The sequence below is a fragment of the Mesorhizobium sp. ZC-5 genome, from assembly GCF_025753855.1.
Taxonomy (GTDB): Bacteria; Pseudomonadota; Alphaproteobacteria; order Rhizobiales; family Rhizobiaceae; genus Neomesorhizobium.
In genome coordinates, this window is the sequence record NZ_JAOWPT010000010.1 from 1 (window position 1) to 57,671 (window position 57,671).

Annotated in this window: 47 protein-coding genes (1 of these 47 running past the window's edge); 13 read left to right on the forward strand and 34 right to left on the reverse strand. The window is 63.8% G+C overall.

All coding sequences use genetic code 11. From position 1 onward, the window contains the following. Positions 1–129: 129 nt before the first annotated feature. The 6 genes from OHD58_RS21965 to OHD58_RS21990 form a co-directional block, all read right to left on the reverse strand. Positions 130–1,557, reverse strand: coding sequence for a gamma-aminobutyraldehyde dehydrogenase (locus OHD58_RS21965; RefSeq protein WP_263805621.1), 1,428 nt, complete (start codon positions 1,555–1,557; stop codon positions 130–132). Between the two features lie 18 nt (positions 1,558–1,575). Then, positions 1,576–2,391 carry an ABC transporter permease gene (locus tag OHD58_RS21970; RefSeq protein WP_263805622.1) on the reverse strand — a complete coding sequence of 272 codons (816 nt, stop codon included), beginning with the start codon at positions 2,389–2,391 and terminating at the stop codon, positions 1,576–1,578. Positions 2,392–2,576: 185 nt separating this feature from the next. Beyond that, positions 2,577–3,542, reverse strand: a complete 966-nt coding sequence (locus OHD58_RS21975; RefSeq protein ID WP_263805623.1) for an ABC transporter permease — start codon at positions 3,540–3,542, stop codon at positions 2,577–2,579. Between the two features lie 241 nt (positions 3,543–3,783). Further along, entirely contained in the window at positions 3,784–4,782 is a 999-nt protein-coding gene (locus OHD58_RS21980; RefSeq protein WP_263805624.1) for an ABC transporter ATP-binding protein, read from the reverse strand. A 221-nt stretch (positions 4,783–5,003) separates the two neighbouring features. Further along, positions 5,004–6,158, reverse strand: a complete 1,155-nt coding sequence (locus OHD58_RS21985) for an ABC transporter substrate-binding protein (protein ID WP_263805625.1) — start codon at positions 6,156–6,158, stop codon at positions 5,004–5,006. A 231-nt stretch (positions 6,159–6,389) separates the two neighbouring features. Next, entirely contained in the window at positions 6,390–7,298 is a 909-nt protein-coding gene (locus OHD58_RS21990) for a LysR family transcriptional regulator (RefSeq protein ID WP_263805866.1), read from the reverse strand. Positions 7,299–7,419: 121 nt separating this feature from the next. Here OHD58_RS21990 and OHD58_RS21995 point away from each other — a divergent pair, with 121 nt between their 5' ends. Both OHD58_RS21995 and OHD58_RS22000 read left to right on the forward strand, forming a co-directional pair. Further along, positions 7,420–7,869 carry an RrF2 family transcriptional regulator gene (locus OHD58_RS21995; protein ID WP_263805626.1) on the forward strand — a complete coding sequence of 150 codons (450 nt, stop codon included), beginning with the start codon at positions 7,420–7,422 and terminating at the stop codon, positions 7,867–7,869. Beyond that, complete coding sequence (locus OHD58_RS22000; RefSeq protein ID WP_263805627.1) at positions 7,859–8,752, forward strand: NAD(P)/FAD-dependent oxidoreductase; 894 nt, start codon at positions 7,859–7,861, stop codon at positions 8,750–8,752. Before OHD58_RS21995 ends, OHD58_RS22000 begins: the two co-directional genes overlap by 11 nt. A gap of 9 nt (positions 8,753–8,761) precedes the next feature. Here OHD58_RS22000 and OHD58_RS22005 read toward each other — a convergent pair whose 3' ends face one another. Next, positions 8,762–9,745, reverse strand: coding sequence for a GlxA family transcriptional regulator (locus OHD58_RS22005; RefSeq protein WP_263805628.1), 984 nt, complete (start codon positions 9,743–9,745; stop codon positions 8,762–8,764). 125 nt (positions 9,746–9,870) lie between these two features. Between OHD58_RS22005 and OHD58_RS22010 the strand changes: the two genes are divergently transcribed. The 4 genes from OHD58_RS22010 (at position 9,871) to OHD58_RS22025 (ending at position 15,804) form a co-directional block, all read left to right on the forward strand. Further along, positions 9,871–10,701: an alpha/beta fold hydrolase gene (locus OHD58_RS22010; RefSeq protein WP_263805629.1), complete on the forward strand. Its 831-nt coding sequence runs from the start codon at positions 9,871–9,873 to the stop codon at positions 10,699–10,701. 123 nt (positions 10,702–10,824) lie between these two features. Next, positions 10,825–11,436 (forward strand): TetR family transcriptional regulator, encoded by a 612-nt coding sequence (locus OHD58_RS22015; protein WP_263805630.1) that lies wholly within the window; start codon positions 10,825–10,827, stop codon positions 11,434–11,436. 55 nt (positions 11,437–11,491) lie between these two features. Then, entirely contained in the window at positions 11,492–12,625 is a 1,134-nt protein-coding gene (locus OHD58_RS22020) for an efflux RND transporter periplasmic adaptor subunit (RefSeq protein ID WP_263805631.1), read from the forward strand. A 35-nt stretch (positions 12,626–12,660) separates the two neighbouring features. Then, complete coding sequence (locus tag OHD58_RS22025; RefSeq protein WP_263805632.1) at positions 12,661–15,804, forward strand: efflux RND transporter permease subunit; 3,144 nt, start codon at positions 12,661–12,663, stop codon at positions 15,802–15,804. An 87-nt stretch (positions 15,805–15,891) separates the two neighbouring features. On the opposite strand, the gene OHD58_RS22030 is transcribed toward OHD58_RS22025, so the two are convergent. After that, positions 15,892–16,674 carry a DeoR/GlpR family DNA-binding transcription regulator gene (locus tag OHD58_RS22030; protein WP_263805633.1) on the reverse strand — a complete coding sequence of 261 codons (783 nt, stop codon included), beginning with the start codon at positions 16,672–16,674 and terminating at the stop codon, positions 15,892–15,894. A 200-nt stretch (positions 16,675–16,874) separates the two neighbouring features. On the opposite strand from OHD58_RS22030, the gene OHD58_RS22035 reads away from it, so the two are divergent. Further along, positions 16,875–17,762: a choline/ethanolamine kinase family protein gene (locus OHD58_RS22035; RefSeq protein ID WP_263805634.1), complete on the forward strand. Its 888-nt coding sequence runs from the start codon at positions 16,875–16,877 to the stop codon at positions 17,760–17,762. Further along, positions 17,759–20,212, forward strand: coding sequence for a GcvT family protein (locus tag OHD58_RS22040; protein ID WP_263805635.1), 2,454 nt, complete (start codon positions 17,759–17,761; stop codon positions 20,210–20,212). The genes OHD58_RS22035 and OHD58_RS22040 overlap by 4 nt, the downstream gene beginning before the upstream one ends. A gap of 3 nt (positions 20,213–20,215) precedes the next feature. Here OHD58_RS22040 and OHD58_RS22045 read toward each other — a convergent pair whose 3' ends face one another. The 7 genes from OHD58_RS22045 to OHD58_RS22075 form a co-directional block, all read right to left on the reverse strand. Further along, the gene (locus OHD58_RS22045; RefSeq protein ID WP_263805636.1) at positions 20,216–21,130 is read right to left on the reverse strand and encodes a DMT family transporter; all 915 of its coding nucleotides are present in this window, start codon (positions 21,128–21,130) and stop codon (positions 20,216–20,218) included. A 112-nt stretch (positions 21,131–21,242) separates the two neighbouring features. After that, the gene (locus tag OHD58_RS22050; protein ID WP_263805637.1) at positions 21,243–22,523 is read right to left on the reverse strand and encodes an amidohydrolase family protein; all 1,281 of its coding nucleotides are present in this window, start codon (positions 22,521–22,523) and stop codon (positions 21,243–21,245) included. Continuing rightward, positions 22,520–23,464 (reverse strand): ABC transporter permease, encoded by a 945-nt coding sequence (locus OHD58_RS22055; RefSeq protein ID WP_263805638.1) that lies wholly within the window; start codon positions 23,462–23,464, stop codon positions 22,520–22,522. The genes OHD58_RS22050 and OHD58_RS22055 overlap by 4 nt, the downstream gene beginning before the upstream one ends. Continuing rightward, positions 23,464–24,513, reverse strand: coding sequence for an ABC transporter permease (locus OHD58_RS22060; protein ID WP_263805639.1), 1,050 nt, complete (start codon positions 24,511–24,513; stop codon positions 23,464–23,466). The genes OHD58_RS22055 and OHD58_RS22060 overlap by 1 nt, the downstream gene beginning before the upstream one ends. A gap of 168 nt (positions 24,514–24,681) precedes the next feature. Then, positions 24,682–26,193, reverse strand: a complete 1,512-nt coding sequence (locus tag OHD58_RS22065) for an ABC transporter ATP-binding protein (protein ID WP_263805640.1) — start codon at positions 26,191–26,193, stop codon at positions 24,682–24,684. Between the two features lie 53 nt (positions 26,194–26,246). Continuing rightward, the gene (locus OHD58_RS22070; RefSeq protein WP_263805641.1) at positions 26,247–27,275 is read right to left on the reverse strand and encodes a BMP family protein; all 1,029 of its coding nucleotides are present in this window, start codon (positions 27,273–27,275) and stop codon (positions 26,247–26,249) included. Positions 27,276–27,437: 162 nt separating this feature from the next. After that, positions 27,438–28,007, reverse strand: a complete 570-nt coding sequence (locus OHD58_RS22075; protein ID WP_263805642.1) for a Pycsar system effector family protein — start codon at positions 28,005–28,007, stop codon at positions 27,438–27,440. Positions 28,008–28,201: 194 nt separating this feature from the next. Between OHD58_RS22075 and OHD58_RS22080 the strand changes: the two genes are divergently transcribed. Beyond that, positions 28,202–31,828 carry a FecR domain-containing protein gene (locus OHD58_RS22080; RefSeq protein ID WP_318528280.1) on the forward strand — a complete coding sequence of 1,209 codons (3,627 nt, stop codon included), beginning with the start codon at positions 28,202–28,204 and terminating at the stop codon, positions 31,826–31,828. Beyond that, positions 31,828–33,837 carry a CHASE2 domain-containing protein gene (locus tag OHD58_RS22085; RefSeq protein WP_412177274.1) on the forward strand — a complete coding sequence of 670 codons (2,010 nt, stop codon included), beginning with the start codon at positions 31,828–31,830 and terminating at the stop codon, positions 33,835–33,837. The genes OHD58_RS22080 and OHD58_RS22085 overlap by 1 nt, the downstream gene beginning before the upstream one ends. Here OHD58_RS22085 and OHD58_RS22090 read toward each other — a convergent pair. From OHD58_RS22090 to OHD58_RS22130, 9 genes are all read right to left on the reverse strand, one after another. Then, complete coding sequence (locus tag OHD58_RS22090; RefSeq protein ID WP_263805644.1) at positions 33,834–35,420, reverse strand: FGGY-family carbohydrate kinase; 1,587 nt, start codon at positions 35,418–35,420, stop codon at positions 33,834–33,836. The two genes, OHD58_RS22085 and OHD58_RS22090, sit on opposite strands and share 4 nt — an antisense overlap. Continuing rightward, positions 35,420–36,097: an HAD family hydrolase gene (locus tag OHD58_RS22095; protein ID WP_263805645.1), complete on the reverse strand. Its 678-nt coding sequence runs from the start codon at positions 36,095–36,097 to the stop codon at positions 35,420–35,422. Before OHD58_RS22095 ends, OHD58_RS22090 begins: the two co-directional genes overlap by 1 nt. 48 nt (positions 36,098–36,145) lie before the next feature. Next, complete coding sequence (locus OHD58_RS22100; protein ID WP_263805646.1) at positions 36,146–36,937, reverse strand: SDR family NAD(P)-dependent oxidoreductase; 792 nt, start codon at positions 36,935–36,937, stop codon at positions 36,146–36,148. Positions 36,938–36,973: 36 nt separating this feature from the next. Next, a complete protein-coding gene (locus OHD58_RS22105; protein ID WP_263805647.1) occupies positions 36,974–38,452 on the reverse strand; it encodes a mannitol dehydrogenase family protein in 1,479 nt (492 codons plus the stop codon). A gap of 189 nt (positions 38,453–38,641) precedes the next feature. Continuing rightward, positions 38,642–39,412: an L-iditol 2-dehydrogenase gene (locus tag OHD58_RS22110; RefSeq protein ID WP_263805648.1), complete on the reverse strand. Its 771-nt coding sequence runs from the start codon at positions 39,410–39,412 to the stop codon at positions 38,642–38,644. A gap of 3 nt (positions 39,413–39,415) precedes the next feature. After that, entirely contained in the window at positions 39,416–40,414 is a 999-nt protein-coding gene (locus OHD58_RS22115) for an ABC transporter ATP-binding protein (RefSeq protein WP_263805649.1), read from the reverse strand. Positions 40,415–40,471: 57 nt separating this feature from the next. Beyond that, the gene (locus OHD58_RS22120) at positions 40,472–41,296 is read right to left on the reverse strand and encodes a carbohydrate ABC transporter permease (protein ID WP_263805650.1); all 825 of its coding nucleotides are present in this window, start codon (positions 41,294–41,296) and stop codon (positions 40,472–40,474) included. A gap of 12 nt (positions 41,297–41,308) precedes the next feature. Next, positions 41,309–42,181, reverse strand: a complete 873-nt coding sequence (locus OHD58_RS22125) for a carbohydrate ABC transporter permease (RefSeq protein ID WP_263805651.1) — start codon at positions 42,179–42,181, stop codon at positions 41,309–41,311. A gap of 205 nt (positions 42,182–42,386) precedes the next feature. Next, positions 42,387–43,697 (reverse strand): ABC transporter substrate-binding protein, encoded by a 1,311-nt coding sequence (locus tag OHD58_RS22130; protein ID WP_263805652.1) that lies wholly within the window; start codon positions 43,695–43,697, stop codon positions 42,387–42,389. Between the two features lie 328 nt (positions 43,698–44,025). On the opposite strand from OHD58_RS22130, the gene OHD58_RS22135 reads away from it, so the two are divergent. Beyond that, on the forward strand, positions 44,026–45,420 hold the full coding sequence (locus OHD58_RS22135; RefSeq protein WP_263805653.1) for an adenylate/guanylate cyclase domain-containing protein: 1,395 nt from the start codon (positions 44,026–44,028) through the stop codon (positions 45,418–45,420). A gap of 59 nt (positions 45,421–45,479) precedes the next feature. Here OHD58_RS22135 and OHD58_RS22140 read toward each other — a convergent pair whose 3' ends face one another. The 7 genes from OHD58_RS22140 to cobA form a co-directional block, all read right to left on the reverse strand. Then, the gene (locus OHD58_RS22140) at positions 45,480–47,414 is read right to left on the reverse strand and encodes an adenylate/guanylate cyclase domain-containing protein (protein WP_263805654.1); all 1,935 of its coding nucleotides are present in this window, start codon (positions 47,412–47,414) and stop codon (positions 45,480–45,482) included. A gap of 131 nt (positions 47,415–47,545) precedes the next feature. Then, entirely contained in the window at positions 47,546–48,445 is a 900-nt protein-coding gene (gene gcvA, locus OHD58_RS22145) for a transcriptional regulator GcvA (protein WP_263805656.1), read from the reverse strand. Between the two features lie 339 nt (positions 48,446–48,784). Then, positions 48,785–49,741 carry a sugar-binding transcriptional regulator gene (locus tag OHD58_RS22150; RefSeq protein WP_263805657.1) on the reverse strand — a complete coding sequence of 319 codons (957 nt, stop codon included), beginning with the start codon at positions 49,739–49,741 and terminating at the stop codon, positions 48,785–48,787. 161 nt (positions 49,742–49,902) lie between these two features. Continuing rightward, positions 49,903–50,916, reverse strand: a complete 1,014-nt coding sequence (cobT, locus tag OHD58_RS22155) for a nicotinate-nucleotide--dimethylbenzimidazole phosphoribosyltransferase (RefSeq protein WP_263805658.1) — start codon at positions 50,914–50,916, stop codon at positions 49,903–49,905. A gap of 16 nt (positions 50,917–50,932) precedes the next feature. After that, a complete protein-coding gene (gene cobS, locus OHD58_RS22160) occupies positions 50,933–51,694 on the reverse strand; it encodes an adenosylcobinamide-GDP ribazoletransferase (RefSeq protein WP_263805659.1) in 762 nt (253 codons plus the stop codon). 1 nt (position 51,695) lies between these two features. Further along, positions 51,696–53,009 (reverse strand): cobyrinate a,c-diamide synthase, encoded by a 1,314-nt coding sequence (locus OHD58_RS22165; protein WP_263805661.1) that lies wholly within the window; start codon positions 53,007–53,009, stop codon positions 51,696–51,698. Then, positions 53,006–53,806, reverse strand: a complete 801-nt coding sequence (cobA, locus tag OHD58_RS22170) for a uroporphyrinogen-III C-methyltransferase (protein WP_263805662.1) — start codon at positions 53,804–53,806, stop codon at positions 53,006–53,008. Before cobA ends, OHD58_RS22165 begins: the two co-directional genes overlap by 4 nt. A 53-nt stretch (positions 53,807–53,859) precedes the next feature. On the opposite strand from cobA, the gene OHD58_RS22175 reads away from it, so the two are divergent. Beyond that, positions 53,860–54,975: a cobalt-precorrin-5B (C(1))-methyltransferase gene (locus OHD58_RS22175; protein WP_263805664.1), complete on the forward strand. Its 1,116-nt coding sequence runs from the start codon at positions 53,860–53,862 to the stop codon at positions 54,973–54,975. Here OHD58_RS22175 and cobM read toward each other — a convergent pair. From cobM to cbiE, 3 genes are read right to left on the reverse strand one after another with little or no spacing between them, the layout of a single operon-like run. Further along, positions 54,942–55,706, reverse strand: coding sequence for a precorrin-4 C(11)-methyltransferase (cobM, locus tag OHD58_RS22180; RefSeq protein WP_263805666.1), 765 nt, complete (start codon positions 55,704–55,706; stop codon positions 54,942–54,944). The genes OHD58_RS22175 and cobM overlap by 34 nt on opposite strands. Continuing rightward, a complete protein-coding gene (locus OHD58_RS22185; RefSeq protein ID WP_318528281.1) occupies positions 55,703–56,056 on the reverse strand; it encodes a cobalamin biosynthesis protein in 354 nt (117 codons plus the stop codon). The genes cobM and OHD58_RS22185 overlap by 4 nt, the downstream gene beginning before the upstream one ends. A 23-nt stretch (positions 56,057–56,079) precedes the next feature. Further along, the gene (cbiE, locus tag OHD58_RS22190) at positions 56,080–57,315 is read right to left on the reverse strand and encodes a precorrin-6y C5,15-methyltransferase (decarboxylating) subunit CbiE (protein ID WP_263805669.1); all 1,236 of its coding nucleotides are present in this window, start codon (positions 57,313–57,315) and stop codon (positions 56,080–56,082) included. A gap of 140 nt (positions 57,316–57,455) precedes the next feature. Here cbiE and OHD58_RS22195 point away from each other — a divergent pair, with 140 nt between their 5' ends. Then, on the forward strand, positions 57,456–57,671 hold the beginning of the coding sequence (locus tag OHD58_RS22195) for a cobalt-precorrin-6A reductase (RefSeq protein WP_263805671.1). It continues 552 nt past the right edge of the window; the window shows 216 of its 768 coding nt (coding positions 1–216); it begins with the start codon at positions 57,456–57,458; its stop codon lies off the right edge, out of view.

The window sequence follows — 57,671 nt, forward strand, 5'->3', positions numbered from 1 at the left end:
GAATGGAGGACGGCGACACAAGCTCTCCCACGGGCTCGAGCGCCCAGAGGTGTGTCGTGCTCCCGTCCGCCGCCGCACCCGCTACCTTAGCAGATGCGGACGTATTCAAGTTACAAGGTAAGGGTAGTGCTATCCATGCGCCACCATGACGTGCCTGACCGCCGTGTAGTCCTCCAGCGCGTAGACCGACATGTCCTTGCCGTAGCCGGACTGCTTCAGCCCGCCATGCGGCATCTCGTTGGTGAGCATGAAATGCGTGTTGATCCAGGTGCAGCCATATTGTAGCCGGGCGGCGGTCGCCATGGCGCGGGAAATGTCCTTCGTCCATACCGACGAGGCGAGGCCGTAATCGCTGTCGTTGGCCCAGGTCACCGCTTCGTCGACATCCGAGAAGCGGGTGACCGAAACGACCGGGCCGAACACCTCCTTGCGCACGATCTCGTCTTCCTGCAGCGCACCGGCAACCACCGTCGGCTGGTAGAAGAAGCCATTGCCCTCGCCCGGCTTGCCGCCGGTGGTGATCTCGATGTGCTTCAGTTCCGACGCACGCTCGACGAAGGAAGCGACGCGATCGCGCTGGCGCTTCGATATCAGCGGGCCGATCTCGTTTTCGGTATCGTCGGGCTGGTTGAACTTGATGGTCGAGACCGCCGTCGAAAGGTCTGCGACGAGCTTGTCGTAGATCTTCTTGCCGGCATAGATGCGGCAGGCTGCGGTGCAATCCTGGCCGGCATTGTAGTAGCCGAAGGCGCGCAATCCGTTGACCACCGCGTCGAGATCGGCGTCGTCGAAGACGACGACCGGCGCCTTGCCGCCGAGCTCCAGATGCGTGCGCTTCACCGACTTGGCAGCGGCCTCCAACACCTTCTTGCCGGTCGCAACGTCGCCGGTGATCGAGATCATGTTGATTTTCGGATGGCTGATCAGCGTGTTGCCGACGCTGCCGCCGCGGCCGAGCACGACATTGACGACGCCTTCCGGCAGCACGTCAGCGAGGATTTTCGCAAGTTTCAGCGCCGTCAGCGGCGTCTGCTCGGACGGCTTGAACACCACCGTGTTGCCGCCGCCGATCGCCGGCGCCAGCTTCCACGCCATCATCATCAACGGATAGTTCCACGGCGCGATGGAGGCGACGATGCCGATCGGATCGCGGCGGACCATCGAGGTGTGGCCCGGCAGATATTCACCGGCGACGACGCCGGGCATCGAGCGCACGGCGCCAGCGAAAAAGCGGTAGCAATCGACGATCGCCGGGATCTCGTCGTTGAGCACCGCATTGATCGGCTTGCCGCAGTTCAGCGCCTCGAGCCTGGCAAACTCCTCCGCCTCGGCCTCGATGCGATCGGCGATCTTCAGCAGGTAGCCGGAGCGCTGGGCCGGCGTGGTGCGCGACCAGGTGACAAAGGCTTTTTCAGCCGCGGCGACCGCCATTTCGATCTGCGCAGCGGAGGCTTCGGGAAGCAACAGGATCGTCTCGCCAGTCTTCGGATTGAGGATCGGCTCCTCTGCTTCGCCGCCTTTCTCGAATTTCGATCCGATCAGCATTTGGGTATCCATGGGCTTCCCTTTCTCGATTTATTTGCCGGCGCCGGCGATCTGGTCGCCATCGCGCGTGAGGTAATAGGCGGCGAGGATCGGCAGCAGCGTCACCAGGACGACGACCATGGCGACGACATTGGTGACGGGGCGCTGGCGGGGCCGCACCAGCTCCTCGAGCATCCAGATCGGCAGGGTCTGCTGCTGGCCAGCCGTGAAAGTGGTGACGATGACCTCGTCGAACGACAGCGCGAAGGCGAGCATGCCGCCGGCCAGAAGCGCGGTGCCGATGTTAGGCAGGATGACATGGCGAAAGGTCTGGAAACCGTCGGCGCCGAGGTCCATCGAGGCTTCGATGAGCGAGCCGGAGGTGCGGCGAAAACGCGCCACCGCGTTGTTGTAGACGACCACGACGCAGAAGGTCGCGTGGCCAAGCACGATCGTCCAGAACGAGAACGGGATTTCCGCGAGGTTGAAGGCCGAGCGCAGCGCGATGCCGGTGATAATGCCGGGCAGCGCGATCGGCAGGATGACCAGCAGCGAGATTGTTTCGCGGCCGAAAAACCGCGTCTGGCTGACGGCTGCCGCGCACAGCGTGCCGAGCACCAGCGCCACCGCCGTGGAGATCGCCGCGACCTGCACCGAAAGCGACAGCGCCTGCCAGACATCGGGCCGGCTCCAGGTGACCGCGAACCATTGCGTGGTGAAGCCGGGCGGCGGCCACTGGTAGCTCTTTTCCTCCGTCGTGAAGGCATAGACGAAGATCAGCAGCAATGGCAGATGCAGGAACAGCAGGCCGCAGGCTGCGGCAATCTTCAGCCCGAGCGGCGCAGATTGTGAGCGGTCAGAGCGCATGGGTGGCACCTCGCGCTATTCGATAAAGATTACCCCCACCCCCAACTCCTCCCCTCAAGGGGGAGGGGGATTTTGCAACCGCCGCGCCGTCCAAAACCGTTGGTATCTGACACCAGACCGAGACGTCAGCTTGTGCCCCTCCCCCTTGAGGGGAGGGGCTAGGGGTGGGGGTCAGAAAACGAGAACTAGAGCGCATCGAAGGCCCCCATGCGCTTCGCTCCCCACAGGTAAAAACCCATCACCACGATCGGCACCACGGTGAAGGCGGCGGCGAGCGGGATGTTGCCGGCGGTGCCCTGGTGCGCGTAGACGGCCTGGCCGATGAACAGCCGCGACGTGCCGATGATCTGCGGGATGATGTAGTCGCCGAGTGTCAGCGAGAAGGTGAAGATCGAGCCGGCGACAATGCCCGGCAGCGCCAGCGGGAACAGCACGTTGCGAAAAGTCTGGCCCGGCGAGGCGCCGAGGTCCGACGAGGCTTCGACGAGATTTGCCGGGACGCGCTCCAAAGCCGCCTGGATCGGCAGGATCATGAACGGCAGCCAGACATAGACGAAGACGATGAAGGTGCCGGTGAAGGAGACCGACAGGGAATTGCCGCCGACCACCGGCAGCGACAGCCAGGCGTCGAGCAGCCAGTTGAGATGCAGCTTGCCGAGCAGCCAGGTGAGGATGCCCTCCTTGGCGAGGATCAGCTTCCAGGCGTAGATCTTGACCAGGTAGCTCGACCACAGAGGCAGCATGATGCCGAGGTAGAACAACACCTTCCATTTGCCCCGCGCATAACGCGCCGCGTAATAGGCGATCGGGAAGGCGATCACCGCCGAGGCAAGGGTGACGATCGCCGCCATCGCCACGGTGCGGATGATGATGTCCATATTGGAGGGCAGCAGCAACTCGCCATAGGTCTTCAGCGTGAAGTCGCGATTGATGAGGCCGGAGAACTCGTCGATCGAAAAGAAGCTCTGCAGCAGAAGCGCGAAAAGCGAACCGAGATAGACGACGCCGAGCCAGAGCACGGGCGGCGCCAGCATCAGGAAGAGCAGCAGCTTCGGGTTGCGCCAGAGGATGTCGGACAGATTGCCGAAGAAGCCGCCGCGGCGCGGCAGGATGGCGGGCACGGGACGGGCGGAGAGGACGGCGTCGGTCATGAGGCGGGCGCCTCTTCGCAGTAGAGGCCGGGTTCCTTCGCGCCCCCCTCTGTCCTGCCGGACATCTCCCCCACAAGGGGGGAGATTGGCCGGCCGCTTTGTTCGCGGCCCATTCTGAAGTGCTGGAGATTGGCAAAACCGCTTATAACAGGCAATCTCCCCCCTTGTGGGGGAGATGTCCGGCAGGACAGAGGGGGGCAACGTAGAGCACCACGTCTCCGGCTGTTAAGAGCCGCGCCCATCACGCCCCCTCCTCCATCAGGTGCAGGTGCTCGCGGTTGAAGGTGAGCGTCACCGTCTCGCCCTCGGGCGGCAGTGCTGCGCCGGAGGGCACGGTGGCGTGCAGGCGCAGGCCCTCGGCGTCGAGTGCGAGCCTGGTGGTGGCGCCGAGATAGCTGGCGGAAACGAGCTTCGCCGCGACGCCATCGCCACTCACATTGCGGCCGATGCGGATCGATTCCGGCCGCAGGCTGCCCCAGCGCCGCTGACCGGAATAGCGCTGCACGAAATCGGGTGGCAGGACATTCGACGAACCGACGAAATCGGCGACGAAACGCGATTGCGGGCGCTCGTAGATTTCGGACGGCGTGCCGACCTGCATGATCCTGCCGTCGTTGAAGACGGCGACGCGGTCGGCCATCGACAGCGCCTCGCCCTGGTCATGCGTGACGAAGACGAAGGTGATGCCGAGCCGGCGCTGCAGCGCCTTCAACTCCTCCTGCATCTGCTCGCGCAGCTTGAGGTCGAGCGCGCCGAGCGGTTCGTCGAGCAAAAGCACCTTCGGCTTGTTGACCAGCGCGCGTGCCAGCGCGACGCGCTGACGCTGGCCGCCCGAAAGCTGGCCCGGCTTGCGCGCGCCATAGCCCGGCAGCTTGACAAGCGTCAGCGTTTCCTCCGCCGCCCGCCTGCGCTCGGCCTTGCCGATGCCCTTCACCATCAGCCCGTAGGCCACGTTGTCGAGCACGTTGAGATGCGGGAACAGCGCATAGTCCTGGAAGACGGTGTTGACGTTGCGCCGATAGGGCGGGACGCCGTCGGCCTTTTCGTCGAAGATCCGGATCTCGCCGGCGGTCGGCTGCTCGAACCCGGCAATCAGCCTGAGACAGGTCGTCTTGCCTGAACCGGAAGGACCGAGCATGGCGAAGAATTCGCCCGGCACGATGTCGAGATCGACGGCGTCGACGGCACGCACCGAGCCGAAGTGGCGGGAGACTTTCCTGAAGGATACGGCAGAGGTCATGAGTTCCGTGCCTAGGTCGACGAGTACAACGCGACAGTACCCCTCATCCGTCGCCTAACGGCGACACCTTCTCCCACAAGGGGAGAAGGGGGAGCGCTGCCGGTTGCTCACGCCTTGCCTTCTCCCCTTGTGGGAGAAGGTGGCCGAGCAAAGCGAGGTCGGATGAGGGGTGTTTGGATGGAATATATTCCGCCCAGAATGCCTCATCTAGCCGGCTAACTTCACCGACCGCCGATGACGCCGATGTAATCGGAGACCCAGCGGTAGTACGGCACGCACTGGTCGTTCTGGGTGGCGCATTTCGCCGTCGGCGTGCGCCAGAACTTGATCTGCTCGAAATTCTCGTAGCCGTTGGCCTTGCAGCCTTCGTCGGTCAACAGCGCATTGCCCTTGCAGGCTGCCGGCACCGAGGGGACAGTGCCGAACCAGGCCGAGACGTCGCCCTGCACCTTTGGCGACAGGGAGTGTTCCATCCACATATAGGCGCAGTTGGGATTGGCCGCGTCGACATGCAGCATGGTCGTATCGGCCCAGCCAGTAATGCCCTCTTCCGGGAAGGTCGAACCGACCTTGGCCTTCTCGGCCTTCAACACGTTGACCATGAACGGCCATGAACCCGAGGCGGCGATGCCCTCATTCTTGAAATCGTCCATCTGGATGAATGCATCGTGCCAATAGCGGCCGATCAGCTTGCGCTGGCCGCGCAGCAGTTCGAGCGCCGCCTTGTACTGATCTTCATTGAGCTCGTAAGGGTCCTTGATGCCGAGTTCCGGCTTGTGCTTCATCAGATAGAGCGCGGCATCCGCAATGTAGATGGCACCGTCATAAGCCTGCACGCGGCCCGCATTGGGCTTGCCGTCCGGCAGATCCATCGGCTCGAACACGACGTTCCAGCTCTTCGGCGCTTCCTTGAAGACGTCGGTGTTGTACATCAGGACGTTGGCGCCCCATACATAGGGCGTGCCGTAGTGGACGCCGTCCACCGTGTGCCAGGCTGCATTCTGGATGCGCTCGTCGATGGTCGACCAGCTCTTGATGAGATCGGTGTTGATCGGCTGCACGCGCTTGCCGGCGATGAGGCGCAGCGAGGCGTCGCCAGACGCGGTGACCAGGTCGAAACCGCCCTCGTTCATCAGCGCGACCATTTCGTCGGACGTCGCCGCCGTCTTCACATTGACCTTGCAGGAGGTCGCCTTCTCGAATTCCGTGACCCAGTCGTAATTCTTGTCGGTCTCGCCGCGCTCGATATAGCCGGCCCAGGCGATGATGTTGACCTGGCCTTCACCGGCGCCGATCTCTTTCAGCTGCGCCGCCGCCTGCCCGGAAAAGCTCAATGCAAGCGCCATGGCCGTAAAGGATTTCAGAAACGACTTCATGTTGACTCTCCCATTTGAGGGGCCGCATCGAACCGGCGGCTTGGTTCCCTGATCGCAAGGTGTGCCGAAATCGGAGCATTCGCAAATTCATTTATCAGAAGGGCGATATCGGTTTTTCCGATACTGTTCATACGGACGCATACGCGGGAGCGACGTGGGTAGAACTAGTCGATCGTGTGGCGAAAACCGCTAGCCCGTTCGGCCGCCCGGAAGCGCGTCTGCCTTCTTCCGTCAGCGTTGCCGCACCGTGCGCTGCGACTGCGCGATGCCGATGAAATCGCGCGCCGCCTGGGGCAGGCCGGAACCGCGGCGCCAGACCATGCCGACCTGCACCACCGGCAGCGAACCGGAGACATCGCGCGACTCGATGCGGTCGCCTTCCAGCGACCATGGGCGGTAGACGAGGTCGGGCAACAGCGCCACGCCGGCGCCGGTGGCGACAAGGCTGCGCACCGCTTCCACGGAACGGGTGCGGAAGGCGACATGCGGCTTGGCGCCGATGGCTGACAAAAGCTTGCCGGTGTTCTCCTCGATCTCATCGACGGTGAGCATGATGAGTTGCTCCCCCGCGATGTCGCCGATGCCGATGATCTCCGCCGCCGCCAGCGGGTGGCCGAGCGGCAGCCACAGGCGATAGGCAGAAACCTCGAGGATTTCGGATTGCAGCGCCATGCGGTCGCGCAGGTTGGAGGTGACCATCACGGCGACATCCAGCTTGCCGCCGACCAGCAGATGCTCGAGGTAATCGCCATTGTCCTCGATCGCCGAGACCTCGACCGCCGGATGGGCGCGGCGGTAGCGGGCGAGGAGATCGGACAGCACATAACCGGCAACCAGCGAGGTGACGCCGAGTTGCAGACGGCCGGTGGTCGCCGCCCGGTCGCCGAAAAAGCTGCGCCTGGCGTCCGAAACGTCGGCGAGGATCTTGGTCGCGTGGCGCAGGAACTGGTGGCCCTTGTGGGTGATAGTCAGGCCGCGCGGATGGCGCTCGAACAGCTCGACGCCAAGATCGGTCTCCAGCTCCCGCACCGCCTCGGTTACCGACGATTGCGATATCGACAGGTTCTGGGCGGCACGCGAGACCGTGCCCTGCTCGGCCACGGCGACGAAATATTGCAGCTGCCTGATGGTGAACGCCATGCCGGGACTAAACACGCCGGAGCCTCGATTGGGAAGCAGGCTTAAACGGTGCGCGGGATTTGGTGGTCAAATCTGAGAACCCCGATCTTGACGGCATACAATTCGTAACTAAATAAGTTACATGAAACGCAACAGCCGCCTTTCCTCCGCGCTGCATGTGCTGACGCACATGGCCGAGACCGACGACCGGTCGCTGACCTCGCAGCATCTGGCCTCCTTCATCCACACCAATGCGGTAGTCGTGCGGCGCACGATCGCCGGCCTGCGCGACGCCGGCATCGTCACGTCGACGCGCGGCCACGGCGGCGGCTGGCAACTGGCGAGGCCGCCCGAAGAGATCACGCTGGCCGAGGTGAGTGCGGCACTCGGCGAATCGCTGCTGCCCTTCAGCACCGAGCCGGAAAGCCCCGGCTGCCTGGTCGAGCAGGCGGTCATCGCCGCGCTGGATGAGTTCCGGCAGCAGGCGGAGAAGCTGCTCGCCGAAAAGCTCTCTTCCATCACACTGGCGGATATCGCCGCCGACTACCGCAAACGTTTCGAGAAAATTGGAGTGAGTAGCCATGCAGTATGACGTCATCGTTGTCGGCGGTAGTTTTGCCGGGCTTTCCGCCGCGCTGCAGGCAGTGCGGGCACGGCGGAAGGTGCTGGTCATCGACGGCGGCCAGCCGCGCAACCGCTTTGCCGAACATTCGCACGGATTCCTCGGCCATGACGGCAGGGCGCCCCAGGCGATCCTCGACGATGCGCGGCGGCAGTTCGCCGCCTATCCGACCGCCGGATTGGCAACCTGCCTGGCGACGGATGCCCGAGCTACCGACGACGGCTTCGAAATCGCGCTGGACGGCGGCAGCAGCGTCAGCGGCAGCCGCCTGGTGCTCGCAACCGGCGTGCACGACACGCTGCCGCAGATCCCCGGACTTCAGGAGCAATGGGGCAAGACGGTCGCGCACTGTCCGTATTGCCATGGCTACGAATTCGGCGGCGGCGCCATCGGCGTGCTGGCGCAGGATGCGATGTCCACCCACAAGGCACTGCTGGTCGCCGACTGGGGCACCGTCATGCTGTTCGGCAACGGCGCCTTCATGCCCGACGATGAGCAGATGTCGTTGCTGCAAAAGCGCGGCGTGGGCTTCGAGCCTACGGCGCTGAGCAAGGTGCAAGGCAGCGATGGCGAGCTGACGGTGACGCTGGCCGACGGAACGACAAGAGCGCTGAAGGGAATGTTCGTCGCTTCACAGACCGCAATGACGAACCCTATCGCCGAGCAGCTCGGCTGCGCTTTCGAGGACGGCATGTTCGGCCCGGTCGTCAAGGTCGACGACCGGCAGCAGACCAGCGTGAAGGGCGTATACGCCGCCGGCGACATGGCGCGCTCCATGCACAGCGTGGCGCTCGCGGTGGCCGGCGGCGCGATGGCCGGCGTCGGGGCACATCAGTCGCTCATCTTCGGCTAGGTTCGGAACTTATCCGACCTGCACGGCAGTCCCGAAACGACGCCTGTAATCGGCCGGTGCAAGGCCGGTGATGCGCTGGAACAGCTTGCGGAAGGCGGACGGGTCGCCGTAGCCGACTTCCCAGGCGATCTGCTCGATCGGCCGCCGGCTGAGTTCGAGTGCCTCGCGTGCCTTCGCGATGCGGATCTGCTGGGCGTATTCGGTGGGCCTTAGTCCCGTCGCGTTCCGGAACCGCCGCAGGAACGTGCGTTCCTCGAGCTTTGCCACGGCGGCCAACTGCGCGATGGATTGGTTCTTCGCGCCATTCGCCTGCAACCAGTGCTGGGCGCGCAGGATGGCGGCGTCGCCATGGTCGAGGCGCGGTACGAAATGATTGTAGGGGCGCTGAGCCCGCCCAGGCGGATCGATCAGCAGGAAGCGGGCCGTTTCCAGCATGACACTCGGCCCGAGCAGCCTCTCGACCAGCGTCAGGCCGAGGTCGGTCCATGCCAGGATGCCGCCTGCCGTGATGATATCGCCATCATCGATCACCATGCGATCGACATCCAACTTGATGGTGGGAAACTTCTCCGCAAGAGCATCGGCGAAAGCCCAATGCGTTGTGGCCTCGCGTCCTTCGAGCAACCCCGTTTCGCCGAGCAGGAATGCGCCGGCGCAAACGGAACACAGCGTCGTCCCTGCGGAATGGCGCTCGGCCAGCCATGTCGCGAAGCCGCGCATGGATTGCATCCTGCCCGGCATCACCAGGCTGGGTGGTGCGATGAGGTGGCTCGGACGATGGGGCGTGCCCGGATGGCTGTCGTAAACGCAACCGACTCCTGAGTTTTGCACCTGCTGCCAATGGGTAACGCGGATTGCCGGCGCGCTGTCGTGGTGGCGTGCCGCACTCATGTCGCCGGCAATGCGAAACAGATCGGTGAGGCCATGCACGGCCGCAAGCTGTGCATCCGGATAAATCACCAGCCCGATTTCCGCGACGATTTTCCGCTGCATGGCCACTATGTCAGTTTTGCCCCGCTTGATGTCGGTTCCGCCAAGCGTCACAATGCCCGCGAGAGCCTACCTTGTCCACATCGAGCGCTGATCCGGCGCCCCGAAAAACACAACGGAGAAGAGATATGAGCACGATCACCACAAAGGACGGCACCGAGATCTTCTACAAGGACTGGGGCTCCAAGAGCGCGCAGCCCATCGTCTTTCACCATGGCTGGCCGCTGAGCGGCGACGATTGGGATAACCAGATGATGTTTTTCCTCGAGCAGGGATACCGCGTCATCGCCCATGATCGCCGCGGCCATGGACGCTCGAGCCAGACCGCAACCGGCAACGAGATGGACACCTACGCGGCGGACGTCGCGGAACTGGCCGAGGCGCTCGACCTGAAGAACGCGGTCCATGTCGGCCACTCCACGGGCGGCGGCGAAGTTGCTCACTATGTCGCCCGCGCCAAGCCTGGCCGCGTCGCCAAGGCTGTGCTGATCGGCGCCGTGCCGCCGGTCATGGTGAAGTCGGACAAGAATCCGGGCGGCCTGCCGATCGAGGTATTCGACGGATTTCGCGCCGCCCTGGTCGCCAACCGCGCGCAGTTCTACTACGACGTGCCCACCGGTCCCTTCTACGGTTTCAACCGTCCCGGCGCCAAGGTTTCGCAAGGCATTATCGACAATTGGTGGCGGCAGGGCATGATGGGCGGCGCCAAGGCCCACTACGATTGCATCAAGGCGTTCTCTGAAACGGACTTCACCGACGACCTGAAGAAGATCGACGTGCCGGTGCTGGTCATGCATGGCGACGACGACCAGATCGTGCCCTATGCCGACTCGGCGCCGCTGTCGGCCAAGCTGCTGAAGAACGGCACGCTGAAGACCTACAAGGGCCTGCCGCACGGCATGTGCACGACGCATCCCGAGATCGTCAATCCGGACCTGCTGGCGTTCGTGAAGGGCTGATATCAGGCAGCGACACACGGCCGCATGCGGACGCAACCCGTCCGCCGCGCTTGACGAAAAGCCCATAACGGTTTACGACTGACGAAAATGAAAATTCGTCAGTCGTAGGCAGTTCGACTCAAAATGGACAGCGCAGCAGCAGAAAGCGTTCTTGATTCTCCCAAGCAGGAGATGGTCGAACGCATCCTCGAATCCGCCGAGCGGCTGTTTCGGCACTATGGCTACGGCAAGACCACGGTTGCCGACATCGCCCGCGACCTCGGCATGTCGCCGGCCAACATCTATCGGTTTTTCGATTCCAAGGTCGAAATCCACCAGGCCGTCTGCGGCCGCATGCTCGCAATCTGCTACAAGAACGCGCATGACGTGCGGCATATGCAGGCAAGCGCCAGCGATCGGCTGCGCGCCTTGGTCCACGCACAGTACCAATGGACGCTCGACACCATGCTCGATCACGAGAAGGTGCACGAGATGGTCGTTGTTGCCCTCGAGCGTGACTGGCACGTCATCGACGGGCACATCAACCGCATCCACGACCTCATCGCCGAAATCATCCGCGACGGCATCGAAGCGGGAGAGTTCGTCGAGCAGGATCCTGTCATTGCATCCCGTTGCTTTGGCGCCGCAACGGTCACCCTCTGCCACCCGCAAATGGTGGCGCAATGTCTTGCCAAGACGAACCGCGCCACGGTCGAAGAACTGGTCGACTATGCGATCAGGGCGCTGAAAATTTAGCCAGGGCGGCAGGGCCGCAACAGCAATCATCCGGAAACCTCCAGGAGTGCGAACGATGCTTTCGTTCAAGACCTTCAATGCCAGTTTGCGTCCATTTGCCAGGCTGGTGCTGCTTGCCGGCCTTGGCGTCGGCGTTGCCGCCTGCACCGAAGCCAAGACCGAGACGGTCGCCGAGGTCGTCCGCCCCGTAAAGGTGGTGGAGATTGCCAATGCCGACGCCACCCGCAAGCTCGACTATTCCGGCACCGTGAAAGCGCGCACCGAGATGAACCTCGGCTTCCGCGTCGCCGGCAAGGTCATCGAGCGGCATGTCGATATCGGCGACCGGGTGAAACCGGGAGACCTCCTGGCCCGCATCGATCCAACCGACTACGAACTCGCGGTCACGACCGCCGACGCCAACCTGGCCGCGGCCGAAAGACAGGTCGAAACCGCCGGCTTCGCGATGAAGCGCGCCGAACAGTTGTTCGCCAAAAAGTTCTCGCCGCAGGCCGACCTCGATACCGCGACGCTGTCATACCAGCAGGCGGTCGCAACGCGCGACGCCGCGCGCTCCTCGCGGCGGCAGGCGGCCAACCAGGTTGGCTACGCCGAACTCAGAACCGACCAGGGCGGCATGGTGACCTCGATCGGCGCCGACCGGGGGCAAGTGGTCGCCATCGGCACGCCCGTCGTCACCGTCGCGGTCGATGGCGAGAAGGAAATCCAGATCGCCGTGCCAGAGAGCGACATTTCGCATTTCAAGCCGGGCCAGCCCGTCGCCGTCGGCTTCTGGACGGACGACCGGCTGCGGCTTGACGGCAAGGTACGGGAACTCTCCGGCAGCGCCGACCCGCTGTCGCGCACCTTCTCGGTGCGTGTCAGCCTGCCGGATGATCCCCGCGTCCTGCTCGGCATGACCGCAACCGTCGCCGCCACGATCACGATCGATCGCCCGCTGATCTCGGTTCCAATCGAAGCGCTGGCCGAGAAGGCGGGCAAAAAGATCGTCTGGGTCGTCGATCGCGACCAGGCGACCGTCCATGCCCGTGAAGTGGAGGTGACCGATTTCGGCCCCAACGGCGTGCGCGTCGCCAGCGGCCTGCAGCCGCGGGATCTCGTGGTCGCGGCGGGCACGCAGTTCATGGCGGAAAATCTCAAGGTGAAGCTGCCGGAAGGCGATCTTTCGGCGGCTGCCGAGCTTCGCTGAACCCATAAATCGCACCGATCGACCGGAGACGGCCAATGGCGACGTCCGCAGGGCAGAAAACAAGGTTCAACCTGTCGCGCTGGGCGATCGGTCATCCGAGCATCGCGCGGTTCCTCTTTGCGCTGCTCATCATCGCCGGCGCAATGGGCCTGATGCGCATGGGCCAGAGCGAGGATCCGGAATTCACCTTCCGCGTCATGGTCGTGCAGGCCATATGGCCGGGTGCCTCGCTGCAGGACATGCAGGACCAGGTCGTCAACAAGATCGAGCGCAAGCTCCAGGAGACGCCGCATCTCGATTTCGTGCGCTCCTATTCGCGCGCCGGCAGCGCCATCATCACGGTGCAGATCAAGGGCGACACGAACAGTGCCGAAGTGGCCGACGCTTTCTACCAGGTGCGCAAGAAGGTCGGCGACATCGCCGGCGAATTGCCCGAGGGGCTGCTCGGGCCCTATTTCAATGACGAGTTCGGCGACACGTTCATAACGCTGCATTCGCTGAGCGGCGACGGTTTCTCCTATCCCGAGCTGAAAGACTTCGCCATTCAGGCGCGCGACATGCTCCTGACCACGCCCGGCGTCGAGAAGGCCGTCATCATCGGCGATCAGCCGGAAGTGATCTACATCGACGTGTCGTCCAAGGTTCTCGCCGAACGCGGACTGACGCTCGTCGACCTACAGAACGCCGTCAAGGGACAGAACAGCGTCGATCCATCCGGCACCGTCGAGACAGGCACGCGATCGGTGCGCATCTCGGTCGAGGGCGACGTTCGCCAGGCCGACGACATCCGCGAACTCAGGCTGCGCGCCGGCGACAAGGTAACCCGCCTCGGCGATATCGCGACGGTTACATCCGGCTTACAGGATCCCTACCAGCGCAAGTTCCGTTTCAACGGCCACGACAGCGTCCAGATCGGCGTCGTGATGGGCAAGGGCTTCAAGGTGACCGATGTCGGCGCCGCCGTCGAGGAGACGTACAAGCGGTTCGAAGCCGCCCTGCCCTACGGCGTCTCGGTCGATCAGGTATCCAACCAGCCGCATGTGGTGACCGAAGCGATCGGCGAATTCATGAAGGCGCTCGGCGAGGCGCTGGCGATCGTGCTCGTCGTCTCCTTCCTGTCGATCGGCTGGCGCTCGGGTCTCGTCATTGCCATCGCCATCCCTCTGGTGCTGGCTGCCACCTTCGCCATCATGTACGAGCTGGGCATCGACCTGCAGCGCATTTCGCTCGGCGCCCTGATCATCGCGCTCGGCCTGCTTGTCGACGACGCCATGATCGTGGTCGAGATGATGGAGCGCAAGCTCGAGGAAGGCCTGGTCAAGCTCGACGCGGCAAGCTTCGCCTATACCTCGACCGCCTTCCCGATGCTGACCGGCACGCTGATCACGGTCGCCGGCTTCATTCCGGTCGGTTTCGCCGAATCGACGGCCGGCGAATATGTGCGTTCGCTGTTCTACGTGGTCGGCATCGCCCTGGTCGTCTCCTGGATCGTCGCGGTCTATTTTACGCCCTGGCTCGGCCACATGATCCTGAAGCAGCGCAGTCATGCCGGCGGGCATCACGATGTCTTCGACACGCGCTTCTACCGCCGCCTCCGGGCCACGGTCGGCTGGGCGGTGCGCCACCGCCTCATCGTGCTGGGTGCGACGCTCGCGATCTTCGCCGGCAGCCTGTGGAGCTTCCAGTTCATCCCGCAGAACTTCTTCCCGCAGTCCGAGCGGCCGGAGATCCTGGTCGACATGTGGCTGCCGGAAGGCACCAGCATCAAAGAGGTGGAGACCCAGGCGAAGGCGCTGGAAGCCCGCATGATGGACGATCCGGACAAGCGCTTCATCGCCACCTATATCGGCGAGGGCGCGCCGCGCTTCTTCCTGCCGCTCGACCAGCAGCTGCGCAATCCCAACTTCGCCCAGCTTCTCGTCATGGCCAATGACGAGCCGGCCCGCGAGCGGCTGATCGGCAAGCTGAGGTCCATCCTGGCGGAAGACTTCCCGTCCGTCCGCGCCAAGGTCGACCGCCTGTTCCTCGGACCGCCGACCGGCTGGCCCGTGCAACTGCGCGTCATGGGACCGGACCGCCAGGAGGTGCGCCGCATCGCCGACGAGGTCAAGCAACGCTTCCACCAGGATCCGCTGCTCGGCGCCGTGCATGACGACTGGCTGGAGCCGGTGACGGCAATGAAGCTGGTCATCGACCAGGACCGCGCCCGCGCACTCGGCGTCACCTCCCAGCGTGTCCGGCAAATGCTGCAGACCGCAATGTCCGGAGCTCCGCTGGACGACTTCCGCGACGGCGAGGAGACCGTTTCGATCGTCGCACGCGAACCCGACGGCGCCCGCTCGCTCCTTTCGGCGGTCAACTCGGTCTATGTCCCGACCGATTTCGGCGGCTTCGTTCCGGTCTCGCAGCTCGCCAAGGTCGTGCCTGTCCTCGAACAGGGCATCGAGTGGCGGCGCGACCGCGTGCCCACTATCGCGGTGCGCGCGACATTGCCGGACGGCGTACAGTCGAACGACGTGGTGATGCGGCTCCACAACGAGATGAAGGATCTGCGCGCCAGCCTCCCCGCGGGGTATCGGATCGAGGTGCAAGGCGGCGCGGAGGATTCGGCCGAGAGCCAGGCATCGATCGCCGCCAAGGCGCCGATCATGCTGGTGGTGATCGTCGTATTGCTGATGGCGCAGCTGCAGCATTTCGGCAAGGCAATGCTGGTGCTCGCCACCGGCCCGCTCGGCATCATCGGCGCGGCGGCAGCACTGCTGATCAGCGGCGCGCCGTTCGGCTTCGTGGCGATCCTGGGCGTCATCGCACTGCTCGGCATCATCATCCGCAACTCGATCATCCTGGTCGACCAGATCGACCAGGACATCGCCGCCGGCATGGAACGGTCGGAGGCGATCATCGGGGCAGCCGTCAGGCGCTTCCGGCCGATCGTGCTGACGGCGCTGACCGCCGTGCTGGCGCTGATCCCGATCTCGCGCGGCGTCTTCTGGGGTCCGCTCGCCTATGCGATGATGGGCGGCATTCTCGTCGCGACGGTTCTCACCATCTTCGTCCTGCCCGCGGGCTATGCGCTGTTCTTCGGCAAGGAGAGGAAGAAGGACATCGTTCCTGACGGGGAAGATGCCATTCCCGATTTCGCCGAGACTGTCGACGAACCTCGCCTGGCGGCCGAATAGCCAGGCACGGACACGGCCCAGCGACGTGGTTCCACGTATGGAAGACAGGCTTGGGCGGCTGATGTCGACCCAGCATCCGGCGAGGGCTTAGACGATGCCCTCGGCGACATCGCCGACAACCGTGAGCCTTGCGCCCGCCTCTGAAATCGCGGTGGCGATGTCGGGCGGCGGCGCCTGGTCCGTCACAAGTTCTCCAAATCCGGAGAAGCTGCAGACGTGCACCAGGCCCTGCCGGCCGAATTTGCTGTGATCGGTGACGACCAGCGTACGAGCGCCGCGCGCCAAGACCATGCGGGCGAATTCCGCCTCTTCAAGATTGTAATCCATGATGCCGCCGACCGCATCGACGGCGCCGGCCGAAATCACCGCGTGGGCGACGCTGAAACGGCTGACGAACTCGATCGCGGAAACGCCGAAGGCCGCTCCCGAATCGTTGCGCAGTTCGCCGCCAGCCATGTAGACCCGGTTGCCGTTCACCGTCGCCAGCGTGCGGGCGATATCCGACGAATTGGTGATGACGGTGAGCCGGCGGTGGCCGAGCAGTTCGCGGGCCAGAAAGCTCGTCGTCGCACCCGTGTCCATCATGACCGAATCGCCGTCCTGGATGGTGGCGGCGACATGCTTTGCGATCGCCCGCTTGGCCTCACTGTTCTCGCGCATGCGCTTTTCGAAAGGCGCTTCACCTGAAAACGTGGGGAGCCCGATGGCGCCATGCATCTTCAGCACCGAACCATCGCTGGTGAGCGGTTTCACATCGCGGCGGATCGTCTCCAGGGATACACCGAGCCTGTCGGCGAGGCTGGCGATGGTGATGGTGCCTTCTTCCTGCACCAGCCGAAGGATGTCGCTATGGCGTTTCGAGTGATTCATGCCCGCATCCTGTCAGCCTCTTGGCCGGGACTCAACTTCCACCCCACCGTTTGCACATTAGAATATCGAACGAGATCGCAAAAAGCCTCACCAATCGGTCAGAAAAACACAATAAACCACAGCCGTCGCATTGACACCAGGGCAACCCGAGGGTTCTTCTCGGCGGAATGTACAAGCCAACCGCCGTTGCTGGACGGAGCATGACCGAAACCGAAGACCGCATTCGCGCCTTGCCGTGCTGGAACGGCGGTATCGAGATCGAGCCGCTCAAGGGCGGGCTTTCGAACGAAAGCTGGGTGGTGAGCGACGACGCCGGCAAGCATGTGGCACGTTTCGGCAGCGACTTCCCGTTCCATCATGTCTTTCGTGACCGCGAGATCATGGTGGCGAAGGCGGCTCATGCGGCAGGGTTCGCACCTGAGGTGCGTTATGCACAACCCGGCGTGATGGTGACGCAGTATCTCGGCGCCAAGACCTTTGGCGCGGACGACGTGCGCCGGAACCGGCTGCGCATCGCCGAACTCGTGCGCAATTTCCATCAGGTCATGCCCCGGCATGTTTCGGGCGCCGGCTTCATGTTCTGGGTTTTCCACGTCATCCGCGACTACGCACGCACGCTGGAGGGCGGAAACAGCCGCTTGAAAGACAGGCTGCCGAGTTATCTCGAACTGGCCGACGAACTCGAACGCGCGCAGATGCCGCTGCCGGTGATCTTCGGCCACAACGATCTTTTGCCGGCGAATTTCCTCGACGATGGCGACAAGCTCTGGCTGATCGACTTCGAATATGCCGGTTTCAACACCGCGATGTTCGACCTCGCCGGCATCGCTTCCAATGCCGGCATGACGCAGGACGAATCCGACGAATTGCTGGCCGCCTATTTCGGCCGGCAACCGGACGCCGAGACACACCGCTCCCACATGGCCATGCAATGCGCCTCGCTGCTGCGCGAGGCGATGTGGAGCATGGTCTCGGAACTGCATCTCACCGCGCCCGGCGCCGACTATGTTGCCTACACCGCGGAGAATTTGGCACGGCTCGAGACCGCGCTGGAAAACTACAGAACGAAATACGGGACATCCTCATGACATTGCCAAGCCATGCCGGGATCGTCGTCATCGGCGGCGGCATCATCGGCTGCTCGACGGCCTATCACCTGGCGCGCGACCACAAGGCCGACGTGATCCTGCTCGAGCAGGGCAAGCTGACTTCCGGCTCGACCTGGCATGCGGCGGGCCTTGTCGGGCAATTGCGGTCGTCGGCGTCGATCACCCGTGTGCTCAAATACTCCGTCGACCTCTACAAGGGGCTGGAGGCGGAGACCGGCCTTGCCACGGGCTGGAAGATGACTGGCTGCCTGCGGCTGGCGACCAACCAGGACCGCTGGACCGAGTTCAAGCGGCTGGCGACGACCGCGAAAAGTTTCGGCATGGACATGCAGCTGATCTCGCCGGACGAGGTCAAGAAGATGTGGCCGCTGATGGAGGTTTCCGACCTCGTCGGCGCTTCATGGCTGCCGACCGACGGCCAGGCCAGCCCCTCCGACATCACCCAATCGCTGGCCAAGGGCGCGCGCATGCATGGCGCCAGGCTTTACGAGGAGGTGCGTGTCACCGGCTTCGAGATGAAGGACGGCCGCATCATTGCGGTGAAGACCAGCCAGGGCGACATCGCCTGCGAGAAGGTCGTCAACTGCGCCGGCCAGTGGGCTCGGCAGGTCGGCGCCATGGCGGGCATCAACGTGCCGCTGCAGCCGGTGAAACACCAGTACATCATCACCGAGAAACTGGATGGGCTGACCGCGGACGCGCCGACGATCCGCGACCCCGACCGCCGCACCTATTTCAAGGAAGAGGTCGGCGGGCTGGTGATGGGCGGCTACGAGCCGAACCCGCAGGCCTGGCAGACCGACCTTACCGGTGGCGATGTGCCCGACGACTGGGAATTCCGGCTGTTCGACGACGATTTCGACCATTTCGAGCAACATATGGCGCAGGCCATCGCCCGCGTTCCCGCGCTGGAAACGGCCGGCGTCAAGCAGATGATCAACGGGCCGGAAAGCTTCACGCCGGACGGCAACTTCATCCTCGGCACCGCGCCCGAATGCGCCAACATGTTCGTCGGCGCAGGATTCAACGCCTTCGGCATCGCTTCGGGCGGCGGCGCAGGCTGGGTATTGGCGCAATGGGTCGTCGACGGCGAAGCACCGCTCGACCTGTGGGTGGTCGACATCCGTCGTTTCGCGAACCTGCATCGCGACCGCGAATGGGTGTCGGACCGTACGCTCGAAGCCTATGGCAAGCACTACACGATCGGCTTCCCGCATGAGGAATATCTTTCCGGCCGCCCGGCGATCGTGTCGCCGCTCTATGAGCGGCTGAAAAAGCACAACGCGGTGTTCGGCTCCAAGCTCGGCTGGGAACGCCCGAACTGGTTTGCTCCGAAAGGCACGACGCCGGAAGACATCTACTCGATGGGCCGGCAGAACTGGTTCGAGCCGGTCGGCGACGAGCACCGCCACGTCCGCGAGAAGGTCGGCATCTTCGACCAGTCGTCCTTCGCCAAGTACGAACTGACCGGGCCTGATGCACAAAAGGCGCTCGACTGGATCTGCGCCAACGACATCGACAAGCCCGCGGGACGGCTCACCTACACGCAGCTTCTCAACACGCGCGGCGGCATCGAGGCCGACCTGACGGTCGCACGGTTGGCGCAGGAAAAGTTCTACATCGTCACCGGCACCGGTTTCCGCACCCATGACCTGGCCTGGATCAAGGATCATATCGGAACCGAAATGGACGTTAATCTTTCCGATGTAACGGAAAAGTTCGGCACGCTTTCGCTGATGGGGCCGAAGTCGCGGGAGGTCCTCGCCTCAGCGACGGATGCCGACGTTTCGAATACCGGTTTCCCGTTCGGCCATGTGCGCGAGATCGCCGTGGCCGGCCATACGGTACGGGCGTTGCGCGTCACTTATGTCGGCGAACTTGGCTGGGAAGTGCATGTGCCGATCGAGGCCGTCGGCGAGGTGTTCGACGCGCTGATGGCGGCGGGTGCGCGACACGGCATTCGCCCCGTCGGCTACCGCGCGCTGGAATCGCTGCGGCTCGAAAAAGGCTATCGCGCCTGGGGCTCCGACATCACGCCAAACGACACGCCGTTCGAAGCCGGGCTTGGTTGGGCGGTGAAGCTCAGGAAGGATACCGACTTCCTCGGCCGCAAGGCGCTTGGGAAGCTCCACAACGCGCCGCTCAAAAAACGCCTCGTCGCCCTCACGACGGTAGACCCCGATGTCGTACTGCTCGGCCGCGAGACGATTTTGCGCAATGGCGAGCCGGTCGGCTATCTCAGCAGCGGCGGTTATGGCTACACGATCGGCAAACCGGTCGGCTACGGCTATGTGCGCAATGCCGATGGCGTCGACGACGATTTCCTGACCTCCGGTGACTACGAACTGGTGGTTGCGATGGAGAAGACGCCCGCGAAAATCCACCTCGGGCCGTTGTACGACCCCAAGGGCGAGAAGGTGAAGGGATAAACCTTAGTTCACGCCCTTGGGAACATTCTCCGGCGGCACTTCGTCGACCACCTTCTGGCGGTGGAAGATGAACAGGCCTGCAAGCACGATGATGGCCGAGCCGACGAGAATGCGGGAACTCGGCACATCGTTGAAGAAGACAAGGCCGAACACCACGGCCCACAAAAGCAGCGTATAATGCAGCGGCGCCAGCGTAGAAGCCGGCGCCAGCTTCAGCGCCCTGGTGATCATCAGGTGCGCGCCGCAGGAGACGATGCCGAGAAGCAGCATCGCGCCGAAATCCAGCGCACTCGGCGTTTGCCAACTGCCAAGCGTGAGCGCGCCGCCAACAACCAGGCTGCCCAGCGTCTGCCAGGTCACCAGCGTGGTGTCGCTGGTGCCGCGCAACTGGCGGCTAAGGATGATGGCAAGGGCGAAGGAAAGGCTGCCGACAAGCGCGAAGATCGATGACAGAGACAGCGCCGCTGATGATGGCCGCAGCATGATGATGACACCGCAGAAGCCGATCAGGATGGCGGCCCAGCGGCGCCATCCGACCTTCTCGCCGAGCAGGAAATGCGAGAGCGCGGCGACATAGATCGGGCCTGCCATGTAAAAGCTCATCACATCGGCCAGCGGTAGGTAAACGACCGCTGCATAAAAGAGCGCGGTGTCGAGCGTGGTGACGACGACGCGCAGGATCTGGAGATCCAGCCGCTCCATGCGGAAGAGTTTCGCGGTGCCCTGGCGGGCGATCATCGGGCCGAGGATGATGAAGGCGCCGATTGAGCGGATGAGCACGACCTGGCCGACCGAAAAACTGGCGACCAGCCATTTTCCCATCGCATCGTTGAGAGCGAAGAGGAAATCGCCGGCAAGCATGAGCAACACGCCCGCGACAACCAGATTTTTCGGCGCCCGTAGTTCCGACAGTGTCATTTTTTCGCCAAGCCCTGAATGGGATGTCCATATCAAGGGGCCGGGGAAATGACTATTCCCATTTGGTGTGGCATAGGCGACGGTGCGCAAACTGTCGCGCGGCGTGGCATAGCTACGTCGCTTCATGCCTCCGGTTCACCGCAGCCGGACGACCTTCGATCGACAGTCTCGTCTCTTGCCGCGGTCTTTCCGCCACCACCTTGCCGCGAGCGATGACGCAGAGACGCTCCGGCCTGAGGCGCACCGCTTCGATCGGATTGCCGGCATCGAGAACCACCAGGCTGGCGCGCTTGCCGACCTCCAGCCCGAGATGGTCGAGGCCCATGATCGTCGCATTGACGTTGGTGACCATGTCGAAACATTTCGCCATGTCGGCCGGGCTCGACATCTGGGCGACATGCAGGCCCATGAAGGCGACATCGAGCATGTCGGCCGTGCCCAGCGAATACCAGGGGTCGAGCACGCAATCCTGACCGAAGCCGACGCGGATTCCGTGGGCCTGCATTTCCTTGACCCGGGTCATGCCGCGGCGCTTCGGGAAGGTGTCGTGGCGGCCCTGCAGCATGATGTTGATCAGCGGGTTGGGGATCGCCGATACCTGCGCCTCTGCGATCAGCGGCAGCAACTTGGAAACGTAATAATTGTCCATCGAATGCATCGACGTGAGATGCGAGCCGGCCACCCTGCCCTGCAGGCCCAACCGCTGTGTCTCATAGGCCAGTTGTTCGATATGGCGCGACAGCGGGTCGTCGGTTTCGTCGCAATGCATGTCGACCATCAGGCCGCGCTTTTCCGCGATCTCGCAGAGTTCCGTCACCGAGCGGGTGCCGTCGGCCATGGTGCGCTCGAAATGCGGGATACCGCCGACCACGTCGACGCCGAGGTCGAGCGCCCGGATGGTGTTTTGCCGTGCCGTCGGCGACCGATAAAGGCCATCTTGTGGGAAGGCGACGAGTTGCAGGTCGATATAGGGCGCGACCTCCTTCTTGACCTCGAGCAGGGCTTCGACGGCGAGCAACCGGTCGTCGCAGACATCGACATGGGTGCGGATGGCGAGCAGGCCCATCGAGACTGCCCAGTCGCAATATCTCAGCGCCCGCTCCTTCACTGCCTCATGGGTGAGCAAGGGTTTCAACTCGCCCCACAGTGCGATGCCCTCCAGCAGCGTGCCGGACGCATTGATGCGCGGAATGCCATAGGAGAGCGTCGCGTCCATATGGAAATGCGGATCGACGAAGGGCGGCGAAACGAGGTTTCCCGTGGCGTCGACGATCTTCGCGGGTCCAGCCGGAAGCGATGGCTCGATCGCAGTGATGTTTTCGCCGATAATGCCGATGTCGGCAACGCGGCCGTCCGGCAGCGTGCCGCCCTTGACGATCAGGTCAAAACTCATCTTTCGCCTTTCTGATAAGGGATCATCAGCGCCTTCGGATAGGTGGCTCGGCGCGCAACCAGCACAAGCGCCAGGATGGACAGCACATACGGCATCATCAGGAAGACCTGGTAGGGCACGACGCCGCCGGAAAGCTGCTGCAGGCGCACCTGATAGGCGTCGAAGGCAGCAAACAGGATCGCGCCGACCAGCGCCTTGCCGGGACGCCACGAGCCGAAGACAACCAGCGCGATGCAGATCCAGCCGCGGCCGTTGATCATCTCGAAGAAGAAGGAGTTGAACGCCGACATGGTGAGGAACGCTCCGCCAACTGCCATCAGCGCGCTGCCGGCCATCACCGCGCCCATGCGGATGCCGATGACGCTGATGCCTTGCGCTTCGACGGCCGACGGGTTCTCGCCGGCGGCGCGCATGGCGAGCCCAAGCGGCGTGCGGTAGAGTACCCAGGCGACCACCGCGACGGTGATGAAGGCGAGATAGGTGAGTGGCGTCTGCGCGAACAGCGCTTCGCCGATGACCGGTATTTTCGACAGACCCGGGATCGGCCACGGCTGGAACGGCTCGATCTTGGGCGGCGAGGTGACCTCCGGCAGGGCGAGACGATAGATGAAGTAGGTCAGGCTGGTGGCGAGCAGCGTGACGCCGATGCCGACGACATGCTGCGACAGGCCGAGCGGCACCGTAAGCGTTGCATGGAGCAGGCCGAACAAGGCGCCGGCGAAAGCCGCGACCAGCACGCCGGTCCACAGGTCGCCGCCCGAGTAGACCGTGAACCAGCCGGCGAAGGCGCCGACCGTCATGATGCCCTCGATGCCGAGATTGAGCACGCCTGCCCGTTCGCAGATCAGTTCACCCATGGTGGCGAAGATCAGCGGCGAGGCGATGCGGATCGCGGCGACCCAAAAGGAGGCGGTGAAGAGGATTTCGATGGCTTGTTCCATCACCTCCACCTCACCCGATACCTGGAAAACAAGATCGCCGTGACCATCGACAAAAGCGCAGTCGCAACCATCACGTCGGCGATGTAGCTAGGCACGCCGGCGGCGCGGCTCATCGCATCGGCGCCGACGAAGATGCCGGCGACGAAGATCGCCGACGCCACCACGCCGAGCGGATTGAGCATGGCGAGCATAGCAACCACGATGCCGGAATAGCCAAAGCCGGGCGACAGATCGAGGGTGAGGTTACCCTTAAGTCCGGACACTTCCGAGAAGCCCGCGAGCGCCGCCAGGCCGCCGGACAACAGCGCCGTCTTCATCAGCACGCGGTTGACCGGAATGCCGGCAAAACGTGCGGCTTCCGGATTGTGGCCGACCGCGCGCATCTCGTAGCCCAGAACGGTTTTCTTCATAATCACCCAGGCGACGACGGCAGCGGCAACGGCGATGACGAAGCCGAAATGCAGGCGTTTCCCCTGGATGATGCGCGGCAGCTGCGCATCGGCGACGACTTTCGAGGACTGCGGCCAGCCCAAGCCCATCGGATCCTTGAGCGGCCCTTCGAGCAGCATGGAAACGAACAAAAGCACGATGAAGTTGAGCAGCAGCGTGGTGACGACCTCATCGACGCCGAACCTTGTTTTCAGCAGCGCCGGCCCGGCGAGCAGCAACGCACCAGCGGCCATCGCTGCAAGCATGATGATTGGAATGAGCAGGCCCGCAGGGAGCGGCAAAGCGCCGGTGCCGAGCACCACGGTCACCACGGCGCCTATATAGAGTTGCGCTTCGGCGCCGATGTTCCAGAGTTTTGCGCGGAAGGCGACGGCCACGGCCAGCCCGGTGAAGATCAGCGGCGTGGCGCGGGTGAGCGTTTCGAGCAGCGCGAATTGCGAGCCGGCCGCGCCCTTAGCGACTAGATAGAACACCGAAAACGGTGAAGCGCCCGCGGCCAACACCAGCAGCGAGGCGATGAGGACGGTCGCTGCGATGGCGGCCAGGGGATAGGCGAGTGTCGCGGCAAACGACGGCGCTGGTTTCGGTTCAAGCCGCATTATGCCGTCCCCCTCGAGGGGGGGTGGCCGCGCAGCGGCCGGGTGGGGTACATGCAGCAGTGCTCGACGTTCTTTTGTGCCTAGCGCTGCCTTTGCCGACCACCTCTGGCTGCTGCGCTGCCATCTCCTCCCTTGACGGAGGAGAAAACGTGGCGCGTGTTTCGGTCATCACGCCGCAACCTCGCTGTGTCCCGCCATCAGTTCGCCGATCTCTCCTATCGTGCGCTCTCCCCTGCCCGACGGAGCCGACAACCTGCCCTTGGAGATGACGACGATGCGGTCGGACAGTGCCACTATCTCCTCCAGGTCTTCGGAAATCAGCAGTACCGCGGCACCACGCGCCCGCGCATCCAGCAGCTTGCCATGCACATAAGCGACGGCGCCGACATCGAGCCCGCGTGCCGGCTGGTTGGCAAGCACGATCGCCGGCTCGGGATCGAGCGCGCGGCCGAGAATGAGCTTCTGCATGTTGCCGCCCGACAAAAGCCGGATGCGCGCTTCCGGCGACGGGCATTTGACGTCGTAGTCGCGGATAAGGCCTTCGGCGAAATGTTTCGCTGCCTTCCAGTCGAGGAAGCCGCGACGGCAAAAGGGAGAGGAACGGTAACGTTCGGCGATGACGTTTTCCGTGACGCTCATATCGCCGATGGTGCCGACGGCGTGGCGGTCTTCCGGGATGCGTGCGATGCCGTGATCGAGGGCGGCGCGCGGTGACCAGCCGCCGACCAGTTTGCCGCGCACCAGCATTTTGCCGGATGCGGGATTCTCGGTGCCGGCGATAAGTCCAGCCAAAGCTGCCTGACCGTTTCCCGAAACGCCGGCAAGACCGACGATCTCGCCGGCAAAAAGCGTCAGCGACACATCGTGGAGAAAAGCACCAGAGCCGAGCGGCGCTGTCGATACCCGCTCCAGCGCGAAAAGTGCTTCGCCACGCGCCACCCCTGCGACCTTCGGCGGCGTCACCTCCTGGCCGACCATCAGCGTGGCGAGCTCACGACGGGTCGTCCGAGCGGTCGTCCGTTCGCCCGCAAGCCTGCCGGAGCGCAGCACCAGAACCCGATCGCTGACGGCCATCACCTCATGCAGTTTGTGTGAGATGAAGATGATCGAAAGGCCGTTGGCGACCAGCATTTTCAGGGTGCGGAACAGCGCATCGGTCTCGGCCGGCGTCAACACAGCGGTCGGCTCGTCGAGGATGAGAATGCGCGCATCGCGGTAAAGCGCCTTCAGGATCTCGACGCGCTGGCGTTCGCCGACCGAAAGCGAGGCCACCGATGCGTCGGGCTCGACGGCGAGGCCGAAATCGCTCGACAGTTGGCTGATACGGCGGCGCGCCAATGAGCGATCGAGGCGCGGACGCCACAGGCTCTCCGTCCCGAGCGCGATGTTTTCCAGCACGCTCATGTTGTCGGCAAGGGTGAAATGCTGGTGCACCATGCCGATGCCGGCAGCAAGCGCCGCCTTCGGGTCGCCCGGTGCGAGAAGCTGGCCGAATGCCTCGATGTTTCCTTCGTCGGCAACATAATGGCCGAACAGAATGTTCATCAGCGTCGTCTTGCCGGCGCCGTTCTCGCCAAGCAGCGCGATCACCTCGCCCTTTTTCAGGTCGAAGGAGATGTCATCGTTGGCAACCAGCGGGCCGAAGCGCTTGGTGATGCCGGAAAGGCGGAGGACGGTCATCGGTTGAGTTCCTTCCTTCTCCCCTTGTGGGAGAAGGGAAGACGCCCATCATCTCAGCTCGATTTCGGCTCGGCGTCGTTGATCTCGACGGTAAACGAGCCGTCCTTGATCGCCTTTTCCTTCTCGGCAACCTTGGCCATCACCTCGGCCGGCACCTTGCCTTCAAATGTGCCGAGCGGCGCCAGCGAGCAGCCTCCCGCCTTCATGAAAGAATAGACGCCGTAGTCGGCTGCCTTGAAGGTGCCTGCCTTCACCTCGGCGATCGCCTTGTCGAGCGTCGGCTCGAAATGCCAGAGCGCCGAGGCCACCACCGTCTCCGGATAATCGGCCTGGGTGTCGATGACATTTCCCACCGCGAGGATTTTTCGTTCCTTGGCCGCATCCGAGACGCCGAAGCGTTCGGCGTAGAGCAGGTCCGCCCCGGCGTCGATCTGCGCGAAGGCGGTTTCCTTGGCCTTGGGCGGGTCGAACCACGAGCCGATGAAGGCGACCTGGAACTTGGCCGCCGGATTCATCTCTTTCGCGCCCGCCATGAAGGCGTGCATCAGCCGGTTGACCTCGGGGATCGGGAAGCCGCCCACCATGCCGATATTGGCCTTGCCGGTCATCGCTCCGGCAATGATGCCCGAGAGATAAGACGCGTCCTGGATATAGTTGTCGAAAGGCGCGAAGTTCGGCACCGCGTCGTCCGGCTTGAACGACGAGCCCATGAGGAATGCCGTTTCGGGATAATCCTTGGCGACGGCGCGCGCAGCGTCCTCGACGCCGAACACCTCGCCAAGAATCAGCTTGTTGCCGGCCTCGGCATATTCGCGCATTACGCGCTCATAATCGGTGTTCGAGACATTCTCGGTGGCGACGTACTCGATATCGCCGCGATCCTTCGCGGCATTGGCGGCCTTGTGGATGCGAGAGACCCATTGCTGCTCGAAAGGCACGGTATAGACCGCCGCAACCTTGATAGGATCGGCTGCGAGCAGGCGGGATGGAAATCCCGCGATGGAAACGAGTGCTGTTGCGGCGCCGCCAGCTTTGAGGAGTGAACGGCGCGACATCGTAGAACTGGCTGAGATTCTGGACATTGTTGACGACCCTCTGGCTGGTTGATTATCCGACGTGTCCCGTCTTTTTATCGTTTGGTCAACGCTAGTCCAAAATCCGGACTCCGGCAATTGACAGCCGTGCCAGCAGGGGTCTGCATCCACAACCGGTGCAGCAAGGCGATCGGCGATGTTTTGCGCCGGTCAGCGGCCGAGCACGGTAGCGGTCGTGCCGGTCTGCCAGGCAAGCAACAGAACATATCCGACGACCATTGCCATCAAGCCGCGGAAGGCCATCCCGACATAGCGGTATTTGGAACGGTTGATCGCCGCGAGCGTGTCGACATTGGTCAGATATTCGTCGAACAGGTAGTCCGCGCTGCCGCTTTCCCTGGCCTTCATGAAGGCGGTGCGATTGGCCGCCCAGCCGCCCCAATAGAGCGATGTCGATGAGGTGACGTGGCGCGGCAGCACCACCAGGATCGCCGAGACCAGCGCAACGATAACAGCGATGCCAACCAGCGCCGAGAGCACGATGGCCACCGGTTCGCCGGATTGATAGCGGTCCAACCTGAACACCTGGCGCCCTTCGGCCGAACTGATCAGGAAGGCGATCATGAAGGTGAAGATGTAAGCCGCCTTCTGGTCGGCGATGCGAATCTGATCGTAGAAGACGTCGTTGATCTTCTTTAAGTGGTCCAGATATTGGCGATCATCGGGCGAGGCCTTTGCGGTGGTTGCTACCACTTTTTCTGCGCTATGCTTTTCTTTCATGATATTTCGAATCACGCGTGAACTGTTTCCGACGAAATTAAAGTGACGATTGCCGCAACTCAGGATAGAGGGCAAACGAAAACTTGACTCCCCAATCCGTTTGTTTGCATATCGCGTCCCGGCGGAGCTTATACAGACATAACATGCGCAGTATCGTGAGGGGACTGGCGGCGCTGGCCGTTTTGGGATGCGTTTTGCCTGCGCATGCGGATGTCATCGCGCGCAAGGCGACGCCTGCCGGCTCGGTGATCGCCCGCAAGACCGGCGAGGAAGTGCGCTTCATCGACATTTCCGACTGGCGCAGCGTCGACATCAAGCAGGATCTCCTCGCCGGCGATCTGCTGCGCACCAACGCGCTCGGCCATCTCGCGGTGCTGTTTGCCGATCACACGCAGGTGCGCCTCGGCCGCAACACCACCCTGGAGGTCAAGCAGATCGGTGCGGCTTCCGACACCACGCTCGGGCTACAGGCCGGTACGATCTGGGCGCGGGCGCAACGCGGCGGCGAGGGCCTGACGGTCGAGACGCCGGCGGCCGCGGCGGCGATTCGCGGCACCGACTGGACGATGACCGTCGACGGCGACAAGACCTCGCTGATCGTGCTGGAAGGACTGGTGCAGCTTTCCAACGAGTTCGGCTCGGTCAACGTCGCGCAGGGCGAGGCAGCGGTGGCCTCGATCGGCCAGGCGCCGACAAAGGTTGTCATCGTCGATCCCGACGACCGCGAGCAGATGCTGTTCTATCTGTCGCTGCGCAATTCGTTCGGCTGGATGCCGGTGTCGCCATTGTCCAGCCCGGACATGCGGCGCCAGCGCGCCCGCATCGGCGCGAAACCGGAGACTGCCCGCAGCGCCGAGGACTGGCTGACTCTGGCGGAGGTGTCGCTCAACTATGACGGCAAGCGGGTGTCGCTCGCGGCCGCCGACCAAGCGCGCGCGTTCCGCCTGTCCGCGTCCCAGAAGGCGCGGCTCGATCTCATCGACGCGCTCGCAGCAGGCTCCGACCACAATTTTGCCGAGGCAGCCCGGCTCTTCCAGAAGGCGGCGCCCGGGCTTGATTCCAGGCGACGTGCCATTGCGCTTTATGGAGGCTACTTCGCCCGCTCGCTTGCCAATCCGGAGCGCGTGGAAAGCCCGCCGATCGTGCATGACGGCGGGCCTTATGCAGCGCTCGCCGAGGCGTGGACAGCGGGTTTCCTCAAGGATATTCCTGCTGCGATCGAGGTCATCAAGCGCGCCGAAACCCGCTATCCCGACGATCCGTCGCTGCCCGCCTACCGCGCGCAGCTTGCGATACTGATCGACGACCGCGAGCAAGTGCAGGCGGCTATCGCCCGCTCGCTGGCGCTCGATCCCGACGATCCGACGGCGCTGGAGGCCAGAGCCAACTACAAGGTCGGAGTCCAGGCCGACATGGACGGTGCGCTGGCCGACATCAGCCGTGCCGCCGAGATCGCGCCGGGTTCGACGACGATCTGGAATGCGCTCGGGCTGGTCGAAAGCACACGCGGCGCCGATCGCGAAGCGGAAGCGGCCCTGAAGCGGGCCATCGAGCTCGACCCAAACGATCCGGTCTCCTACGCCAACCTGGCCATTCTGTATCTCGACCAGGATCGGGTGAAGGAGGCCAAGGTGCTGATCGACAAGGCATTCGCCGTCGATCCGTCCTTCGACATCGGTCTTGTCGCGCGCGGTCGTTACTATCTGCAGACCGGCGAGATGGACAAGGCGATGCAGGATCTGCTCGCCGCTTCCACCGCCAACCCGGCCTATGCGCAGGCGCTCCTGTTGCTCGCGGCTGGTTACTATGAGAACGGCGAGCGCGAACCTGCCGAACAAGCGCTGGAAAATGCCGACCGGCTCGACCCCAACGACCCGGTGGTGTCGAATTTCGAGACGGCGATTGCGATCGACGATTATGATTCCGACCGTGCGATCAGAAGCGCGCAGGAGGCACTGAAGCGCTCGCGTGCACGCGGCGGCGACTTCGCGGCCCTCAGTGCCAACACGGAAGCCGGCTCCACGCTGAACGAGGCATTCCGCCTGCAGGGCCTGGATGCCTGGGGCCGCTTCTACTCCGATGCAGCGTTCGACCCCTTCTCAGGCGCCGCGCATGTCGACCAAGCCGTCTCCGGAAGTGCCGACCCCTTCGCCAACGATATCAATTTCGGTAACGGCCCGGTCGACCCCTTGGTCAACGATGCCGGTTTCTCAGGGTTTTTCCAGGGTTTGATGTTCTCGCCGGAAATGATCTCGGGTCGCGCCCGCAGTGCGAACCTGCTGCGTCGACCATTTCTCGAAGCGGCACTGGGTGGAGGCTTCATTCACTCGGGAACGGATTGGGGCTGGATCAGTGAAGCCGAGGTGCAGGGGTATTTCGCGGGGCCTGTTCCCTGGAGCGTTTACGGCAACATCAAGGGTCGCCAGACGGACGACCACCGCGAATACCTTGCGCCGGGCACGGAAATCCCGTTCACCAGCGCAGATCTGGGCTTCGATGCGATTTCAGGCTCCGGCTACGTCACGATGCGCCCCACTCCAAACGACCGCATCGTCACCTACCTGGATGTCCAGGACGTCGAGGAAAAAGCCGAAAACGCCATAGCATTGTTCAACATACCTTTACTGCCGTTCAACGCGTCGGCTTACGACCGTACCGTCAAAGCGCAGTCGGTGACTGCCGGCCTCGGCTGGAGCCATACATTCGGCTACGAGAACGTCGTCAATGCCGCATTCTTCGTCTCGGATCTCTCACAGACCAGCGATGAATCGGCGTTGGTCTTTGCCGTGCCGGTGCCGATCGGCCTGCAGGACGAACGGGCGCGCACCGACCAGCAAACCTATTTGGGTGCGATCAATCATACAGTCGGCATGGGCGATGTAACCTGGCGCTACGGCGTCGAAGCGGGCCAGCTCGAACAGCGGCAGAGCCTGCGGGCACAGACTGTTATCCCTATCCTCGGCATCAACGACGTCGTCGTCGATACGCGCGACATCGACCTGCCGTTCGGTCGTCTCTATGCCGATGCGGTTTACGAGATCAATCCGGACATCAAGGCAGAAGGCGCGCTCTTTGCCACATTGCTCGGTGGTTCCTTGGATGTGCAGCGCCTCGAACCGCGACTAGGCCTCGCCTGGACGCCTTGGGAGGGCCATTGGCTACGCGGCGGTTATCTGCGCGAAACCTCGGCAGCCAGTTCGACGACACTCTCTCCCATCGGCGTGGTCGGCCTGCAATCGAACCAGGTGCCACTGGACATCGGCGGCTACTCCGACACCGTCGCCGCGCGTTGGGATGCCCAATGGACCGACCGGTTCTTCACCTCCGTCGACTATCAGCACCAGGACCTGAACGATCTGGCCATCCGGATTCCCGGCTCCATTCTTACCGTATCGCTGGGAGAGGGCCGTATCGACCGCGTCAGCGGCACTGCCAATGTCTGGCTCGGCAATGGTTTCGGCGCCTTCGCCACCGCCGCCTTCGCGGATTCAGAGAACAAGGATCCGGCAAGTTCCGGTTTCGGCAAGGAATTGCCCTATGTGCCGGAGATCAGCGGCCGCCTGGGCCTCACCTACGTCAATCCCGTCAACGTCAAGGTGACACTTGCCGGCACTTATGTCGGCCCGCGCGCCGGCGACGAAAGCGGCACCGAACTAGACGGTTACTGGACAGCCGACGCCTTCCTGACCTGGGAGCCGTTCGACAAGCGCTTCGAACTCGAAGTGGCCGCCTACAATCTCTTCGATGAAAAATTCGAAGTCGCAACCGCACTCCCCGGTTGGGGTCGCAGCATCGTCGGGTCTTTCAAGGTCCGCTTCTGATGTTCGTATCGAAGCCTTGGTGGAAAGGGCTTCTCGGCGATCAGGCGCGGGATGCGGGGACAAGCCGGCGCCAGCGTCGCAACAGCATCGGCTTGATTGCCCTTGTCGCGGCAGTCGTTATGACAGCGCTGTCGTTCACCCCGCCGTGGCAACTCGTGGAAGCGCGCGCCTACGACTTCCTTTCCACCACCTTGCCGCCTGCCCGCCCGAGCGATGGGCCGATCATCGTGGCAATCGACGAACCGTCTTTCGCTGAACTTGGCCTGCAATGGCCGTGGCCGCGCGACCTTCATGCGCGGCTGGTGACCGCGCTGCGGCAGGCCGGTGCCAAGACAATTGGCCTCGACATCATCTTCGCCGAACCCTCCAACCCCGCAGCGGATGGCGCGCTGGCGGCGGCGATGGGACCGGATGTGGTGCTTGCTGCGGACGAGTCGCTGATCGAGACGCCGCAGGCAACACAGATCGTCCGCGCCGAGCCGCTGCCTCCACTGACGGCGACAGGTGCGCGCGCCGGCATCGCGTCGATCTCGCTCGAACGCGACGGTGCGCTGCGCCGTATACCGCTCTATCCCGACGGGTTTGCCGCCACGCTGATGCAGATGAATATGGGGGTGACGACCAACTTGCTACAGGGTGCGCTGATCCAGACCTTCGGCCCGGCGCGGTCCTACCCGACCGTCTCCTACTATCAGGCGCTCGACCCGGAAAACTTCCTGCCGCCGGATGTCTTCCGCGGCAAGACGGTGATCGTCGGACTGTCGATGCAATCGGCGCCGACCACCGACGCCGGCGGCGCCGACGCCTATGCGACATCGTGGACCGCGCGGACCGGCCGGCTGGTTTCCGGCGCCGAAGTGCAGGCGACGATCTACGACAATCTGGCGGCGAAGCTGTTCGTGGTGCCCGTTCCCGCTGCGTTGGCCGTTGCCGCGACCGTACTTTCGGCATTGCTCGCCGGCTTCGTCGTCTGGCGCCAGACCGGCTGGCGGACCATCATGGCTGCCGTCTTTGCGGTCGCCGCCTTCGCGATCGGCAGTTTCCTGCTGCTGCGCTTCGGACGCATCTACATGGCGCCCCTATCGCCCTCGCTGGCCTTCGTCGCCGTCGCGGCGGCGCAGGGCGCCCGCGACTACGCCGCCGAGCGGCGGCTGCGCCAGGGCATAACGCGCGCCTTTTCACAATATCTGTCACCGGTGCTGGTGGAGCGGCTTGCCAACGACCCATCGAAACTGAAGCTCGGCGGTGAAAAACGCACGCTGACGGTGCTTTTTTGCGACGTGCGCGGTTTTACGACGATCTCGGAACAAATGAAGGACGATCCGCAGCGGCTGACCGCGCTGGTCAACAGGCTGCTCAACCCGCTGTCGGATGTGGTCATGAAGGCCGGCGGCACGATCGACAAATATATCGGCGACTGTGTGATGGCGTTCTGGAACGCGCCGCTCGACGAGCCGGATCATGCGACCCACGCCGTGGCCGCCGCCCTCGAGATGGTCCGCGCGCTCGATCCACTGAACGCCGAACTCGCCGCCGAGGCGGCCGAAAAGGGCGAGACGCCGCTCGAACTCAGGATCGGCATCGGCATCAACACCGGCGATTGTGTCGTTGGCAACATGGGCTCCGACCGCCGCTTCGACTATTCCGTGCTGGGAGACGCGGTAAATCTGGCGTCGCGGCTGGAAGGCCAGACCAAAGCGTACGGCGTCTCCTTGCTGCTCGGCAGCGAAACCGCACGACTCGTCGATGACGCGTTCACGGTCGTCGAACTCGACCGCACCCTGGTCAAGGGAAAGTCCGAAATCGCCACCGTTTCGACTGTCGTGCCGCCCGTCGGTGATGCCGTGCTTGCGCAGCATCGCGCCATGCTCGATCACGTCTACAGCGGCAAGACAGTCGAGGCGCTGAGCCTGCTCGAGCATCTCCGGAAGCAGCTTCCGATGCTCGCCAGCTATTACGCTGGCTTACGACAACGGCTGACTGCGCCGAAGCCGGATCTTGCCGGTTAGGCTCGGCTCATCGCCACGATCACCTGGCGCTGGCGATGCATTTCGAGGAAAACACGGTAATCCCGATCGAACCGTCCGTGAGATGCGGCATCGGATTTCCGCACCCTGCCCGGCTGCTGCATCGCCACGCAGGCCGCCGGAAGATCGGGATAAAGGCCGGCAGCGGTGGCGGCAACCATCGCCGTTCCCAACAACACGGCTTCGTCGACGACCGGTTCGACCACGGTGCAGCCGGTGACATCCACATAGAGTTCCATCAACAGCGGATTCTTGGTGTGACCGCCGGTGACATGCAAGGTGTCGATGGCGTAGCCGCTCGCGCTCAACGTCTCGAGGATATGGCGCACGCCGAGCGCTATGCCGACGGAGGTGCGCCAGTAAAGCCGGCAAAGACTGTCGAATGAAGCATCGAGCGTGAGCCCGCTGACGACGCCCGCGGCATGTGGATCGGCAAGCGGCGAACGGTTGCCGTGGAAATCCGGCAACACATGCAACCCGCCGCCAAGGTCGCTCCCCCCGGTTTCGCGCAGTTGCAGCACGCGCTCCGCGATGCGTCCATGCATGGCCGCGTCGGGTTCTCCGCCGGCGCCATGCCAGCGGATGATGTGATCGAGCAGGGCGCCGGTCGCGGACTGTCCGCCCTCGATCAGCCAGTGACCCGGAAGTGCTGCGCCATGATACGGTCCCCAGCCGCCCGGGAAGGGTCGTGGCGTCTTGGAAATAGCCATGACACAGCTCGACGTGCCTGCAATCAGCGCCAGCTGCCGGTCGAGGCTGTCGCCATCACCGGCAAAGGCGCCAAGCACGCCCAGTGCGCCCGCATAGGCATCGATGACACCCGCACCAACGCGGCAGGCGGTCGTCAGGCCGAGCGCCTCGGCCGCGTCGCTGGTGAGCGGCCCGAGGCAGGAGCCGACTGCACTGGCCTTCTGCGGCAGCGCTCCACGAGCCAGCATGTCGCCAATGCCGACCGCTTCGAAGAAGTCCCGCTGCCAGCCGTTCTCGTGAGCGAGATATGTCCATTTCGCCGTCAGCGTGCATTGCGACCGCGCCGGCGACCCGCTTGCCCGCCAGCTCAGGAAATCGGCGAGGTCGAAAAAGTAGCCGGCTTTTTCCCAGCTCTCCGGCAAATGGCGTTTCAGCCACATCAGCTTCGGCGTCTCCATCTCCGGCGACATCACCCCGCCGAGATGGTCCAGCACGTGATGGCCGGTGGCCGTGCACTCGTCGGCCTCGGCAAGGGCGCGGTGATCGAGCCATACCATGGTATCCCAGCGCTGTTCGCCGCCGGTCGATACGCTGACCTGGCCGCCTTCGTGGTCGCGCACGACCAGCGAGCAGGTCGCGTCAAAGCTGATCCCGGCAACCGCTTCGGGCGCCACGCCCGCCTTGTAGCGCGCGGCGCGGACGGCGGCGCAGACGGCGGACCAGATCTGCTCGGAATCCTGCTCGGCATGTCCGGGCTTAGGCCGGTGAATGACAATCGGGCGCTCGGCGCGACCGAGCAGCGTGCCGTGGCAGTCGAGAATGCCCGCGCGCGCGCTGCCGGTTCCGACATCGACGGCGCAGACCAGTTCCTGCATCAAGAGGCTTTCGCGCCCGCTTGCGACAGCAGCGCGGGCAGTTGCCGCATGTCGCCGAATATGACGTCAGGTTCGAGGCCTTCGATGGCCGCCTGAAGCGCACCTTCTCCCGCATGCGAGCCGCCGGTGAAGGCGAAGACGCGCATGCCGGCCTCCCTGGCGGCGAGAATGCCGGCCGGGCTGTCCTCGATGACCAGGCAACGATCGGGATGAGCGCCCATGCCACGCGCGGCATGCAGGAAAAGGTCAGGAAACGGCTTGCCTCGCTTCACCATGGTCGCACTATAGATATGCGGCTCGAACTGTTCCAGCAGGCCGGTCACCTGGAGCGACAGGCGGATACGCTCGGGCTGGCTCGAAGAGGCAACACAATAGGGCATGGCCAGGCGCTTCAGCACATCGGAAACGCCGGCGATCGGCTTCAGGTTCTGGCGGAAGCGCGCATAGAGTTCGGCGCGAATGTCCTCAAGATGCACCGGGGTGACGACGAGGTCGAAATCCGTGCGCAGAATTTCGGTGATCGTCGCCATGCTCTTGCCGAGGAAGCGTTCATAGGCGGTTTCCTCGCTGATCGTCACGCCGGCTGCGGTGACGATATCGACCAGTACCGCAATCGAGATCGGTTCGCTGTCGACCAGCACGCCGTCGCAGTCGAAGATGATCAGTTCAGGCGTCACGCAATTCTCCGGTTCGCTACCGGCGCGGATTTCCGGTTGTTGTATTGTCTAAACTGTCCGCAGCCAGCCGCCGTCGACGTAATATGTCGAACCGACGGAATAACTCGCCCGGTCGGAGCAGAGGAAGACAAAAAAGTTGGCAAGTTCCTCGACGCTGGCGAAACGCTTGATCGGTGTATTCTCCTCGGCGATTCCGCTGAGATAACCTTCCCAGTCGCCGCCGCTGTCGGCTGTCAGTTGCTTGGCCGTCTTGATCCAATCCCCGGTAAGGACAAGGCCGGGATTGATCGTGTTGACGCGGATGTTGTCCTTGATGACCTCATTGGCGAGGTTCTTGGAAAACATCATCAGCGCCGCCTTGGTGACATTGTAGACCGGTTCATACCAGAGCGGCTGCACGGCGCAGATCGACGCGTTGTGCAGGATGGCACCGCCGCCGCGTTCGCGCATCATCGGCACGAAGCCCCGCGCCAGCCTGACCGCCGCCATCACGTGCAGATTCCAGAAGTCATCCCACTTCTCGTCCGGCGCTTCCATGATGGTTTCGTTTGAGCCGGTGCCGGCGTTGTTGATCAGGATATCGGCGCCGCCAAAGGCGTTGCGCGTCGCCTCCACGAGTGCCGCGCAGCCTTCCGCCGTCGTCACGTCGCAGGCGGCCGGAACGGCCTTTACCCCATATTCACGCGACAGTCGGGTCGTCTCGGTCGCCAGCAAGTCTTCGCGGCGGCCGGCGAGCACGAGATGCGCACCCTCTTTCGCAAAGCCCTCGGCGACGCCGAGGCCGATGCCCGAACCTCCGCCGGTGATCACCGCGACCTTGCCGCTCAGTCCAAGATCCATTGCACAACCTCGTTGCCGGCCGACAACCCGACCTGCTCAGGCCGTCGCGCCGATATAGCGCGCCAGCGTCTTTCGCGTACCGGCCGTCCACAGGGCGGCCAGTGCTTTCAGGAAGGCCTCGGCAAAAACGTCCGATTTGCCGACCTCGCCGTAGATGTCTTCCATCGCCAGCCAGGCGGCGGCGTCGCCTTTCGCGGCCTTCGCCGTGGCCTGCAGCCGGTCCCAGTTTGGATCGTTCGGCTCGATGACCGCACCGGAATCCGTCGTGCCAAAGCAGTAGCGGCACCACAGCGCCGACTCAAGAGCGAGGCCACTGATGCTCTTGCCGGCCTTTAGCCGATCATGAATCGTGGGGATGATGAATTTCGGCTGCCGGTTGGAGCCGTCGAGGCAGAGCCGGCGGATGGTGTCACCGATCTTCGGGTTGGAAAACCGCTTGTCGATGAGACTGTAGTAGTCGCCGAGATCGGTGTCCGGCACCGGCGGCACCGTCGGAATGATCTCCTCGCGCTCGAGCTTTTCCAGGAAGCCGCGGATCAGCGGTTCCTGCATGGCCTCATGAACGAAATGGATGTCCATCAGGCCGGCCGGATAAGCGATGGTCGCGTGGCCGCCATTGAGGATGCGGATCTTCATCAGTTCGAACGGCGCGACGTCCCTGACGAACTGGACGCCGACCTTTTCCAGCGGCGGCCGCCCGTCGGTGAAGCGATCCTCCAGCACCCACTGCTTGAACGGTTCGCAGAACACCGGCCAATTGTCCTCTACGCCGAAGTCCTCGGCCAGCATCGCGCGTTCGCGGTCGGTGGTGGCGGGGGTGATGCGGTCGACCATGCCGTTGGGAAAGGCGACATGGTCTTCCACCCAGCCGGCGAGTTCCTCGTCGATGAGGCGCGCCAGGCCCACGACCCCGTCCGATGTGACATGGCCGTTGTGGGGGATGTTGTCGCACGACATGACGGTGAACGGCACGACGCCGTCATCGCGACGGCGCAGCAGGCCGGCGAGGATCAGCCCGAACACGGTCTTCGGATCGCCGATGTTTGCCGCGTCGGCGACGATCGCGGGATGCGTCGGGTTGAATTTTCCGGAGGCGGGATCGATGAAATAGCCACCTTCGGTGATGGTCAGCGAAACGATGCGGATTGTCGGATCGGCCAATTGTTCGATGACGGCCCGGTTCTCCCCCGGCACCAGGAAATCGATCATGGCGCCGGTCACCCGGGCGCTCACATGGCCCGAATCCTGCTCGACCACGGTGGTCAGCCAATCCTGCTCTTCGAGCATCTGACGGCCGGCTTTCTCGCCTTCGAAGACCCCGGCGCCGACGATCGCCCAGTCACGACCGAGACCGGCGTTGAACAGGTCGTCGAGATACACCGCCTGGTGGGAACGATGGAAATTGCCGACGCCGAAATGCACGATGCCGGGCTTGAGCGACGAACGGTCGTAGCTGGGGCAGGCAACATTCGGCGGAAGCGTACCGAGATTTGCCTGGGAGAGTTTTACGGTCATAGGCAGATGCTTTCTCGTTCAGGCGTCGGTGTTCCCTCCCCCTTGAGGGGAGGGTGGCCAGCCGAAGGCTGGCCGGGTGGGGTGGTCTCTGAGGCGCGGGACGCAAGAAAGAACGTCGAGCACTGCCTTGGTTACCCCACCCGCCTCGCTTCGCTCGGCCCCCTCCCTTCAAGGGGGAGGGATCGCCGCTCAACTCATCCACTGGCCGCCGTCGACATTGTAGGTCTGGGCGACGATGTATTTGCTTTCGGCGCTGGCGAGGAAAACCGCCATGCCGGTGAGATCCTCCGCCGTGCCCATCCGCCCGAATGGAACCGCTTCGCCGACCAGCCGCTTCTTCTCGCCTCTCGGCCGGTTCTCATATTTTGCAAACAGCGCATCGACATGGTCCCAATGTTCGCCGTCGACGACGCCCGGCGCGATCGCGTTGACGTTGATGCCGTGCTTGATCAGGTCGAGCCCGGCGGACTGGGTGAGCGAGATGACGGCGGCCTTGGTCGCGCAGTAGACCGCGACCAAGGCCTCGCCACGCCGCCCGGCCTGGCTCGCCATGTTGATGATTCTGCCCCCCTTACCCCTGGCGATCATCGACTTGGCAGCGGCCTGCAGCATGAACAGCGTGCCGGCGACATTGACGGAAAACAGCTTGTCGTAGCTCGATTTCGGGATCTCGACGATCGGCGCCATATCGAACAGCGCCGCATTGTTGATCAGGATGTCCAATCCACCGGTCTTTTCCTCCACTGCCTTCACCGCGGCGTCTATCGAGGACAAGTGAGTGACATCGAGTTCGACCGCGTATGCGGCCGGGCCGATCTCGGCGGCGGTTTTGCGCGCCGCATCGAGATTGATGTCGGCGATGGCCACGCTGGCGCCTTCACGCACATAGGTTTCGGCGAAAGTGCGCCCAATGCCGCGGGCGGAGCCGGTGATCAGCGCCGATTTGCCTTGCAGCCGCATGGATCAAATCGCCTGCCCGTCAGCGCCGAAGCGATGCAGCTTGGCGGCATCCGGCGTCAGGTAGATGTCGTCGCCATGCGAGACGCCGACATCGCCTTCGGCCCGCACGGTGACCATGCCGATGCCGTCGGCATGGACGTGGAGGAAGGTGTCGGAACCGAGATGTTCGGCGACACCGACCTTGCCCTTCCATTCGCCGGCGCTTCTCGAGATGCCGAGATGCTCGGGGCGGATACCGATCGTCTTGGCGCCGTGCTTGTCGGCCGGCGCGCCTTCGATCAGGTTCATCCTGGGCGAGCCGATGAAGCCGGCGACGAATAGGTTCTTCGGCGTCTTGTAGAGTTCCATCGGCGAGCCGACCTGCTCGATGTTGCCGGCGTTCAGCACCACGATCTTGTCGGCCATGGTCATCGCCTCGACCTGGTCATGGGTGACGTAGATCATCGTCGTCTTGAGTTGGTGGTGCAGTTCGCTGATCTCCAGCCGCATCGTGCCGCGGAGTGCTGCATCGAGGTTCGACAAAGGCTCGTCGAACAGGAAGGCGGAAGGCTGGCGCACGATGGCGCGGCCGATGGCGACGCGCTGGCGCTGGCCGCCGGAGAGCTGGCCGGGCCGGCGCTCGAGATAATTGGTGAGGTTGAGCACCCGCGCCGCGTCCGCCACTTTCTTTTCGATGGCCTCCTTGCTCTCGCCGGCCATCTTCAGCGGGAAGGCGATGTTCTTGGCCACCGTCATGTGCGGATAGAGCGCGTAGGACTGAAACACCATCGCCAGCTTGCGCTTACCGGGCGCCTCGCTCGTGACATCGCGGCCGTCGATGTTGATGGTGCCGCTGCTGGTGTCCTCGAGACCGGCGATCAAACGCAGCAGCGTGGACTTGCCGCAGCCCGATGGTCCGACGAAGACGACAAACTCGCCGTCTTCGATAACAAGGTCGATGTTCGGAATGATGATGGTCGCTCCGAAAGACTTCGACACATTCTTGAGCGTGATATTTCCCATGGTTCCCTCCCCTGTCAGCCGCTTGGTGGGGTTTGTCTACTTCGACGGCGCCGGCAGTTATTTCACGGCTCCGAAGGTGAGGCCGCGTACGAGTTGCTTCTGGCTGAACCACCCCATGATAAGGATTGGCGCGATGGCCAAAGTGGACGCGGCCGACAGTTTTGCCCAGAACAGGCCCTGCGGACTGGAGAAAGAGCTGATGAAGGCAGTCAGTGGTGCGGCTTCCGTCGTCGTCAGCCGGATTGTCCAGAACGCTTCATTCCAGGCCAGGATGATGTTCAAGAGCATGGTCGAGGCGATGCCGGGCACGGCGATCGGTGTCAGCACGTACCAGATCTCACCCCACAGCGAGGCCCCGTCCATGCGCGCCGCCTCCAGGATTTCACCGGGGATCTCGCGGAAATAGGTGTAGAGCATCCAGACCACGATCGGCAGGTTGATGAGCATCAGCATGATCATCAACCCAAAGCGGCTATCCAGGAGACCGGTGTCGCGGAAGATGAGGTAGATCGGGAACAGCACCGCGACCGCCGGCATCATCTTGGTGGAGAGCATCCACATCAGGATGTCCTTGGTCCGCTTGGTCGGCGAGAACGCCATCGACCAGGCGGCCGGGATGGCGACGATGAGCGCCAGGATGGTCGAGCCGACCGAAAGGATCACCGAGTTAAGGAAGAAGTGGAAATATCCGCTCTGCGCCTGGACTTCCCGGAAGCTCTCGATGGTACCCGAGGGGATCAGGCTGAACCCTTGGATCGCCTCCTGCTCCGATTTAAACGCGGTGATGATCGTATAAAGGATTGGAAAGAAGATCAGCAGGGCGACGATCCAGGCCGCGGCCGTCGCGATCGTTTTGTGCTGCGTGGTGACTGCACGTGCCATGATCGCTTCCTCCTACTTGTCCAGGTTCTTGCCGACGGCGCGCATGGCGAAGAAGGCAACGATGTTGGCGAGGATGACGGCGATGATGCCGCCGGCGGAGGCCTGGCCGATTTTGAACTCCAGCAGCGCCTTCTGGTAGACGAGGAAAGGCAGGTTGGTGGAGGCGTAGCCGGGGCCGCCATTGGTGGTCACCAGGATTTCCGCATAGACCGCCAGCAGGAAGATCGTCTGGATCAGGACGACGACGGTGATCGCCCGTGACAGGTGCGGCAGCGTCAGATAGATGAAGCGGCTGAAGAAACCGGCGCCGTCCATTTCGGCGGCTTCCTTCTGCTCGCCATCGAGCGACTGCAGCGAGGTGAGCAGGATCAGCGTCGCAAAGGGCAGCCATTGCCAGGCGACGATCAGGATGATCGAAAAGAGCGGATACTGCGCGAACCAGTCCACCGGCTGGGCGCCGAAGAAGCGAGCGATGTCGGCGAACACGCCATAGCCCGGATGCATGATCATGTTCTTCCAGACCAGAGCCGCCACCGGCGGCATGACGAAGAAGGGAGAGATGACCAGAATGCGCACCATGCCCTGGCCCCACATCGGCTGGTCAAGCAGAAGCGCGAGCAGGATGCCGCCGATGATGGTGATCAAGAGCACGCTGACGACGATCAGCAGCGTATTGATGATCGACGCGGCAAAGGCTGGGTTGTTGAAGAACAGCAGATAATTGGAAAAGCCGATGAAGCCGTCGCGGATCGGGTTCAATGGGTTGTACTGCTGGAACGAGAACCACAGCGTGAAGGCCAGCGGCACGATCATCCAGATGAAAAGAAGGATGACCGAGGGTGCCAGCATGAAGCGCGCGAGGTTGCTGGTCTGTCTGGTCGCCATGGTCTCCTCCTATGCTTCTCGTTGCCACCTTCCCTTGAGCGGGATAGGCGCGCCCTGCCTGTCACTGTCTGGTGGCTTCCGGTCTCGTTATTTGCAACACGCCTCTGGCCGCAGTCTCCCCCTTGGGGAGTGGCCCTCTCGGCTGCGTCGGGAAAAGTGGCCGTCCGGACTGGGAACCGGACGGCCAGGCACCGGGAGGATGCCGTTACTGGATGTAACCGCCTTCGGTCATCGTGGCGGTGGCTGCGTCCTGCGCCTGCTTCAGCGCATCGTCGACACTCATCTGGCCGGCGAGTGCCGCCGAGAAGAGCTGGCCAACAGTCGTGCCGAGACCCTGAAACTCGGGAATGGCGACGAACTGCACACCGGTGTAAGGCACCGGCTTGATGGTCGGCTTGGTCGGGTCGGCGGCGTTGATGGAGTCGAGCGTCATCTTGGCGAACGGAGCCGCCTTCTGGTACTCGGGATTGGCATAGAGCGAAGTCCGCGTGCCCGGAGGAACGTTGGCCCAGCCTTCCTTCGAGGCGACGAGGTCGAGATAGGCCTTGCTGGTCGCCCAAGAAACGAACTTCTGCGCGGCTTCGGCCTTCTGCGTGCCGGCCGGAATGGCCAGCGACCACGCCCACAGCCAGTTGCCGCGCTTGCCGAGGCCGTTGTCGGGCGCCAGCGCGTAGCCGACCTTGTCGGCGACGGTCGAATCCTTGGGGTTGGAAACGAACGAAGCTGCCACCGTGGCATCGATCCACATGCCGCATTTGCCCTGCTGGAACAGCGCCAGGTTCTCGTTGAAGCCATTCGACGAAGCGCCCGACGGGCCGGCATCCTTCATCAGCGTCACATAGGTATCGAGCGTCTGCTTCCATTCCGGCTGGTCGAACTGCGGCTTCCAGTTCTCGTCGAACCAGCGGGCGCCAAACGAGTTTGACATCGCGGTGAGGAAGGCCATGTTCTCGCCCCAGCCGGCCTTGCCGCGCAGGCAGACGCCGTTGATGTCGGCGGCGCGGTCGGTCATCTTGCGGGCGGCATCGCCGATGAACTCCCAGGTCGGCGCATCGGGCATGGTCAGCCCTGCCTTCTCCATCAGGTCCTTGCGGTACATGACGAACGAGCTCTCGCCGTAGAACGGCGCGGCATAAAGCTTTCCGTCAGCCGTCAGGCCGCCGGCGATCGCAGGGATGATATCGGCGGCGTCATAGTCGGCGCCGAGATTGTCGAGCGGCAGCAACCATTGCTGCTTGGCCCAGATCGGAACCTCGTAGGTGCCGATCGTCATGACGTCGTACTGGCCGCCCTTGGTGGCGATGTCGGTCGTCACCCGCTCGCGCAACACGTTCTCCTCAAGCGTCACCCACTCGAGCTGGATATCGGGGTTCTTGGCGGTGAAGTCGTCGGTCAGCTTCTGCATGCGAACCATGTCGCCATTGTTGACGGTGGCGATGGTGATGGTTTCGGCATGTGCGGCGAACGCCAACGCGCTGGCTGAACACAGGCCCAAGACGAGCGTGCGCAATTTCATGAATTCCTCCCTGGCCAAAGTGAGCATTTGTCTCTAGCTTGGGCAATTACTCACCTCGTTGAAAAAGAGTCAAGCCGGATTCGATGCTGCAATGCACAAGTACAGCCCGCATTGGAGGGGGATTCCGCCCGCGCGGCGCAAGCGTTAAAGCGATTGTGCTCAAAGCTGTTTCGACCGCGTCCGGCGCGCTCTGGAAAAATCCGCTCGCATGGTGAAAGACCAACCGGCGGAATCTTTTTCGATTCGGCCTTGAGATCGGTAGAGAGAAAATACCATCTGCAACCGACCCGATTCGTGGGAACATGTGCCGGCGCAGAGAGGTTAGGCGATGGCGTTCACGCTTTCAGACCAAGGCAGAGACGCGGCAAGCAGCCTGATCCCGTCAGGCCTCGAACTGCGGCGAAGAAAGCGGCTCGGCGCGATGCTGGCAAGGGCGGAGCGCGAGGGCGCCAGGCTGCAGTTCTGGGCGCGTTCGGCTGCCCTTGTGGCGGTCGCGCTCTTCTTCCTGTTCTTCGCCAAATGGAACGGCGCGTTCGCGTTCACGTTCTCGAGCCTGGTCTTCTTCTTTCTTGTCGGCCTGTTCCAATATCGGCTGGTCAAACGCCGGCGCGACCCGGCGTGGCTGAGTTTCGCCGTCGGCACGCTCGACATCGTCCTGCTCACCTGTCTGCTCGTCGGTGAAAATCCCTTCGCCCGCGACGCCATGCCGGCGGCGATCAATCTGCGCGATGGCAGCTTCGCGTTCCTGCTGATCTTCGTCTGCCTCGGCGCGCTGACGCTGTCGACCCGCCTCGCCTTGTGGCTCGGCGCCATGGCGGCGATTTCATGGACAGCGGCGATCGCATGGGTGGCCAGCCGTCCGGAGGCGATCGTGCTCAACGCGCGGATGGCCGATCTGTCGACCTCCGACAGGATGCAACTCTACCTCGATCCGAACTTCGTCGACATCATCCAGCAGAGCGCGCATGTCGTGTTGATCCTGATCGTCACGGGGATCCTGGCGATCGTGGTATCGCGTTCACGGCAGTTGGCCGACGATTACGTTGTCGCCGAGCGCGCACGCATCAATCTCGCGCGCCATTTTTCGCCCAACGTCGTCGACGAACTGGCTTCGGCCGACGAGCCCTTCGGCCCGGTGCGGCGGCAGGAGGTCGCCATCCTGTTTGCCGATATCGTCGGCTTCACCACCTATTCGGAGGACCATCCGGCCGAGGAAGTCTTTGAATTGCTGCGGGAATTCCACCGGCGCATGGAGCAGGTGGTGTTCGACCACGGCGGTACCGTCGACAACTACATCGGCGACTCCATCATGGCGACCTTCGGCGTGCCGCAGGCGGCGGGCGACGATGCGGGCCGGGCATTGCGCTGCGCGCAAGCCATGGCGGCGGCGGTCCGACAATGGAACGTCCGCCGGGTCGCGGCCGGCTACGTCGCCATCGATGTGCGCATCGGTGTCCAGTATGGCCCTGTTGTCGTCGGTGCGGTCGGCAGCGAGCGCAGCCTGTCGATCGCTGTTGTCGGCGACGCATGCAACGTCGCCAGCCGGCTGCAGGTGCTGTGCCGCGAACTCGACGCCGACATCTGTTTCGGCGCCGCGCTCATCGACGCGGTGCGGCGAGAAGGCAGCGCCGATTTCCTCTCCGGCATCATCGACCACGGTCCGGCGGCGCTGCGCGGCCGCGACGAACCGGTGCATGTGTTTACCATGCCGAAACAGGGATGAGCCTGGATACGCGGCACTGACGCGGGCGCGGCTTGAACCTTCCGGCAATTCTCCAGCCCTCAGCCCGCCTGGGCGTGAACCTCCGATTGGGATGACGCCGCCATCGCGACGTCGCCTACCCTGAAGACCTCTGTCATCTCGCCACGTCCGCGCAGCCTGTGCTTGCCCGCCGGGATCGTTTCGAACTGCTCGTCGAGCCGCGATGCGGTTTCGCCTGAAATAGCGATGGCGGCCGTTGCGCCGGGTTCGAGTAGCTTGCCGATATCCTGCAATCGCTGGCTCACATTCACGGTATCGCCGATGATCGTATAGTTGACCCGGTCGGATGCGCCGATGTTGCCGACAATGACGGAGCCCGTATGGATACCGATGCGGACGCGAAGCGGCAGTCGTCCTTCGCTGGCTGCCTCTCGGTTATCGTTCTCCAGCTCCTCGCGGATAGCCGCTGCTGCGCGGACGGCCGCGGCGGCGTGGCCCTTGAGACGATCGGGTGCGCCGAAGAATGCGAGCATGCCGTCGCCCAGAAACTTGTCGACCGTGCCGCCATGTGCGTCGACCACGCGGCACAGGATTGCGAAATGATGATTAAGTAGCCTGGCGGCAGCGGCGGCGTCCATCTGCTCCGACAAGGTGGTGAAGCCGGCGATGTCCGTAAACATGACGGTGACGATCGCTTCGCGCGGCTCGGCGATGCCGATTTCTCCGGTCCGCACCAGCTTGGCCACCAGCGAACGCGGAATATAGGTCGAAAATGCGCGCAGTCCGATCAGCATCGCGTTGAAGGCCGAAGCCTGCTCATCCAGTTCCAGCACCCTGCTGCGCGGCAGCGGCGTTACGCCATCGAGTTCGAAATCGGCGACGCGGGTGGCCTGGCCGGCGATCGCCTGTATCGGGCGCGAGAGCCGCTTGCCAAGCAGGATCGCGACGATGACCGCCGCAGCCATCGCGCCAAGTCCAAGCAGAGCCGACCCCATTACCCGCTCGATCTCGTCGCCGACCTGGCTGCTCTCGAAATATGCACCGATCGTCCACGGCCGGTCGCCATAGCCCGTGATCTTGCGGGTGATGGCGACATAGGTGTTCTCGCCCATCCATGATCTCCAATCGTCTTCGTTGGACAACTGGATCTCGGCAACCTCGATATCGCGCGCGCGTTTGGGACTGAACTCGGTCTCGGGCCTGCGCGTGGCATATCCAGCCAGGACAGGATCACCGAATGCGGCAAGCGGCGTCAGTGGCCGGCTACCATTCTTGAGCGCATCCGGGGCGGCGAGCTTCGGATCCGCCAGGATGGATCCGTCTCCATCCAGAATGAAGGCATGCGTGCCGAAACGCGCCGAAAGTTCCTGAGTAATCGCGGACAGTTTCTGCAATTCCACCGCCGCGATCACCCACGCATCGGTCACGCCGTCACGCAGGAGCGGCGCCGAGACATTGGCGAACAGGCCATATTCGTTGGCAACGAAGGCACCCCAGCGGCGCCCGCCTACCTTCTGCCGATCTTCCAGGACAGCCCGGACCTGCGGCGATTTCTCCGCTTCGGCCGGAAGTTGCTGGATCGTTCCGGCAGGATATTTGTCATCGTTGTTCCCGGCGAGCGCCGCACCCCTGCAGATCAGATCGGGGGTGCAGACCAGCATTGCGTTCACGCCCTTCGCGGTCGAAAGGGCGCCGGCAAGCGTGGCTGACATCGCTTCGTCATCGATCTGGAAACCACCCTGCGCATAGAGCTTTGCGACGCCATCCACCGCGCTCTCGGCACGACCCATTTCGGCGCGAAGCGAATCCTCCATCGCATCGACCAGCAGCGTCGACTGAGAGCCCAGCAAGTCGAAGGTGTTGCGAACGTTCGCGCCGACCGACAATGCCAACACGCCGCCGACGGAAAGGAAAACCAGGGTGCCGAAACTCAGCGCCATGATGAGCGCGACGGGGATGCGACGCCGTTTTCTTTCAGCCCGGACCAGACGCACTGGTTGTGCAGGGGTGCTCATACAGCCAATGTCGTAATGTGCCCGGAAATTGCAAGCCCGCTCATGGGTTTAAGGAAGCGACACCCATTGCCGGAGGGAGAGCGCGGCGAGGAATTGGAGAAGTTCCCCACGATCGAGGCAGCAACACCGCCTCAGCGCTCGCCAACAGACTGTGCCACTTCGTCAAGGATCCATTCGCGGAACGCCTTGATCTTGGGCACGTTGCGGCGACTTTCAGGATAGACCAGAAAGTAGGCGTGGCCGTCGTCGCCGGAGATGTCGAACGGCTGGATGAGGCGGCCGTCGCCAAGCTCCGCCGCGAAAAGCGCGCGCGTCAGGATGGCCACGCCGTGCCCTGCCATGGCAGCACTGCCCAACGAAGCCTGCGAGCCCATGCTGCTGCCGGTGCGCCTCGCCAGGTCATCCGGAGGCAGACCCGCCGCGACGAACCATCCCTTCCACCAGACATCCTCGGGATCGAGGATCGGCAGGCGCAGCAGATCGGCGGGGGTTTTCACGCCACCGATGCTGTCGGCCAGTTTCGGGCTGAGCATGGGCGTGAAATCGGCACGGAAAAGCAGGTGTGTCGCGAGCCCCGGCCAATTGCCGCCGCCTGAACGGATTCCGACATCGACGGCTTCTCGGGCGAAATCGACCATGTGGCTCGACGTATCGAGCCTCACCGCCAGCGAGGGATAAGCGATCTGGAACGAGCCGAGATGGCGGGCCAACCAGTTCGACGCAAAAGTCTGCACGGTGCTGATGCACAGCAGCCCATCCGCGCCGCCGCGTGCCGCCGCATAGGCATCGCCGATCAGCGCGAAGGCTTCGGTGATGGCCGGCGCGAGGCGCTGCCCGGTTTCGGTGAGCGCCACCTGGCGCGGTTTGCGCAGGAAGAGCGGCGTGCCGATGCGCTCCTCGAGCACCTTGATCTGGTAGCTGACGGCGGCCTGCGTCATGCCGAGCTCGTTGGCTGCCTTGGTGAAGCTCGCATGGCGAGCGGCGGCCTCAAATGCCCGGATCGCCTGGAGGGGAGGAAGTTGCGAAGCCATCATGCATTAAACCAGCTTATGCGTGATAATCGATATTCGATTGGAAAACAGCCCATGCAAGCTCCAGATTCAAGGTCAGCCGATTAACTGGACGCATGTTAGGGAAAGTTGACGATCATGGCTATGGCACAAGAAAGGCTCTCGCCCAGCAATCATTGGACCTGGAATCCCTTGCACACGCTGCGGTCATTCTGGGGCCACAGTGGCCCGACGCACCGGCACCTCGATGTCGCCGCCCTGTCGGAGCATCTGCAGCGCGACATGGGATTTCTGGATGGCAACGATTCTGTCTGCAAGCGGCCCTGACGAACGGATGGACCACCGTCCGATTATAGCAAATCAGGCGGCGAGAAGCGCCGCCGCCGTGTTTTCGTCGGTGATCAGCCCATTGACCAGCCGGCGCGTCACCGCAGCCAGCACACCGGGAAGCTTGCGTTCACCCATGGCGATCGCCACCACCAGCGAACGCTCGCGCGACGGCAGCGGCGCGGAGGCGACGCGGTCGTTGGTGATGCCGTCGATCAGCCTGCCGTCGCGGTCGAAGGCCCAGCCGACGATCTCGCCCACCGCGCCGGCCTTCTGCAGCGCTTTCAATTCCACATCCGTGATGAACCCATCCTCGTAGAGCGGCGCCTTCGGGCCGAGGTCGCCGATGCCGACAAAGGTCACGTCGGCCTTGGCGGCGAGTGTGAGCGCCGGCTGGATCATGGGCTGGCTGAGCAGCATTTCGCGTTCCGCCGGCGATGAGGCGATGACCGGCAGCGGCATCGGAAAACTGCGCGCCTTGATGGTGTCGGCCATGGTGAAGATGACGTTGTAATAGGCGGCGGAGCCGTCCGGGGCGATGTTTCCGGTCAGCGACACCAGCTTGTGCTGCGGGCATTCCATCGGCGTCAACTGTTCGATCGCCGCCTTGAGCGTGCGGCCGGTACCGATGGCCAGCACGATCGGGTCTGGTGATTTCAGCCGCCTTTCGATCTCGGTTGCGGCAGCCTCGGCGAGGCCAAGCGTGGTCGAACCGGATTCCGGGTCGCTCGGCACCACCTCGCAAAGGTCGAGTGCGAAACGCGCGGTGAGCTTGGCCGCAAGGTCGAGGCAGTTTGCGATCGGATGGTCGAGCCTGACCTTGACCAGCCCCTCGGAGACCGCCAGCGAGACGAGGCGTTGGGCGCTCTGGCGCGAAACGCCGAGCTTCGCCGCGATCTGGTCCTGGGTGTTGCCGGCGACGTAATAGAGCCAGCCAGCGCGCGCTGCGTCGTCGTGCCTGGCGTTGCCGCTTTCCTGCCGCACACTCATCGCGCCCACCCCGGAGATTGTTCTAGCGGACTGCGGTAATGCACCAATCACTCCTCGGCAACGCGATTCCTCCAGCCGCGCCCGAATTCTGGACGCTGCCCCATCTTGGCAAGAAATCAGCTGGTGAGCAATTGTCTTCGCCTCGGGCTTTCGCCCGAAACCTATTTCTCGGAAACGCCCGCTTCGGCAAAGCTTGCCATATGGACGTAGCATTCCAGCGCCGAGCGCACGATGTTGACGGCCAGGCAGGCGCCGGAACCCTCGCCCAGGCGCATGTCGAGGTCGAGCAAGGGCGAAAGCCCGAGAAGATCGAGCAGCCGCCGATGCGGTGTCTCCGCCGAGACATGCGCGGCAAGCACATGGGCAAGGCCAGACGGATTGAGTTTCGTCAGCGGGGCAACGGCTGCTGTAACGACAAATCCGTCCAGTAGCACCGGGATGCCGTGATGGCGCGCGGCGAGCGTCGCGCCCAAAATGGCGGCAAGTTCGCGCCCGCCAAGTGCTGCCGCGGCTTTCAGCGGATCGGCGAGATCGGCACCATGGCGCACAAGCCCGGCATCGACCGCGGCAGCCTTGCGGGCGAGACCGGCATCGTCGACACCGGTGCCGCGGCCGACCCATTTTGCGCCCGGTTCGCCGTAGAGCGCGGCGGCGATCGCGCCCGCCGTCGTCGTGTTGCCGATGCCCATTTCGCCGAAGCAGATCAGATCGGTGCCCTTTTTCACTGCGTCGTAGCCGGTGGAGACGGCGGCTAGAAACTCGGCATCGGTCATCGCGGCAGTTTGTGTGAAATCGGCGGTCGGGCGCTCGACCTCGAGCGCGATGACGTCCAGGCTGGCACCCGCCGCGCGGGCGAGCTGATTGATGGCTGCGCCACCGGCTTGGAAGTTCGCCACCATCTGCACGGTCACCTCTGCCGGAAAAGCCGAAACGCTCTGCGCAGTGACGCCGTGTGAACCGGCGAACACGATGACCGCGACATTGTCCAGCTTCGGCCGTGCGCGACCTTGCCAGCGGGCGAGCCAGGCGACGATCTCTTCGAGCCGGCCGAGGCTGCCTTGCGGCTTGGTCAGGCTGTCCTGGCGGCGTTGCGCCTCCGCAATAGCGGCCTCGTCGCCCCTTGGCAGCGTCAGGCAGGCAGCGCGCAAATCTTCGATGCTGGCGAAGCGGGTCATTCGAACTCCGGTCTGTTCAAGTGAAGATCGCGCAGGCGATCAGCAGGACGGCAATTTCCGACAATTGTTCCACCGCGCCGAGCACGTCGCCGGTCTGGCCGCCGATCTGGCGTTCGCAAAGGCGGCGCATGACGAAGAACAGCAGACCTAGCGCCACGGCGGAGAGCACCGTCGCGGTGAAGCCGAGGGTCAAGAGCAGGAGCACTGCGGCAATGGCGCCGGCGAGATAAACAGCAACATCCGGGATCGCGCCGGCGTTGGCCGCGAGCCCGTCGGTTCGTGCCGGTGCTACGGCACGCAAAAAAACCGGCATCATGGCGCGGCTGGCGGCATGCGCGGCGATCAGCGCGCAGAATACGAGCCATGGCGTAGCGAGCGCGGCCAGCGCGCTCCAGCGCAACAGGATCGAAAAGATCAGCGCCGCGGCCCCAAAAGTGCCGATGCGGCTGTCACGCATGATTTCAAGCTTGCGCTCGCGCGTCTCGCCGCCACCAAAGCCGTCAGCGGTATCGGACAGCCCGTCTTCGTGCAGGGCGCCGGTGACGGTAAGGGTGGAGGCGATGGCCAGCGCTGCGGCAATGGTTGCCGGCAATCCGAAAAGGTCGGCGACAAAAAATACCAGCCCGCCAATCAACCCGACCGCCACACCTGTCACGGGTGCTGCCCATTGTGCGTCGGCGAAATTTCGCTCGCCGGAGACTGAAACCGGCAGCCGCGTGTAGAAAGCCAGGCAAAGGGCGATGTCGGCGACAATGTCCTGCGGGCGCGACGGCAGCATCTTATCCTCGGGCGATCGCGTGGAAGAAGGTGCCGGTGACGTAGCCACGCCGGCCACCGAACGCACCGAGCTCGCGCCCCTCGCCGTCCGCGAGGTCGGCGAATTTTTCGTCGGCGCCCGCGTCTGTCATGCGCGCATAATGGAATTCGTGGCCACGGATTTCGCTGCCCAGGCGGCCGAGCGCGCAATCGGCGAGCAGGCTGGCGCGGCGATAGCCGAGATTCATCTTGCGCTCGGCGAAGCTGGTGGAATGGCCGAGCAGGCCGAGCATGCGGTGGTTTTCACCACCGGCATCCTGCAGCACCTCGCCCAGAACCATGAAGCCACCGCATTCGCCGTGGACGGCGCGCTTGGCTGCGAACCCGTGCATGCCGGCGCGGAATTTTTCCGCTGCTGCCAGCCGACCAGCGTGCAGTTCCGGATAGCCGCCAGGCAGCCAGCAGACGTCGCAATCGTCGCGCGGCGCTTCGTCGGCAAGCGGCGAGAACGGCACGATCTCGGCGCCGGCGGTACGCCAATGCTGGGCGACATGCGGATAGAGGAAAGTGAAGGCCGCATCGCTCGCGAGTGCGATGCGTTGACCGGGCGGCGGCAAGGCCGCGGACATGTCCGTCACGGGCGGCGCGAACGGCACCGCCAGCGAAAGGATCCGGTCGAGGTCGAGCGAGCGCTCGGCCATGTCAGCCAGCCGGTCGAGATGCGCCATCAGGTCTGCATGTTCGGCCGCCTGCACGAGGCCTAGATGGCGCTCAGGCAAAGTCAGCGACGGGTCGCGCAGGATGGCGCCAACGACCGGAATGCCAAGCGCTTCGATCGCGTCGCCGGCCAGCCGCTTGTGGCGCTCGCTGCCGAGCCGGTTGAGGATAACGCCGGCAATGCGCACACCGGGGTCGTAGGTGGCAAAACCCTTGGCCAGAGCCGCGGCCGTCTGCGACTGGCCGGAAACGTCGAGCACCAGGATGACAGGCAAGCCATAGAGCCTTGCCAGATCGGCAGCCGAGCCGGAGCGGCCCTTTTCGCCGGGAATGCCGTCGAACAGGCCCATGGCGCTTTCGACGACGACACAATCCGCACCGTCCGCGGCTTTGGCGGCCAACCCGTTGAGCAGTGCCGGCGGCATCGCCCAACTGTCGAGGTTCACTCCCGGCACGCCTGTCGCCGCGGCATGGAAACCCGGATCGATGTAATCCGGTCCGGATTTGGCGCCGCGCATGGCCAGGCCCCGGCGCGACAGGGCGCGCAGAATGCCGATGGTGACACTGGTTTTGCCGGAGCCGGAACGCGGCGCCCCGATGATCAGGCCGCGTGCCGTCATTTTTGTGCCTGGCCGGCAAGCGCGAGAAGTTCAGCCCGCATGGAAACGATCCTGCCGACCGCGGTCAGCACCGGCGACGCGAAGCCAAGCCTTTCGGCATCGTCGGCGATGGTGCCGAGCGTTGCGACGTGCACGCGCTCCCGCGGCGTGGTGGCCGACATGACGATGGCAGCCGGCGTGTCGGGGGACAGACCGCCGGCAATCAGCTCCGCGGTTATGCGCCCGAGGATTTTCAGGCCCATGTAGATGAGGATCGGCTGGCCGGTGCGTGCCAGCGCGCGCCAGTCCAGTTCATCGCCAGGGTCGGCGGTCTGGCCCGTCGCGAGGATGATCGCCTTGTTGAGGCCTCGCATGGTCGGCGGAATGCCGATGCTGCCAAGCGCCGCCAGGCCGGAGGTGATGCCCGGAAGGAAGCGGAACGGAATGCCCTCGCGCGCCAGCGCCAGCGCCTCTTCGCCGCCGCGGCCAAAAACATACGGATCGCCGCCCTTGAGCCGCAGCACCTTGCGGCCCGCCTTGGCCAAAGCGATCAGCCTGGCGGTGATCTCGGCCTGGGTGATGGAGAGTTGCCCGCCACGCTTGCCGACATAGAAGAGTTCGGCGCCCTCGGCGATGGCCACCACGGCCGGGTCGACCAGCGCATCATGGACAACCACATCGGCCTGGGTCAGCGCCGAGACAACATCGAGCGTCAGGCAGCCGAGATCGCCCGGCCCGGCTCCGGCCAGCCAGACATGGCCCGCTTCCAGACGCGCCGTGCGTTCCTGCAAAAGGGACAGTGTCTTTTCAACGCTCATGCGATCAGCTTTCCGCAGTGACGCAAGACCCTGCCCCGCCTATAGAGAAATGCATGAGTTCCGAAGACCGCCAATTGCGCCGTGGCTGGACCACCGGCACCTGTGCCGCGGCCGCAGCCAAGGCTGCGTGCGCGGCGCTTCTGACCGGCGAATTTCCGGACCCCGTGGAGGTGACCTTGCCGGGCGGCGCCCGACCGGCTTTCGCGCTGGCGACGCATAAGCTGGCCAATGGCGAAGCAACGGCAGGCATCGTCAAAGACGCGGGCGACGACCCCGACGTCACACATGGCGCACTGGTGATGGCGACGGTGCGGCGCAGCAATTCCGGTTCCGGCGTGACGTTCAAGGCTGGTACCGGCGTTGGCACCGTGACGCGGCCAGGCTTGGCATTGGCGGTCGGCGAACCGGCGATCAACCCGGTGCCGCGCAGGATGATCGCCCAGGCAATTGGCGAAGTGGCCGGCAGCCACGCCGATTATCAGGTCGAGATTTCCGTCGCCGATGGCGACCGACTGGCGCTGAAGACGCTCAACGGCCGCCTCGGCATCCTTGGCGGCTTGTCGATTCTCGGCACCACGGGGATTGTGATCCCCTACTCCTGCTCCGCCTGGATTCACGGGATCAACCAGGGAGTAGACGTCGCCCGCGCTGCCGGGCTCGACCACGTCGCCGGCGCGACCGGCACAACATCGGAAGCTGCGGTCCAGAAGTTCCACAACCTGCCCGAAATCGCCTTGATCGACATGGGGGACTTCATCGGCGGTATGCTGAAATACATCCGCAAGCACCCTGTGCCAAAGGTCACCATCGCTGGCGGCGTGGCCAAGATGACCAAGCTCGCGCAAGGCATGCTGGACGTTCACTCCAAGCGCGGACTGGCCGACATGGAGGCGCTGGCGGCGATCGCCGACGAAACCGGCGCGAGCAATATGCTGGTCGACAGGATCAGAGGCGCCAACACCGTTTCCGAAGCCTTCCAGCATGCGACGGCCGAAGGCCTGCCGCTCGGCGACACGATCGCTCGCAGGGCGTGGCCCACCGCCGCGGCCGTGCTCGACGATCCGCAAATCGCGCTCGAAATCCTGATATTCGACCGCGAGGGCAGGCTGATGGGACAGGCGCCGTTTCAACCTTCTCATGACGCGTCGCGGCCTCTGAAACGGCGCTGATAATAAGCGTCGTAAAGCGAGCTTTCGCGAAAATCCTCCGCGCCCAGCGAGCGGCCGACCAGGATCAAGGCGGTGCGTTCGGCTGGGTCGGCGGCGAGTTTCGGCACGATGTCCGCCAACGTGCCGCGGATGATGTTTTCGTCCGGCCAGGAGGCACGCACCACCACGGCGACCGGGCAGTCGGCACCATAGAGCGGCTTCAGTTCGGCAACGACCTGATCGAGTGCATGGATGGCGAGATGGATCGCCAGAGTCGCGCCGGTGGCGCCAAACGCGGCAAGCGTTTCCCCCTCAGGCATCTTGGAAGCGCGGCCGGATACGCGCGTCAGCACCAGGCTCTGCGCAACCTCGGGAATGGTCAGTTCGCGGCCAAGCGCTGCCGCGGCGGCGGCAAAGGACGGAACGCCGGGTGTCAACGTATAGGGAATGCCCAGTTTCTCCAGCCGGCGGATCTGCTCGGCGACGGCGCTCCACACGGAAAGATCACCCGAATGCAATCGCGCCACATCCTGGCCGGCACGATGGGCGGTGGCATATTCGAGCTCGATCTCGTCTAGCGACAGCGGCGCGGTATCGATCAGTCTCGCGTCCGGCGGGCAGTATCGCAGCAACTCCGTCGGCACGATGGAGCCGGCGTAAAGGCAGACCGGGCAGCTTGCGAGCAATTTGCTGCCGCGGACGGTGATCAGATCGGGCGCGCCAGGGCCGGCGCCGATGAAATGCACCGTCACTTGCCGTCTCCGCTGACCGCGATGGCGCAGGTGACAGGCCCAACGGCGAGACGCGGACCGAGCAGCATGGAATCGGCGCCGGCCGCCGCCAGTGCTGCCGCTTCCGAGACCGATCCCACCCCAGTCAGCTCAAGAGACTTTTCCGAGCAACTGACGGCGCGGTCGTCGGCCACTTTCAATTCGGCGATGCCGATGATCTGCAATGGCAATCCCAATCTCGCACCCGCCTCGGCGATGCCGCCTTCATCCAGCTTGATCTCACCGGTCGCCAGCGCATCGAGATGCGGACGGGGAACGGCGAAATGGTCGAGTGCTTCGGCCACCGCCGCCAGCACCTCTTCCGCGCTCACGCCTTTCCGGCAGCCTATTCCCGCTATGACCATTTTTTCACCCACGACCACTGCGTGACCGGCATGGCGGGCCGCCAGCCACTCATCGAACCGACAGGATTGGCGCGCGATACCGCGATGCGGATCAGGTCGCCGCCAAGCTCCCGATATTTTGCCAGCAAGAGCGCTTCCATCTCCAGCGTCACCGCGTTGGCGACGAGCCGTCCACCGGGTTTCAATGCGTCGATGGCTGCTGACAGAACCCCGTCATCACTGCCGCCGCCGCCGATGAAGATGGCGTCGGGCGGTGCCAACCCAGCGAGTGCGGCCGGTGCTGCGCCTCTGACAATCTCGAGGTCCGGCACGCCGCATGCCTTTGCGTTGCGACCGATGCGAGCGGAACGCTCCGGATCGGTCTCGATGGCGACGGCGCGCAGTGATGGATCGGCCAGCATCCATTCGATCGCTACCGAACCCGAGCCGGCGCCGATGTCCCACAACAACTCGCCGCGGCGCGGCGCCAGCGCCGACAGGGTCGCGGCGCGGATTTCGCGCTTGGTGATCTGGCCGTCATGCTCGAACAGATCGTCAGCAAGCCCGGGCGTCAGCTGCAGGATGCGCGCGCCTATGTCGGCGGCCACTTCGATGCCGACAAGATTGAGAGGATTGATGCCGGCAAGCGAAAAGGCGGAGGCCTGCTGCGTCGTGATCTTTTCGCCACTCCCGCCCAGCGCTTCCATGACAGTAAGCCGTGACTTACCGAAGCCCAAGTCGGAAAGCAGCAGCGCCAATGCGGCCGGACCATCGGCATCCGACGTCAGCGCCAGAATTCGTTGGCCGTGATGCAACTGCGGCCGGATCAAGTCGAGCACCTTGCCATGCAGCGAAATCGTCGTGGTCGAATGCAACGGCCAACCAAGGCGCGCAGCGGCGAGACTGAACGCCGAGGGGGACGGCAGTACCTCCATCTCCGCCGGATCGATGTGACGGGCAAGCGTGGCGCCGACGCCATGCAGGAACGGGTCACCGGAGGCAAGCACGCAGACATTCTTTTGCCCGCGCAAGCCGACAACCGCCTCGATGCCGTGCTCGAACGGGCTTGGCCAGGCGCGAGCTTTGCCAGTGATCAGTTCAGCGGCAAGAGCCAGATGGCGTTTGCCGCCGAAGACGATTTCCGCCGCGCGGACCTTCTGCTTTGCCGCATCGCCGAAGCCGGAAACGCCGTCCTCCCCGAGGCCGACGATGGACAGCCATTTCAGTGACGGTTGATTCTGAGACATCGCGCTGCCCTTCATCCGCCTGCCGGCACCTTCTCCCCGTCAAAGACGGAGAGTACGGAAAAGCGGCAACGCCGACGCCCCCCTCTCCCCGTTCCTGTGGGGAGAGGGTAAGGGTGAAGGACAATTTTTCGCGAACACGCATGAAAAAAGTTCTGATCCTCGGCGGCACCACCGAAGCCCGCCTTCTCGCCGGCAGGCTGGCGGCGCGCGGCGACCTGGACATCGTCCTGTCGCTGGCCGGCCGCACGGCCGAACCCGCCGAGCAACCGGTGCCGGTGCGTAGGGGCGGGTTCGGCGGCGCGGAAGGCCTGGCCAGTCACCTTCGCGACCAGCATATCGACCTTTTGATCGATGCC

Bases quoted from the DNA above. Each gene is read 5' to 3' on its own strand.
- OHD58_RS21975 (WP_263805623.1), bottom strand. From the start codon at position 3,542: ATGACCGACGCCGTCCTCTCCGCCCGTCCCGTGCCCGCCATCCTGCCG.
- OHD58_RS22000 (WP_263805627.1), top strand. From the start codon at position 7,859: ATGCAGTATGACGTCATCGTTGTCGGCGGTAGTTTTGCCGGGCTTTCC.
- OHD58_RS22110 (WP_263805648.1), bottom strand. From the start codon at position 39,412: ATGCGGCTGCAAGGCAAATCGGCGCTGATCACCGGCTCCGCCCGCGGC.
- OHD58_RS21990 (WP_263805866.1), bottom strand. From the start codon at position 7,298: ATGGCGTTCACCATCAGGCAGCTGCAATATTTCGTCGCCGTGGCCGAG.
- OHD58_RS22040 (WP_263805635.1), top strand. From the start codon at position 17,759: ATGACATTGCCAAGCCATGCCGGGATCGTCGTCATCGGCGGCGGCATC.
- OHD58_RS22090 (WP_263805644.1), bottom strand. From the start codon at position 35,420: ATGCAGGAACTGGTCTGCGCCGTCGATGTCGGAACCGGCAGCGCGCGC.
- OHD58_RS22025 (WP_263805632.1), top strand. From the start codon at position 12,661: ATGGCGACGTCCGCAGGGCAGAAAACAAGGTTCAACCTGTCGCGCTGG.
- OHD58_RS22010 (WP_263805629.1), top strand. From the start codon at position 9,871: ATGAGCACGATCACCACAAAGGACGGCACCGAGATCTTCTACAAGGAC.
- OHD58_RS22120 (WP_263805650.1), bottom strand. From the start codon at position 41,296: ATGGCACGTGCAGTCACCACGCAGCACAAAACGATCGCGACGGCCGCG.
- OHD58_RS22150 (WP_263805657.1), bottom strand. From the start codon at position 49,741: ATGAGTGTGCGGCAGGAAAGCGGCAACGCCAGGCACGACGACGCAGCG.
- OHD58_RS22030 (WP_263805633.1), bottom strand. From the start codon at position 16,674: ATGAATCACTCGAAACGCCATAGCGACATCCTTCGGCTGGTGCAGGAA.
- OHD58_RS22015 (WP_263805630.1), top strand. From the start codon at position 10,825: ATGGACAGCGCAGCAGCAGAAAGCGTTCTTGATTCTCCCAAGCAGGAG.
- gcvA (WP_263805656.1), bottom strand. From the start codon at position 48,445: ATGGCTTCGCAACTTCCTCCCCTCCAGGCGATCCGGGCATTTGAGGCC.
- OHD58_RS22070 (WP_263805641.1), bottom strand. From the start codon at position 27,275: ATGTCCAGAATCTCAGCCAGTTCTACGATGTCGCGCCGTTCACTCCTC.
- OHD58_RS22175 (WP_263805664.1), top strand. From the start codon at position 53,860: ATGAGTTCCGAAGACCGCCAATTGCGCCGTGGCTGGACCACCGGCACC.
- OHD58_RS22020 (WP_263805631.1), top strand. From the start codon at position 11,492: ATGCTTTCGTTCAAGACCTTCAATGCCAGTTTGCGTCCATTTGCCAGG.
- OHD58_RS22075 (WP_263805642.1), bottom strand. From the start codon at position 28,007: ATGAAAGAAAAGCATAGCGCAGAAAAAGTGGTAGCAACCACCGCAAAG.
- OHD58_RS21965 (WP_263805621.1), bottom strand. From the start codon at position 1,557: ATGGATACCCAAATGCTGATCGGATCGAAATTCGAGAAAGGCGGCGAA.
- OHD58_RS22165 (WP_263805661.1), bottom strand. From the start codon at position 53,009: ATGACGGCACGCGGCCTGATCATCGGGGCGCCGCGTTCCGGCTCCGGC.
- OHD58_RS22060 (WP_263805639.1), bottom strand. From the start codon at position 24,513: ATGCGGCTTGAACCGAAACCAGCGCCGTCGTTTGCCGCGACACTCGCC.
- OHD58_RS21985 (WP_263805625.1), bottom strand. From the start codon at position 6,158: ATGAAGTCGTTTCTGAAATCCTTTACGGCCATGGCGCTTGCATTGAGC.
- cbiE (WP_263805669.1), bottom strand. From the start codon at position 57,315: ATGTCTCAGAATCAACCGTCACTGAAATGGCTGTCCATCGTCGGCCTC.
- OHD58_RS22115 (WP_263805649.1), bottom strand. From the start codon at position 40,414: ATGGGAAATATCACGCTCAAGAATGTGTCGAAGTCTTTCGGAGCGACC.
- cobA (WP_263805662.1), bottom strand. From the start codon at position 53,806: ATGAGCGTTGAAAAGACACTGTCCCTTTTGCAGGAACGCACGGCGCGT.
- OHD58_RS22140 (WP_263805654.1), bottom strand. From the start codon at position 47,414: ATGAGCACCCCTGCACAACCAGTGCGTCTGGTCCGGGCTGAAAGAAAA.
- OHD58_RS22130 (WP_263805652.1), bottom strand. From the start codon at position 43,697: ATGAAATTGCGCACGCTCGTCTTGGGCCTGTGTTCAGCCAGCGCGTTG.
- OHD58_RS22005 (WP_263805628.1), bottom strand. From the start codon at position 9,745: ATGCAGCGGAAAATCGTCGCGGAAATCGGGCTGGTGATTTATCCGGAT.
- OHD58_RS22135 (WP_263805653.1), top strand. From the start codon at position 44,026: ATGGCGTTCACGCTTTCAGACCAAGGCAGAGACGCGGCAAGCAGCCTG.
- OHD58_RS22105 (WP_263805647.1), bottom strand. From the start codon at position 38,452: ATGACCGTAAAACTCTCCCAGGCAAATCTCGGTACGCTTCCGCCGAAT.
- OHD58_RS22085 (WP_412177274.1), top strand. From the start codon at position 31,828: ATGTTCGTATCGAAGCCTTGGTGGAAAGGGCTTCTCGGCGATCAGGCG.
- OHD58_RS22050 (WP_263805637.1), bottom strand. From the start codon at position 22,523: ATGAGTTTTGACCTGATCGTCAAGGGCGGCACGCTGCCGGACGGCCGC.
- cobS (WP_263805659.1), bottom strand. From the start codon at position 51,694: ATGCTGCCGTCGCGCCCGCAGGACATTGTCGCCGACATCGCCCTTTGC.
- OHD58_RS21980 (WP_263805624.1), bottom strand. From the start codon at position 4,782: ATGACCTCTGCCGTATCCTTCAGGAAAGTCTCCCGCCACTTCGGCTCG.
- OHD58_RS21995 (WP_263805626.1), top strand. From the start codon at position 7,420: ATGAAACGCAACAGCCGCCTTTCCTCCGCGCTGCATGTGCTGACGCAC.
- OHD58_RS22100 (WP_263805646.1), bottom strand. From the start codon at position 36,937: ATGGATCTTGGACTGAGCGGCAAGGTCGCGGTGATCACCGGCGGAGGT.
- OHD58_RS22125 (WP_263805651.1), bottom strand. From the start codon at position 42,181: ATGGCGACCAGACAGACCAGCAACCTCGCGCGCTTCATGCTGGCACCC.
- OHD58_RS22065 (WP_263805640.1), bottom strand. From the start codon at position 26,193: ATGACCGTCCTCCGCCTTTCCGGCATCACCAAGCGCTTCGGCCCGCTG.
- cobT (WP_263805658.1), bottom strand. From the start codon at position 50,916: ATGACCCGCTTCGCCAGCATCGAAGATTTGCGCGCTGCCTGCCTGACG.
- OHD58_RS22055 (WP_263805638.1), bottom strand. From the start codon at position 23,464: ATGGAACAAGCCATCGAAATCCTCTTCACCGCCTCCTTTTGGGTCGCC.
- OHD58_RS21970 (WP_263805622.1), bottom strand. From the start codon at position 2,391: ATGCGCTCTGACCGCTCACAATCTGCGCCGCTCGGGCTGAAGATTGCC.
- OHD58_RS22035 (WP_263805634.1), top strand. From the start codon at position 16,875: ATGACCGAAACCGAAGACCGCATTCGCGCCTTGCCGTGCTGGAACGGC.
- OHD58_RS22045 (WP_263805636.1), bottom strand. From the start codon at position 21,130: ATGACACTGTCGGAACTACGGGCGCCGAAAAATCTGGTTGTCGCGGGC.